The organism is Vibrio sp. SALL6 (assembly GCF_002002385.1).
Taxonomy (GTDB): domain Bacteria; phylum Pseudomonadota; class Gammaproteobacteria; order Enterobacterales; family Vibrionaceae; genus Vibrio; species Vibrio parahaemolyticus.
The window spans coordinates 1-57,671 of the sequence record NZ_MQVK01000017.1; the positions used below are offsets into that span (position 1 = coordinate 1).

At 47.3% G+C, this 57,671-nt stretch carries 49 protein-coding genes and 1 tRNA gene (1 of these 50 running past the window's edge); 19 read left to right on the top strand and 31 right to left on the bottom strand.

The genetic code is table 11. The annotated features are described in order from the left end of the window. The first annotated feature begins 58 nt into the window (after positions 1-58). Positions 59-135: transfer RNA gene (locus BIW15_RS09680), tRNA-Asp, on the top strand. Positions 136-1,139: 1,004 nt separating this feature from the next. Here the strand turns inward: BIW15_RS09680 and BIW15_RS09690 are convergent. Further along, positions 1,140-2,129 carry a sensor domain-containing diguanylate cyclase gene (locus tag BIW15_RS09690; RefSeq protein ID WP_077280918.1) on the bottom strand — a complete coding sequence of 330 codons (990 nt, stop codon included), beginning with the start codon at positions 2,127-2,129 and terminating at the stop codon, positions 1,140-1,142. 490 nt (positions 2,130-2,619) lie between these two features. On the opposite strand from BIW15_RS09690, the gene BIW15_RS09695 reads away from it, so the two are divergent. Further along, positions 2,620-4,185 carry an ABC-F family ATP-binding cassette domain-containing protein gene (locus BIW15_RS09695; RefSeq protein ID WP_077280919.1) on the top strand — a complete coding sequence of 522 codons (1,566 nt, stop codon included), beginning with the start codon at positions 2,620-2,622 and terminating at the stop codon, positions 4,183-4,185. Continuing rightward, positions 4,182-5,339, top strand: a complete 1,158-nt coding sequence (locus BIW15_RS09700; protein WP_025508906.1) for an MFS transporter — start codon at positions 4,182-4,184, stop codon at positions 5,337-5,339. The genes BIW15_RS09695 and BIW15_RS09700 overlap by 4 nt, the downstream gene beginning before the upstream one ends. 127 nt (positions 5,340-5,466) lie before the next feature. Here BIW15_RS09700 and fis read toward each other — a convergent pair whose 3' ends face one another. The 9 genes from fis to BIW15_RS09745 form a co-directional block, all read right to left on the bottom strand. Continuing rightward, positions 5,467-5,763: a DNA-binding transcriptional regulator Fis gene (gene fis / locus BIW15_RS09705; protein ID WP_000462885.1), complete on the bottom strand. Its 297-nt coding sequence runs from the start codon at positions 5,761-5,763 to the stop codon at positions 5,467-5,469. A gap of 23 nt (positions 5,764-5,786) precedes the next feature. After that, positions 5,787-6,755 carry a tRNA dihydrouridine synthase DusB gene (gene dusB, locus BIW15_RS09710; RefSeq protein WP_031809353.1) on the bottom strand — a complete coding sequence of 323 codons (969 nt, stop codon included), beginning with the start codon at positions 6,753-6,755 and terminating at the stop codon, positions 5,787-5,789. A gap of 139 nt (positions 6,756-6,894) precedes the next feature. Next, positions 6,895-7,782 (bottom strand): 50S ribosomal protein L11 methyltransferase, encoded by an 888-nt coding sequence (prmA, locus tag BIW15_RS09715; protein WP_005459549.1) that lies wholly within the window; start codon positions 7,780-7,782, stop codon positions 6,895-6,897. 130 nt (positions 7,783-7,912) lie between these two features. After that, positions 7,913-9,256, bottom strand: coding sequence for an acetyl-CoA carboxylase biotin carboxylase subunit (accC, locus tag BIW15_RS09720; protein WP_005459551.1), 1,344 nt, complete (start codon positions 9,254-9,256; stop codon positions 7,913-7,915). A gap of 14 nt (positions 9,257-9,270) precedes the next feature. Then, entirely contained in the window at positions 9,271-9,729 is a 459-nt protein-coding gene (gene accB / locus BIW15_RS09725; protein ID WP_005459553.1) for an acetyl-CoA carboxylase biotin carboxyl carrier protein, read from the bottom strand. A 61-nt stretch (positions 9,730-9,790) separates the two neighbouring features. Continuing rightward, positions 9,791-10,240, bottom strand: a complete 450-nt coding sequence (gene aroQ, locus BIW15_RS09730) for a type II 3-dehydroquinate dehydratase (protein ID WP_017449381.1) — start codon at positions 10,238-10,240, stop codon at positions 9,791-9,793. A 304-nt stretch (positions 10,241-10,544) separates the two neighbouring features. Beyond that, positions 10,545-12,497, bottom strand: a complete 1,953-nt coding sequence (gene acs / locus BIW15_RS09735) for an acetate--CoA ligase (protein WP_005458005.1) — start codon at positions 12,495-12,497, stop codon at positions 10,545-10,547. A 237-nt stretch (positions 12,498-12,734) separates the two neighbouring features. Beyond that, entirely contained in the window at positions 12,735-13,364 is a 630-nt protein-coding gene (locus tag BIW15_RS09740) for a 3'-5' exonuclease (RefSeq protein ID WP_005478580.1), read from the bottom strand. Positions 13,365-13,396: 32 nt separating this feature from the next. Beyond that, the gene (locus tag BIW15_RS09745) at positions 13,397-15,223 is read right to left on the bottom strand and encodes a DUF294 nucleotidyltransferase-like domain-containing protein (RefSeq protein WP_025442337.1); all 1,827 of its coding nucleotides are present in this window, start codon (positions 15,221-15,223) and stop codon (positions 13,397-13,399) included. A 229-nt stretch (positions 15,224-15,452) separates the two neighbouring features. On the opposite strand from BIW15_RS09745, the gene BIW15_RS09750 reads away from it, so the two are divergent. Together BIW15_RS09750 and BIW15_RS09755 are read left to right on the top strand one after the other, a co-directional pair. Further along, positions 15,453-16,643 (top strand): 3-phenylpropionate MFS transporter, encoded by a 1,191-nt coding sequence (locus BIW15_RS09750; RefSeq protein ID WP_005458010.1) that lies wholly within the window; start codon positions 15,453-15,455, stop codon positions 16,641-16,643. A 122-nt stretch (positions 16,644-16,765) separates the two neighbouring features. Then, positions 16,766-20,197: a PAS domain-containing hybrid sensor histidine kinase/response regulator gene (locus BIW15_RS09755; RefSeq protein WP_025517136.1), complete on the top strand. Its 3,432-nt coding sequence runs from the start codon at positions 16,766-16,768 to the stop codon at positions 20,195-20,197. Positions 20,198-20,285: 88 nt separating this feature from the next. Here BIW15_RS09755 and BIW15_RS09760 read toward each other — a convergent pair whose 3' ends face one another. From BIW15_RS09760 to BIW15_RS09780, 5 genes are all read right to left on the bottom strand, one after another. Further along, positions 20,286-21,671, bottom strand: coding sequence for a lyase family protein (locus BIW15_RS09760; protein WP_077280920.1), 1,386 nt, complete (start codon positions 21,669-21,671; stop codon positions 20,286-20,288). Between the two features lie 17 nt (positions 21,672-21,688). Further along, complete coding sequence (locus BIW15_RS09765) at positions 21,689-22,066, bottom strand: hypothetical protein (protein ID WP_077280921.1); 378 nt, start codon at positions 22,064-22,066, stop codon at positions 21,689-21,691. Positions 22,067-22,243: 177 nt separating this feature from the next. Next, positions 22,244-22,726 carry a hypothetical protein gene (locus BIW15_RS09770; protein ID WP_069550718.1) on the bottom strand — a complete coding sequence of 161 codons (483 nt, stop codon included), beginning with the start codon at positions 22,724-22,726 and terminating at the stop codon, positions 22,244-22,246. A gap of 108 nt (positions 22,727-22,834) precedes the next feature. Then, complete coding sequence (locus tag BIW15_RS09775) at positions 22,835-24,562, bottom strand: sodium:solute symporter family protein (RefSeq protein WP_005458020.1); 1,728 nt, start codon at positions 24,560-24,562, stop codon at positions 22,835-22,837. Between the two features lie 12 nt (positions 24,563-24,574). Then, entirely contained in the window at positions 24,575-24,838 is a 264-nt protein-coding gene (locus tag BIW15_RS09780; RefSeq protein WP_005458022.1) for a DUF4212 domain-containing protein, read from the bottom strand. A 446-nt stretch (positions 24,839-25,284) separates the two neighbouring features. Between BIW15_RS09780 and BIW15_RS09785 the strand changes: the two genes are divergently transcribed. After that, positions 25,285-27,030, top strand: a complete 1,746-nt coding sequence (locus tag BIW15_RS09785) for a potassium/proton antiporter (protein ID WP_015297432.1) — start codon at positions 25,285-25,287, stop codon at positions 27,028-27,030. A 3-nt stretch (positions 27,031-27,033) separates the two neighbouring features. Here the strand turns inward: BIW15_RS09785 and BIW15_RS09790 are convergent, their stop codons facing one another. The 4 genes from BIW15_RS09790 to aspA form a co-directional block, all read right to left on the bottom strand. Beyond that, positions 27,034-27,663, bottom strand: a complete 630-nt coding sequence (locus BIW15_RS09790; RefSeq protein WP_005465748.1) for a response regulator transcription factor — start codon at positions 27,661-27,663, stop codon at positions 27,034-27,036. A gap of 194 nt (positions 27,664-27,857) precedes the next feature. Then, complete coding sequence (locus BIW15_RS09795) at positions 27,858-29,699, bottom strand: protein-disulfide reductase DsbD (RefSeq protein ID WP_077280922.1); 1,842 nt, start codon at positions 29,697-29,699, stop codon at positions 27,858-27,860. A gap of 160 nt (positions 29,700-29,859) precedes the next feature. Continuing rightward, complete coding sequence (locus tag BIW15_RS09800) at positions 29,860-31,167, bottom strand: anaerobic C4-dicarboxylate transporter (protein WP_005457503.1); 1,308 nt, start codon at positions 31,165-31,167, stop codon at positions 29,860-29,862. A 175-nt stretch (positions 31,168-31,342) separates the two neighbouring features. Then, positions 31,343-32,794 (bottom strand): aspartate ammonia-lyase, encoded by a 1,452-nt coding sequence (aspA, locus tag BIW15_RS09805; RefSeq protein ID WP_005460458.1) that lies wholly within the window; start codon positions 32,792-32,794, stop codon positions 31,343-31,345. 459 nt (positions 32,795-33,253) lie between these two features. Between aspA and BIW15_RS09810 the strand changes: the two genes are divergently transcribed. After that, positions 33,254-33,772: an FxsA family protein gene (locus tag BIW15_RS09810; RefSeq protein ID WP_005460455.1), complete on the top strand. Its 519-nt coding sequence runs from the start codon at positions 33,254-33,256 to the stop codon at positions 33,770-33,772. A 70-nt stretch (positions 33,773-33,842) separates the two neighbouring features. Here the strand turns inward: BIW15_RS09810 and trmL are convergent, their stop codons facing one another. From trmL to BIW15_RS09830, 4 genes are all read right to left on the bottom strand, one after another. After that, on the bottom strand, positions 33,843-34,322 hold the full coding sequence (gene trmL / locus BIW15_RS09815) for a tRNA (uridine(34)/cytosine(34)/5-carboxymethylaminomethyluridine(34)-2'-O)-methyltransferase TrmL (protein ID WP_005460447.1): 480 nt from the start codon (positions 34,320-34,322) through the stop codon (positions 33,843-33,845). A gap of 111 nt (positions 34,323-34,433) precedes the next feature. Next, on the bottom strand, positions 34,434-35,042 hold the full coding sequence (locus BIW15_RS09820) for a superoxide dismutase (RefSeq protein ID WP_025525892.1): 609 nt from the start codon (positions 35,040-35,042) through the stop codon (positions 34,434-34,436). Between the two features lie 72 nt (positions 35,043-35,114). Beyond that, the gene (gene cpxA / locus BIW15_RS09825; RefSeq protein ID WP_042772959.1) at positions 35,115-36,518 is read right to left on the bottom strand and encodes an envelope stress sensor histidine kinase CpxA; all 1,404 of its coding nucleotides are present in this window, start codon (positions 36,516-36,518) and stop codon (positions 35,115-35,117) included. Then, the gene (locus tag BIW15_RS09830) at positions 36,518-37,207 is read right to left on the bottom strand and encodes a response regulator (protein ID WP_023583865.1); all 690 of its coding nucleotides are present in this window, start codon (positions 37,205-37,207) and stop codon (positions 36,518-36,520) included. Before BIW15_RS09830 ends, cpxA begins: the two co-directional genes overlap by 1 nt. 190 nt (positions 37,208-37,397) lie before the next feature. On the opposite strand from BIW15_RS09830, the gene BIW15_RS09835 reads away from it, so the two are divergent. From BIW15_RS09835 to pfkA, 3 genes are all read left to right on the top strand, one after another. Continuing rightward, the gene (locus BIW15_RS09835; protein ID WP_077280923.1) at positions 37,398-37,910 is read left to right on the top strand and encodes a CpxP family protein; all 513 of its coding nucleotides are present in this window, start codon (positions 37,398-37,400) and stop codon (positions 37,908-37,910) included. Between the two features lie 115 nt (positions 37,911-38,025). Beyond that, entirely contained in the window at positions 38,026-38,934 is a 909-nt protein-coding gene (gene fieF, locus BIW15_RS09840) for a CDF family cation-efflux transporter FieF (RefSeq protein ID WP_077280924.1), read from the top strand. A 284-nt stretch (positions 38,935-39,218) separates the two neighbouring features. Beyond that, the gene (gene pfkA / locus BIW15_RS09845) at positions 39,219-40,181 is read left to right on the top strand and encodes a 6-phosphofructokinase (protein ID WP_005460467.1); all 963 of its coding nucleotides are present in this window, start codon (positions 39,219-39,221) and stop codon (positions 40,179-40,181) included. 94 nt (positions 40,182-40,275) lie between these two features. Here pfkA and BIW15_RS09850 read toward each other — a convergent pair whose 3' ends face one another. Beyond that, positions 40,276-41,658 (bottom strand): MATE family efflux transporter, encoded by a 1,383-nt coding sequence (locus tag BIW15_RS09850; RefSeq protein WP_023583864.1) that lies wholly within the window; start codon positions 41,656-41,658, stop codon positions 40,276-40,278. A gap of 229 nt (positions 41,659-41,887) precedes the next feature. On the opposite strand from BIW15_RS09850, the gene BIW15_RS09860 reads away from it, so the two are divergent. From BIW15_RS09860 to BIW15_RS09870, 3 genes are all read left to right on the top strand, one after another. Next, positions 41,888-42,178 carry a co-chaperone GroES gene (locus tag BIW15_RS09860; protein ID WP_005381516.1) on the top strand — a complete coding sequence of 97 codons (291 nt, stop codon included), beginning with the start codon at positions 41,888-41,890 and terminating at the stop codon, positions 42,176-42,178. Positions 42,179-42,255: 77 nt separating this feature from the next. Further along, a complete protein-coding gene (groL, locus tag BIW15_RS09865) occupies positions 42,256-43,899 on the top strand; it encodes a chaperonin GroEL (protein ID WP_005482180.1) in 1,644 nt (547 codons plus the stop codon). Between the two features lie 299 nt (positions 43,900-44,198). Next, a complete protein-coding gene (locus BIW15_RS09870) occupies positions 44,199-44,762 on the top strand; it encodes a VC2662 family protein (RefSeq protein WP_005457036.1) in 564 nt (187 codons plus the stop codon). An 82-nt stretch (positions 44,763-44,844) separates the two neighbouring features. On the opposite strand, the gene BIW15_RS09875 is transcribed toward BIW15_RS09870, so the two are convergent. From BIW15_RS09875 to epmB, 3 genes are all read right to left on the bottom strand, one after another. Further along, a complete protein-coding gene (locus tag BIW15_RS09875) occupies positions 44,845-45,342 on the bottom strand; it encodes an MgtC/SapB family protein (protein WP_005482203.1) in 498 nt (165 codons plus the stop codon). Positions 45,343-45,593: 251 nt separating this feature from the next. Next, the gene (gene alr, locus BIW15_RS09885) at positions 45,594-46,808 is read right to left on the bottom strand and encodes an alanine racemase (RefSeq protein ID WP_077280925.1); all 1,215 of its coding nucleotides are present in this window, start codon (positions 46,806-46,808) and stop codon (positions 45,594-45,596) included. 707 nt (positions 46,809-47,515) lie between these two features. Then, positions 47,516-48,538, bottom strand: coding sequence for an EF-P beta-lysylation protein EpmB (gene epmB, locus BIW15_RS09890; RefSeq protein ID WP_021449794.1), 1,023 nt, complete (start codon positions 48,536-48,538; stop codon positions 47,516-47,518). A gap of 33 nt (positions 48,539-48,571) precedes the next feature. Between epmB and efp the strand changes: the two genes are divergently transcribed. Both efp and BIW15_RS09900 read left to right on the top strand, forming a co-directional pair. Beyond that, positions 48,572-49,138, top strand: coding sequence for an elongation factor P (gene efp, locus BIW15_RS09895; RefSeq protein WP_005456976.1), 567 nt, complete (start codon positions 48,572-48,574; stop codon positions 49,136-49,138). 268 nt (positions 49,139-49,406) lie between these two features. Next, on the top strand, positions 49,407-50,810 hold the full coding sequence (locus tag BIW15_RS09900) for an SPFH domain-containing protein (RefSeq protein WP_005456928.1): 1,404 nt from the start codon (positions 49,407-49,409) through the stop codon (positions 50,808-50,810). A gap of 101 nt (positions 50,811-50,911) precedes the next feature. Here BIW15_RS09900 and frdD read toward each other — a convergent pair whose 3' ends face one another. The 4 genes from frdD to frdA are packed head-to-tail and all read right to left on the bottom strand — an operon-like array spanning position 50,912 to position 54,226. Continuing rightward, complete coding sequence (frdD, locus tag BIW15_RS09905; protein WP_005456924.1) at positions 50,912-51,289, bottom strand: fumarate reductase subunit FrdD; 378 nt, start codon at positions 51,287-51,289, stop codon at positions 50,912-50,914. 11 nt (positions 51,290-51,300) lie between these two features. Further along, a complete protein-coding gene (gene frdC, locus BIW15_RS09910) occupies positions 51,301-51,684 on the bottom strand; it encodes a fumarate reductase subunit FrdC (RefSeq protein ID WP_005381491.1) in 384 nt (127 codons plus the stop codon). A gap of 2 nt (positions 51,685-51,686) precedes the next feature. Continuing rightward, the gene (locus BIW15_RS09915) at positions 51,687-52,427 is read right to left on the bottom strand and encodes a succinate dehydrogenase/fumarate reductase iron-sulfur subunit (protein ID WP_005456956.1); all 741 of its coding nucleotides are present in this window, start codon (positions 52,425-52,427) and stop codon (positions 51,687-51,689) included. After that, positions 52,427-54,226, bottom strand: a complete 1,800-nt coding sequence (frdA, locus tag BIW15_RS09920) for a fumarate reductase (quinol) flavoprotein subunit (protein ID WP_005496469.1) — start codon at positions 54,224-54,226, stop codon at positions 52,427-52,429. The genes BIW15_RS09915 and frdA overlap by 1 nt, the downstream gene beginning before the upstream one ends. Positions 54,227-54,664: 438 nt before the next feature. On the opposite strand from frdA, the gene epmA reads away from it, so the two are divergent. The 4 genes from epmA to BIW15_RS09945 form a co-directional block, all read left to right on the top strand. Beyond that, positions 54,665-55,636, top strand: a complete 972-nt coding sequence (gene epmA / locus BIW15_RS09930) for an elongation factor P--(R)-beta-lysine ligase (RefSeq protein ID WP_005456968.1) — start codon at positions 54,665-54,667, stop codon at positions 55,634-55,636. 9 nt (positions 55,637-55,645) lie between these two features. Then, positions 55,646-56,020, top strand: coding sequence for a VanZ family protein (locus BIW15_RS09935; protein WP_005456934.1), 375 nt, complete (start codon positions 55,646-55,648; stop codon positions 56,018-56,020). Between the two features lie 21 nt (positions 56,021-56,041). Beyond that, on the top strand, positions 56,042-56,677 hold the full coding sequence (locus BIW15_RS09940) for a TetR/AcrR family transcriptional regulator (RefSeq protein ID WP_005456944.1): 636 nt from the start codon (positions 56,042-56,044) through the stop codon (positions 56,675-56,677). A gap of 147 nt (positions 56,678-56,824) precedes the next feature. Further along, positions 56,825-57,671, top strand: partial view of an acetyltransferase gene (locus BIW15_RS09945; protein WP_077280926.1) — the 5' portion only. Its footprint extends 110 nt past the window's final position; the window shows 847 of its 957 coding nt (coding positions 1-847); it begins with the start codon at positions 56,825-56,827; its stop codon lies off the right edge, out of view.

The following is a 57,671-nucleotide window of genomic DNA, read 5'->3' on the forward strand; positions in this document are numbered from 1 at the left end:
CCCATGTGAGAGTAGGACATCGCCAGGCTTTAAATTTAGACTTAGGTCTAACCAGTGCGGAGCGGTAGTTCAGTTGGTTAGAATACCGGCCTGTCACGCCGGGGGTCGCGGGTTCGAGTCCCGTCCGCTCCGCCACTTATTTGAAAGCCCTGCTAGAAATAGCAGGGCTTTTGTCGTTTTAGGGGCTGTCTTTTCCCTTCCAAGAAAGACCATTCTCGATGATCTGCAGTTCCACGACTTCGCCATTTATACCAATCTGGAAAATTAACTGGTCAGGTCTATCCACCTTCTCGAGCACATTGGGTGACTATTTTGGATCAATCCAAAACCGATTCTATGCATCGCAGACTTTGGAGATGATGTCGTCGTAATACGTAAAAGATTGGTTGCCTCAACCAACGACATACTCGTTCGATAAGGTTTAGCTCTGGAGAATAGGGTGAAAGTTTGATGACACTGACATTTTAAAGTCATTGGCAATTTCTTCTGTATGTCATCCTGCACCATCCATAACAACGACGGCACGACATCCCTCCTCCGTGACTGCCAATATTTGTTTTAAGTGCTCTATCAGATGTCTTTATTAACCCAGGGACAATGATAGCCTCACTAATTCCTTTTCTGGGACAGACTGAACCGAACAGATAAGCATACACAAATTGTTATTGCTTCACGGCTCTTGGGCGAGTTGCTTTTCTGCCCATAAGCGTGTTGTCATGTTTTGTTGCCCAAATCTGGCTTCGTCCTGAAACCAGGCATCAACACACTCTATAGCTATATGTTCTGGGATCTTAAGGATCGTTTCGATTTTGATTTTTCAACCCTCCTGTGCTTGGCTTTTCTTGCCGTTCTTCAAGAAAACTTTGGACCAACTTATTGACACTGGTCCGGCTTACTTTGAGAAACTTGGCGATTTGTGTGCGTGAATCTCCGTCATTTGAAATGAGCAAGGGCCTTTTATCTGAATGGATTTTTGCTGACTTGCGAGCTTTTTAAAGTCGATATTAAGGATGGAATGATGGTGGTTTAGGTCGATAAATAGCGAACACATATAGAGCATTTTTTACTAATAGTTATAAGGCTTTTAGATAGGTGAGTTTTTAGCGATGTTATTGTGGTCAGAAAGGGGGAACTTATATTTAAGAAACTCTTTGTATTTTTAAGTGACCGGCTTGATAAAGCTTAAGATCTGGCAGGTTTTCGTAAGCTAGGGTGACTTGATTGCGTCCTGAGTGCTTTGAATAGTACATCGCTTTATCGGCCTCGATTAGAAGCTCTTTTGCGTTGGATTGTTGTGAATTCAACTCTGCTACACCAATACTAACAGTGGTCGTAATTTCAACGTCATCGACATGACAGATCGTTGCTTGTATAGCTTGGCGGATGCGTTCAGCTACTTCATGCGCTTGAATCGCATTCGTATCTGTTAAGATTACTGCGAACTCTTCTCCTCCCAATCGACCTATAAAGTCGCTGCCACGAATGACTCCTTGGCAAACGTGAGCAGTGCGAGTGATAACATGATCACCAGAAAAATGGCCAACTCTATCATTAATATCTTTGAAGTGATCAATATCGATCATCAAGCATGAAAGTGTTTTAGAACGTTTTGTATGTTGAATGATCGCATTATCTAAATTGGAGATAAACGCCCTACGGTTGAGAAGACCAGTAAGTGCATCAGTTTCTGATAATTGTTTAAGGCGTTGTTCTAACAAATGAGTCTTGGTGATATCACGTACAGACCAGATCACCAGTTTGTTTTCACTTTCAGGAGCGTTAACTGGTTTGATAATCGCCTCAAACCACATTTCTTCTGGATTTTCCAACGCTTCTAGCTCTTCTATAGGCAGGAGTAGGTGGTCATGCAGAGAAAGGTTGTATTTCACGACTTTCGTTTCGTTATCTTGCATAACGTCAAAAATAAACCCCATGAGTTCATCTGCTTTGGTTGGGGAAAGGACATCGCTAAGCTGTAAGCCAGTGTAGCGTTCTGCGTTGAACGTTTTGGAGTGGTGGGTACCACCAAAGCTTTCAATATAGCGCCCGCTTTCGTCTAGGATAAACACATGATCCGGTAGGGTGTTTAAAATGGCTTCTAACCATGTTTCCCTTTCTTTATAAATCATGTGGTTACTTTCCTTCTTCTCGGCAAGTAGCCGATTATATAGGTTTGTATTGATGACACAATCAATATGGATCACATAATGGTTTATCGATTCAGCTAATCTGTGTGTGTTAGCTTTTGAGCTGTTTGAGTGAAATTTTTATAGCACTTTGTTTCGTGCGGGTGTAGGCTCTTGCCTGTATATTTTTGAGACAAAAAATTCATGTTATATCTCTTGTTTAAAAACTTCGTAAGAAGGCTGAACTCCGTGCATAAAACGCGATGAAGTGTTGCTCGGAGTCATAAATTATCTTCATCAGATGTGGAAATACGTGCACAGCTAAGCTGGAAAATGCGTAGGTTGTATTACATCTGAGTAAAGACAAGAGACCGCCGGTGATATTTCATCACCGGCTTTTTTGTATCTGAAGTTTGAAATCAGATATGAAGTTACCCATAGTTAAAATAGGGGCCGGTATGTAAGTACCGGCCCTTTTTATTTGGTGAAAAACATGAGTGTGTTACACGTTAAAAATATGTCCTATCAGGTTGTTGATCATCACCTATATTGCCATTCCCACTTCACTATTCATGCTGGAGAGCATGTAGGAATCACCGGTGCAAACGGAGTAGGAAAAAGTACATTGTTAAAGTTGCTTGTTGGTGAAATTTCTGCCGATGAGGGAGATATTCATTGGCAGCCAAACTTAGAGATTGGCTATCTTGATCAACATCTTGTGGTAGATAAAACTCAGACGATTAGAGAATGTTTACAATCGGCATTTAATGAGTTGTTTGAAGCTGAACGTGAATTATTTTCTTTGTATCAAGAGATGGCTGAATCTGCATCGCCTTCTTTGCTTCGCCGAGTTGCTAAGTTACAAACGGAATTGGAAGCCCAAGGCTTTTACGCCTTACATGCCCAAATTGAAAGTGTATCCGCAGGGCTTGGTATACAGCAGTTGGGACTGGATACTCTAATGAGTGCGTTAAGTGGTGGGCAACGCCATAAGGTTTTATTAGCGCGCTTATTGTTGCGTGAACCAGACGTCTTACTGCTAGATGAGCCGACTAACTATCTTGATGCAACTCATATTGAGTGGTTGAAGAGTTATCTCAATGCTTATGTAGGAACCGTACTATTGGTGTCTCATGATGTGAGTTTCCTGAATGCGGTTACTACCTGCATCTGTGATATCGACTATCAAAAAATCCAGAAATACACCGGCTCATACCACAAAGCAATGGCGCAAAAGCGACACAACAATTCGCTGTTGGAAAAAGAGTACCACGCACAGCAAGCTGAGATTAAGAAACTGGAACAGTTTATTGCGAAAAATGGCGCAGGTGTGAATGCGAGCATTGCGAAGGGCCGTAAGAAACAATTGGATAAAATTGAAAGGATTCAGTTGCATAAAACAGATGCCGTGACTGAATTTGATTTTTCTTATGCGCCTATTGGACATCAAAGTGTTGTTAGTACCGAAGCGTTGAGCATTGGCTATCAAACGCCTTTACTGTCACCGATGGATATCACTATCGCGCGAGGAGACAAGTTGGTGATTGAGGGCTTCAATGGCGTAGGGAAGTCGACATTGCTTAAAACGCTAATGGGGGAGGTGCTTCCACTCTCTGGTGAAATGACGTTTGCACAAGGTCTTAAGATCGGCTACTTCGCTCAAGACCTATCTTGGCGTCATCCGGATCATACACCGGAGCAAGAGGTGTGTGCGGTCGATTCTTCAATCAATAGTAAATCGGCTCGTAAGCTGTTAGCACGCTTCGGGATAAAGGGTGATAAAGCACAACGTCGCTTAGAGGCGTTGAGTGGTGGGGAGCAAACTCGCGTTAAGCTTTGTTGTTTAGCAACACGAGGCTGCAATGTACTCATTCTCGATGAGCCAACTACGCATCTTGATACCAGCAGTAAAGATGCGTTGAAGCAGGCGTTACAACGTTTTGCGGGCAGTGTCATCTTGGTTTCACACGAGAAGGCATTTATCCAAGATTGGCCAGACAGAATCGTCGATATCGCGACCTTAGCGGAGCTTTCGTTGCAAGCGGAGGTTGAAGCATGATTCAGTCGATAGCGTTGTTCTTTATTGCATTTCTGGTAGGTGCTGACGAATTGCTGCTTGGCTCAATTTTAGAACCTATCGGAGGTGATCTTGGTGTTCCTCCGAGCCAGGTGACACTCTTTATTACGGCGTATAGTCTAGCGATTGCGTTTTGTGCGCCTTATTTAGGGCGCTGGTCGGATCGAGTAGGGCGTCTTCGCCTTATGCTGCCGGCTTGTTTCGTTTTTGGCATCTCCTCGATTCTGACTGGCTTGGTTAGCCAGTTTGAATGGGCTTTAGTCACTCGTGTTGTTACGGGCATTGCTAGCGCAGGAATGCTGCCAATCGCATTTGCGTTGGCTGGTGATGCAAAAGGTGGGCGCTCGATGCGGCAGATTGTGATGGTGCAAGCTGGATTGACATTAGGCATGATAACCAGCCCTGCTATCGGCGCACTGATCACTCAACTCTTATCATGGCGAGCTGCTTTTATCATTTTAGGGATGGCGGCACTTGCTGTTGGGGCCTTAGTTTGGGGATGCATGAGAGAGCCTCACGATCAGAACGAGCGGTTAATGACATTACCTCCCGTTATAGAGGCATTTCGCCTTCCTGGAGCGTTGGGTGCGATTGCGGCTATGTGCTTTGGCTTAGGTGGTGGTATTGGTGTGTTCAATCTCATTGGGCTCAATATGCGAGATGTCGCGGGACTGTCGATAAGTTGGATTGGCATGATGTACGCAGCTTTAGGAATCGTGAGTGTTCTTGGAAATCTACTCACGACTCGAGCTTCTCATCGCCTTGGAAGTGGCCGAGCTGTAATGCGTATTGCGCTTATGGTGTGCATGCCATGTAGCATCTGGGTATTTGCGTGTGGTGCGAGCCAATTCGTGGCCTATCTTCCCATCTTGGCAATTTGGTCGTTGGCAGGCGGTATAGGCTCTCCGGCTCTACAGGCTTATATAGCGAGCTTATCGGATGAATATCGAGGAGTTCTAATGTCATCTGCGATGAGCATGATGCACTTTGGCGTCGCAATTTGGTCTGCGCTTGCTGGATTTGCCTATGATGTAGGGAGTGAATGGGTCGCTGTATTGGCCGTACTACTCTTTGGCTTCGCTATCGCAGCATTGAAGCCCATTCAGGAAACGGAGCAACTCCAGCGCTATTCATAAAAGAGTGTGAATCGCGTGATGCGAAAGTGTCACGCGTGTTTCTTCACTAATATTTTTAGATCAGTAGATAAAGAAAAGCCGCTACCCGAAGGTAACGGCTTGTTCCAAATACTTTTGAAATCCGGTCTTAGTTCATGCCGTATTTCTTAAGTTTCTTGCGAAGAGTACCGCGGTTGATACCCATCATAGTTGCTGCGCGAGTTTGGTTACCGCGAGTGTACTGCATGATGGTATCTAGTAGTGGCTGTTCAACTTCAGCTAGAACTAATTCGTATAGTTCTGTTACTTCCTGGCCATTTAGTTGAGCAAGGTAGTTTTTAAGAGACGCTTTAACAGAGTCACGTAAAGGCTTTTGAGTAATCTGGTCTTGTGACGTTACTGTAGTTACTGTTAATGCTTCTGAAGTCAGATTTTGTTCGAACATATTCGGTCTAGCTCTTCTCTTAATTATGATGCAACGTTATCAAAATAACCTTCTAGCGCTTCAATTTGCAGCGGAGCTGCGTCGATAGCGTTGAAGGTACGGCGAAACTCACTCGCTTGTTCATGTTCTTTCAGATACCAACCTACGTGCTTACGCGCGATACGTGGACCTAAATACTCACCATAAAATTCATGAAGAGCATTCACATGACCAAGCATAATGGCTTTCACTTCCTGAGTGGGAAGCTCCTCCATTGTGGTGCCGTTTTCCAAATAGTGATGGATTTCCTGGAAAATCCAAGGACGACCCTGGGCAGGGCGTCCAATCATTAAAGCGTCCGCACCGGTGTACTCCAGTACAAATTTGGCTTTCTCCGGGCTATCGATATCACCGTTCGCGATAACCGGAATTGAAATCGCCTCTTTTACCGCTTTAATGCTGTCGTATTCGGCCTCACCTTTGTACATACACGCTTTTGTTCTGCCATGCAGGGCAAGAGCTTGTATGCCGCAGTCTTCGGCTAATTTAGCGATTTGGACACAGTTTTTGTTGTCTGTATCCCAGCCTGTTCGGGTCTTTAACGTTACAGGAACGTCTACCGCATTCACTACCGCTTTCAAAATCTCTTCGATAATGGTTGGGTATTGAAGCAGTGCAGAGCCCGCCAGCTTCTTATTCACTTTTTTTGCCGGGCAGCCCATGTTGATGTCGATGATTTGCGCACCGTTTTCAACACTGAATTGAGCTGCATCTGCCATAAGCTGTGGATCGGAACCGGCAATTTGTACAGAGCGAATGCCCGATTCGCCTTCATGTACCATGCGCTGTTTCGACTTCGACGTTTTCCATAGTTTTGGGTTGGCGGACATCATTTCACTGACGGCCATGCCCGCACCATAACGAAGACACAACTCGCGGAACGGTCTATCCGTTACACCAGCCATAGGGGCTACGATTAGATTGTTCTTAAGTTGGTAGTTTCCGATTTTCAAAACGTCATCACAGTTCTGTGCCAGCAAGGGCGCGCATTTTACGCATTTTTTCACTGCGTGAAAAGACTAATATTTGAGCATTTACAAATTGTTTTTGTAAATTGTATGAATTTCAAACAATTAGCCCTGAAAACCTTGTCTAGCCTTGCTTACGACCAGAGATGCGACACCATTCGCTTTGCTCAACGATAGGGTCAATGTGAAGCTCATCACGGTAATAGCTTGCAACATCTTCCGCTTGCGTGTCCAAAACACCAGACATTGCTAGGGCGCCATTTGGCTTAACTAGGCCTTTAATGATTGGTGCAAGTTCACGTAGTGGGCCAGCAAGAATGTTAGCAACAACCACGTCTGCAATCAGACCTTCTGGTTGGTTTTGAGGAAGGTATACTTCTAGTTTGTCGGCAACGCCGTTACGCTCTGCGTTGTCTTTTGATGCAAGTAGCGCTTGAGGATCAATGTCGATCCCGATAACTTTTTCTGCGCCCAGTTTGATCGCTGCGATCGCAAGAATGCCTGAGCCACAACCGAAGTCGATAACGGTTTTACCGCTTAAGTCCATGCTTTCTAGCCACTCAAGACAAAGCGCGGTTGTTGGGTGAGTACCAGTACCAAATGCAAGACCTGGATCCAGCATTACGTTGACAGCGTCTGGTTCTGGCACTTCACGCCAGCTTGGGCAAATCCATAGGCGCTCACCAAATTTCATTGGGTGGAAGTTTTCCATCCACTCGCGTTCCCAGTCTTTGTCTTCAAGCTGTTCAACTTTGTAAGCAAAATTTTCTGCTAGCATATTGCTTGCTTTGATTTGGTCGATGATGAAGTTGGTATCGGCTTCTGCATCGTACAGTGCCAGAATGTCAGTATCGCCCCATAAGCGAGTCTCGCCAGGTAGAGGTTCGAATACAGGTGTATCCTGCGCGTCTAAGAAAGTTACAGACAGCGCACCAGTCTCTTCCATTAGCATATCGCCGATTTGCTCGGCGTTTTCATTGGTCGCGTTGAGTTTGATTTGAATCCAAGGCATTTGTTTTTGCTCTTAAAGTGAATGAAGTGGCGCAGAGTTTACCAGAACTCTGCGATTTGTTTGAGTATAGACTTTATACAAAACAAAAATGCCCACAGATGTGGGCATTTATTTAGAGGTTCGCTGAGGCTTATTGTAGGCCTAGTTTCTTCTCTAAGTAGTGAATGTTCGCACCGCCGTGTTGGAAGTTTTCATCATTCATGATTGACACTTGCAGTGGCACGTTAGTTTTAATGCCTTCGATGATCATCTCACCCAGTGCATTTTTCATACGTGCAATCGCTACGTCACGGTTTTCACCGTAAGTGATCAGCTTACCGATCATTGAATCGTAGTGAGGTGGCACTGTGTAACCAGAGTAGATGTGCGATTCCCAACGAACACCCATGCCGCCTGGCGCGTGGAAGCGTTGAATCTTACCTGGAGACGGTAGGAAGCGCTCTGGGTCTTCTGCGTTGATACGACACTCAATCGCATGGCCACGGATCTTGATGTCATCTTGAGTGAATGACAGTGGTTGACCTGCTGCTACGCGAAGCTGTTCTTTGATTAGGTCGATACCGGTAACCATTTCTGTTACTGGGTGTTCTACCTGAATACGAGTGTTCATTTCAATGAAGTAGAATTCACCGTTCTCGTATAGGAATTCGAATGTACCTGCGCCGCGGTAACCGATTTCAACACATGCACGAGTACAACGTTCGCCGATGTACTTACGCATCTCTTCAGTGATGCCAGGAGCTGGAGCTTCTTCCACTACTTTTTGGTGACGACGCTGCATAGAACAGTCACGTTCACCTAGGTGGATTGCACCGCCTTGACCATCAGCAATAACTTGTACTTCAACGTGACGTGGGTTTTCTAGGAATTTCTCCATGTAAACTATGTCGTTGTTGAATGCTGCTTTTGCTTCTGCACGAGTCATAGCAATAGCTTGAACGAGGTCTTTTTCTGCACGAACTACGCGCATACCACGACCGCCGCCGCCGCCAGATGCTTTGATGATAACAGGGTAGCCGATACGCTTAGCGTGAGCTTTGTTCTTGTCTTCGTCGTTATCTAGTGGACCGTCTGAGCCAGGTACACATGGAACGCCCGCTTTTTTCATTGCGGTGATCGCTGATACTTTGTCGCCCATCATGCGGATAGTGTCCGCTTTTGGACCAACGAAGATGAAACCACTGCGCTCAACTTGCTCTGCGAAGTCAGCGTTTTCTGACAAGAAGCCGTAACCTGGGTGGATCGCTACCGCGCCAGTTACTTCTGCTGCAGAAATGATGCGTGGGATGTTTAGGTAGCTGTCGATACCACGAGCAGGGCCGATACACACGGTTTCATCTGCAAGTAGTACGTGCTTAAGATCGCGGTCAGCTGTTGAGTGAACAGCAACGGTCTTAATACCTAATTCTTTACAAGCGCGAAGAATACGAAGTGCAATTTCACCTCGGTTCGCGATGACTACTTTGTCTAGCATAAGGCAAGCCTCGCTTATTCGATTACAACTAGAGGTTGGTCGAATTCAACTGGTTGGCCGTCTTCAACTAGGATTGCAGTAACAACGCCAGATTTGTCCGCTTCGATTTGGTTCATCATCTTCATTGCTTCAACGATACATAGCGTGTCGCCAGCGTTAACTTTTTGGCCAACTTCTACGAATGATTTCGCATCAGGACTTGGAGAGCGGTAGAAAGTACCAACCATTGGAGAAAGAACTTGGTGACCTGCAGGTACCGCTGCTGCTGGAGCTTCAGCTGCTGGCGCGTCTGCTACAGGTGCTGCTACTGGCGCAGGTGCTGCTACTGGAGCTGCTGCGTAGTGAACTGGTGCAGGAGCTGCTGTGCCGTGACGACTGATGCGTACTGACTCTTCACCTTCAGAAATCTCTAGCTCAGCAATGCCAGACTCTTCAACTAACTCGATTAGCTTCTTGATTTTACGAATATCCATCTTTTCTTTCTCTTTTATCTTGTGATTAAGACAACCCCTGTGGGGTTGCAGAGTGTTAGGGTTACTTTGCCTGTAGCTTTTTAATCGCGGCAGACAGAGCGAATTCATAACCTTGTGCGCCTAAACCGCAGATCACGCCTTCTGCCTTATCAGACAGGTAAGAGTGATGACGAAACGGCTCACGTGCATGCACGTTCGATAGGTGCACCTCGATAAATGGGATGGCCACGCCAAGTAATGCATCTCGCAGTGCTACACTGGTGTGAGTGAAAGCAGCTGGATTGATGATGATGAAATCAATCTTGCCGTAAGCGGCATGAATGGCTTCAATCAGTTCGTACTCACGATTTGATTGTAGGTGTTCCAGTTCCACCCCTGCGTTGTGCGCTTGTTCAGTCAAAGCGTCCACAATTTGTGCTAGGGTGTTGTTACCATAGTGTGTCGGTTCACGCAGACCTAATAGGTTAAGATTTGGTCCGTTTAGAACAAGAATCCGTGACTTTGCAGACATTATGTTGCTATCTTCCCTTATCGTGAGTGGAACGTTTATATTCCCAAATATACGATAATTCAGCACGATTTTTTTGTTAAAACCGAGCAAATTTTAAAAAATCGACCAAGATTATAGCTAATTCATAGCAATTAGCAGCAATTTACTGGTCTAATCTCCCAATTGCCCGCTTCGTTTCTGTAACCAAGTTAACAAAAACAACATAATCACCATATCTATGTTGTGGTTAATTTGCGCCCAAAAGCAAAAAACCGCCATGCAAAGATGGCGGTTTTCGTTCACTGTTTAAAACAGGCTGGCGAGCTTATACCAGTTCTGCTTTTTCGGCGATGAGTTTGTCTACTACACTTGGATCGGCAAGCGTTGAAGTATCGCCTAGGTTGCTTGTATCACCTGTCGCAATCTTACGCAGAATACGACGCATGATCTTACCTGAACGAGTCTTTGGTAGAGAGTCTGTCCAGTGCAGTACGTCAGGCGTTGCAATTGGACCAATCTCTTTACGCACCCAATCTTTCACTTCTTTGTGCAGCTCTGCAGATGGGAACTCGCCATCGTTGAGCGTGATGTAGGCGTAGATCGCTTGGCCTTTGATGTCGTGTGGAATACCAACAATCGCGGCTTCGGCAATTTTGTGATGCGCGACTAGCGCAGATTCAATTTCAGCGGTGCCCATACGGTGTCCAGACACGTTCAGTACGTCATCGACGCGGCCAGTGATCCAGTAGTAGCCGTCTTCGTCGCGACGCGCGCCGTCACTGGTGAAGTACATACCCTTAAAGGTTGAGAAGTAGGTTTGTTCGAAACGTTCATGGTCGCCGTAAACCGTACGCATCTGACCTGGCCATGAATCAAGAATTACCAAGTTACCTTCAGCCACGGTGTCTTCAAGGATATTACCCATGTTATCAACCAGCGCAGGTTGTACGCCGAAGAATGGGCGAGTTGCTGAACCTGGTTTGAGATCTGTCGCGCCCGGAAGTGGAGCGATCAAGATGCCGCCGGTTTCCGTTTGCCACCAAGTGTCGACGATAGGTGAATTTTCGTTACCGATCGTTTTGTAGTACCACTCCCATGCCTCTGGGTTGATTGGTTCGCCCACTGAGCCCATGATGCGAAGGCTTGAGCGAGACGTGCCAGCAACCGCTTCGTTGCCTTTTGCCATCAGCGCACGAATAGCTGTTGGTGCGGTGTACAGAATGTTCACTTGATGCTTATCGACCACTTCGCTCATACGGCTTGTGTTCGGGTAGTTTGGTACACCTTCGAACAGGATTGTTTTCGCGCCGTTCGCAAGTGGTCCGTAGATAAGGTACGTGTGGCCAGTAATCCAGCCTACGTCTGCGGTACACCAGAAGGTTTCACCTGGTTGGTAATCGAAGACGTATTTAAACGTCATGGCCGCATAAACAAGGTAGCCACCTGTGGTGTGAAGTACGCCTTTTGGTTTGCCTGTCGAGCCAGATGTGTAAAGGATGAACAGTGGGTCTTCGGCTTTCATCTCTTCTGGTGGACAAACATCAGATACTTTTGCGGTTGCTTCGTGCCACCAAACGTCACGATGCTCATGCCAATCTACATTGCCGCCTGTGCGTTTTAGTACCACAACCTTGCTGATGGTTTTTACTTCTGGATTAGTGAGTGCTTCGTCCACGTTCTTTTTCAGCGGAACGGCACGTCCACCGCGCACACCTTCGTCTGCAGTGATCACAACTTTCGCGTCAGAGTCGATGATACGACCAGACAGTGCTTCTGGTGAGAAACCACCAAATACCACGGTATGCACCGCGCCGATGCGTGTACACGCTAGCATAGCGATAGCCGCTTCTGGCACCATTGGCATGTACAAACACACCACGTCGCCTTTGCGCACGCCTTGGTCTTTTAATGCATTAGAGAACTTGCACACTTCTTTGTGCAGTTCGTTGAAAGTCAGTGTTTTGTCGTCTGCTGGATCATCGCCTTCCCAGATGATCGCTACGTCGTCGCCGTGCTCTGCGAGATGACGGTCGATACAGTTTGCAGATACGTTCAGTGTGCCATCTTCAAACCAGCGAATGTCGACGTGGCCTGTGTCGAATGAGGTGCTTTTTACTTTGGTGAAAGGTTTGATCCAATCAACGATTTTGCCGTGCTCGTTCCAGAAGCCCTCTGGATCGGTGACCGACTGCTGATACATGGCTAGGTAGGTATCATTATCCGCGTGTGTATGAGTTTTAATATTTTCTTTTACCGGATAAACGTGGGCTTCGCTCATGGCTTCTCTCCTTGTGCCTTAATTCTCGGCCTTACACCAATCTACTTAAGATTCTGAATATGTATTTTTGTAGGGCTGTCTTTTGGTTCTTAAATACTCAGTCGTCCTAGAACGACGTTGTGCCTATAACTGTCAGTCACAGCGCGTATTTCCACAATTAGACTTTAGGATGAGACAGAGGGGTGTGCCGGAAAATGCTTGAAATAAAAGTAATTATGGGAGCTAGGTCAACAGGATTTATGTGTATGGCGCGGTGAGATTTGGCAGATCGCCCTTGGTGAGGCGCACAAAAACCAAGGCGGCAGAAATCGCATCTTGCAGTGCGTCGTGTTTATCTTGAATGGGCAGTTCCAGGTGCTTGCAAATCGCATCCAGACTTAAGTCGAAGTAGGCATTGGGTAAATGCCGTTCTAATTTGTCGTGATAAATCTGGCTGACTTCAATCAATGGGTTTGGCAGTGGGAAGCCGAGTTGCCTTTGGCAGGCAAGGTCGAGAATTTTTTTGTCATAGCGAATGTGATATCCGACTAAAGGACGGTTGCCGATGAACGCGAGCAGTTTCAGCAACGCTTCTTTCTCGCTGATACCATCAGCCAGATCTTGGTGGCGAATTTTATGAATTTTCACTGACCCAGAATCTAACGATTGGGGCGCACGTAAGCGTACTTCAAAAGGCTGACTGGTGAGGATGCGGTTGTCGATGATCTTGGTTGCCGCGATGGTTACCAACTCAGCACGGTTCGGATCAAGGCTGGTGGTCTCACAATCTAGAGACACAAACTCGGTTTTGTGTGGCGCACAAAACAGCGACTGATAAGGCGAGCCTTTCAGTTTGTAATGCCAATATTTGCGTTGTAACCAGTTCATCCTCTACGCCTCATTTTGACTTGTGTAAGCGCTTAATCGCGGATTTGATAGTGGAAGCCCAAGAACTGCTTAAACTTCTTCACCACATGCAAGCTATGACGCAGCAAGTCACGCTCGGTTCGGTCTAACTGTTTGATATCAATGTTGTTAAGTGTTTCTTGTTTACTCAATTGCTGATGAAGGCGAATCTTAAAGAACAGCTTCAACGCTTCGTTTAAGTTGTCTGCGGTCTCAGGTTCTAAGATGCGTTTTTTTCTTAGTGCTTCGATGCGTTCAAAGGTGTTTTTTTCTTCAATCGCATATTCCAGCGACAAGGTGCGAATACCATGCACGATAGGGAAGATGCCACCACGTTTGATATCCAAACCATCCTTGGCACTTTTTACGTTGCCAAACAAAGTAAGGGGCACGGAAAATTGCAAAGCAGGGCGCGTGAAATCCGACAAAACCAGCATGCGATCTTTCATGCTGTCTCTGAGGTGATTTGCTATTGGGGTGAGAAGCTCTCGATTCCCTGCTACTGCATGTGCGTCACTGAAAATCGCTAAGTCCATGATTGGTTCAGGCTCCGCCTTCGCAATCCAATGATCTAAGGTGTGGATCCACTCTTGCTGCGTTTTGACCCATTTCGGGTTGTTGACCATCACTTTGCCGGGGCAGAGTGGGTAACCAAGTTGCTGCAGAGTGTGGGTGAATGATTGCATCACTTGTTCGCAATGCGGCCATTCTAGCCCGTCTTCAATAATGAGCGCGTTGTCTTGGTCGGTCTTAAGAATTTGCTCGCCACGCCCTTCTGAGCCCAGCACGATCAAACAACAGTGGTCGTGCAAAGCGGGCGGCACCACCAGTTCAAAGGCTTTTTCGATAATTTGTTCGTTTACCGCAGAGATGAGCTCCATGATGAAGCGAGTGCGGATGCCGTTTCTCAGCAAGCTTTCTACCAGTTGACGTTGGCGGTTTGAGGCCAACGCCAGTTCTTCTACGCTGCTTGCTCGTGCAATGCTGAGTGTTAACACATGGGAGTGGGTCGAGAATGCGCTGAGAATCTGTGTCATGTCGAGCATGCCCACCGCGCGATTGCCTTCGCAGACCATCAAACGTTTCATGCGATTACGTGTCATGGTGATCATGGCGTTAAACAGAAAATCCCCGTCATCAACATGGTAGACAGGGAAAGTTGCGATCTCACCTACAGGTGTGTCCACGGCGCAATTATCCAACATAACCGAGTGCAGCATGTTGGTACGAGTCACGATGGCGTACGGGTGAGCTGACGGCCATTTTTCCAATCGCGGGTCATCGTCGTGGAGCTGAACCAATGCAGCATCGATGCCGTTATCTTTTAGAGTTCGAGTTACCTCGTTGATTGGCGTTTCTGGCGCGAGGATCATCGGCGGATGATAAATGCTGTTATCGACTTTGGTCAGAATGAATTCGGCCAAGTTTTGCTGTTGCTGCGCGGCTTCGATGAGTTCTTGTCGTTTGGATAAGTTGTTGTCGAAGTAAGCCGCGAACTGGCCATTCTCGTTATAAAGCTCGAGAAAAACGTCTTTTGGTAGCAAGTACGAAAGGGTGTCTTCCAGCGCGATGTATTGATGTCGAACGCATTCTTCAAACAGTGAACGCACATCAAACATGTCGTCATTGGCGTAGTGAGCGAACACTTCGGATTGGTCTTTAGAACGCTCTTCGACTGCGCCTTTGATCAATATGTGCAAGTGAGGGTTGGTCTGCCCGCTAGATAAAATGACATCTCGAGTTCGATAGTACGCCACATCTAAGGACGAGCGCAGCCGAGTTTGCTGAGCATCGGTCAGACGATCGAACGGGGGAGATTGCATATTAAATTTGTCAGGCATGGAGACACCTAAAATTGGGAGGAACACAGTATAAGTCTGACAAATTTCTTGCCGTAAGCCAGACGACTTTGGTCTAAACCGCTGGACATTGATGGGCGAATTTGGCGCATCAAAAGTCAGAATGACATCGAGGAAACGGTAAGTTGCCTATTCTTCCCTTTTTCTAATACGCATAGCGATCCATAATCCACGGTTCGAGCGATGGTGTTCCCGTTTTAGGATATTAGTAATGTTGAAACCTTCTCCGTATGGCTGGATTTCCCAGTACTTTCTCGGATTCTTTTTTGCGTATGGCGTTTACCTGCCATTTTGGTCGTTGTGGTTTAAAGAACAGGGCGTTTCTTCCACGGACATTGGTTTACTGGTTGGTTTAGGTTTAGCGACACGCTGCGTGGCTAACCTCGTCATTACCCCTCGTGTACACCGAGTTGAACATCTAATGCCAACGTTGCGTTGGTTGAGCTTTGCAGCCCTCATTTTTGTTGGTTTCCACTTTTTTACGGGCGGCAGTTTTTGGCTCATGGCATTGGCAACGGTGTTGTTTAACTTGTGTTGTGGTCCGGTAGTTCCGCTATCAGACGCGATGGCAAACTACTACGCTCGCTTGAAAATGTTGGATTACGGGCGCACGCGTTTGTGGGGGTCTATAGCCTTCATTGCGGGTTCAACGGTGGTGGGTTTCCTTGTCGCAGAATTTGGCTCGGATATGATTCTGTACACCGCGATGGTGGGGGTGTTCTTTTCATTGCTTTTCGCGATGCGCAGCATCAATCCAATGCCTGTCACTCGCGGTGACCAGCATGCTGAACGTCCGAAATTATCTGCACTGCTTACCGATAAATCAGTGGTGAAGTTCTTGGTTTTGGTATCGCTTATCCAAGGTAGCCATGCGGCGTACTACGGCTTTAGTGCCATTCACTGGAAAGCGGCGGGTCACTCAGAAGACGTGATCGGCTACTTGTGGAGTCTGGGCGTTGCGGCAGAAGTGGCTGTGTTTGCATTGAGTAAGCGTCTGTTTGCTGGTTGGGCGCTGCGCACGCTGTTTATTGTTGCAGCTTGTGGTGTGATGATGCGTTGGGGCATGACCGCTGCAACAACGTCTATCGTTGCGTTGGTTATCGTGCAACTTCTGCACGGTGTGACATTCGCGACAGCGCACATTGCGGCCATTCAATACATCCAAAACTCTGAAGAGCACAAAATGGTGGCGCTGCAAGCGCTATACAACGCGATCCCGCTTGGCGCATTTATCGCGCTGATGACGGTGCTCAGTGGTTGGGGTTACGAGCACTGGGGCGCGCTGGTGTTCTGGGGTATGGCGGCAATGGGCCTATTGGCGCTGTTCATCAAATTGGACCCTCAAGAGCCTAGCCACAACGTGGTGGATGTGTCTGAAAAGGCACTTGAAACACAGAATTAGACTTCTGTGACAAAGGTTAAAAACTAATCTTTGTCTCCATTGTGAAAGCAGTGTTAAATGAAACCTCTCCCTCAAGGAGAGGTTTTTTTATTTTCTGTAAGAAAAGCTAGAAAGGATATCGGATGCAAGGATGGCTGGTGGTTCCCGTTTCTTTGGCGTACTTGGGAGCCCTATTTATAATCGCGTGGTACGGAGACATACAGAAGCGCTGGCTCGCCCGTTGGCGACCGTGGATTTATAGCCTCTCGATTGCGGTGTACTGTACCTCGTGGACCTTCTACGGCACGGTCGGACAGGCGAGCAGCAATCCTTGGTCTTTCTTGCCCATCTATATCGCGCCGATTCTGGTGTTTACCATCGGATGGCGAGTTCTGGCTCGACTCATTCTGATCGCGAAGCGCGAACACATCACTTCCATCGCTGATTTTATTGGTGCCCGTTACGGAAAATCGCAAGGTTTGGCGGTGGTCGTCACATTGATTGCGGTGGCGGGGATCTTACCTTACATCGCCTTGCAGCTGCGTGGCATCACCATGGGGTTGGAGATCATCGCCCCGGAATTGGCGACCGATTTTGGTTATCAGAATGACAGCGTGTCTTGGTTTGTCGTGGTGGCACTGGCCATTTTTACCATGTTGTTTGGTACTCGCCATATTGATAACACCGAGCATCACCGTGGGATGATGATGGCGATAGCGTTCGAATCCATCATCAAATTGCTGGCGTTTTTGGTGGTGGGGATTTTCATTGTCTGGCTGGCGATGAGTACTGAAAACTTGAGCCTGATTGAAGTGGCTTCTGAAACCTACCAGTCGCCAAACATTCCAACCTTATTGATTCATACTGTGCTGACCATGTTGGCAATTGTCTGTTTGCCGCGCCAGTTTCACACCATGGTGGTGGAAAATGAACGTGCGCAAGACTTGCACGTTGCGCGTTGGTTGTTCCCGTTGTATCTGATTTTGATGGGCGTATTTGTGTTGCCAATCGCGTGGGTCGGGCAAGGGTTATTGAGCGGAACATCTGCCGATACTTACGTGATCAGTGTGCCGATGGCGGTGGGGGCAAGCGAGATTGCGTTACTGGCGTTTTTAGGCGGTACTTCGGCGGCGAGCGGTATGGTGATTGTTTCAACCATTGCGTTGGCGATCATGGTATCGAACGACTTAGTGATGCCGCTGATATTACGCCGAATGCGCTTGGCACAGCGCAACCATCACCACTTTTCTGAGCTTTTGCTGCGTATTCGCCGCGCTCTAATTCTGATTTTGTTGATTGGTGCATGGGGGTTTTATCAGGCCTTAGATAGTATCCACTCACTCTCTGCGATAGGTTTTCTCTCGTTTGCAGCCATTACCCAGTTTGCTCCTGCATTGATTGGCGGTATGTATTGGCGTCAGGGTAACAAGAAAGGCGTTTATGTTGGCCTCGCGGTCGGTTTTACGATTTGGTTGATTACCTTAATGAGCCAAACCGACATGTTGGCTGGTAATGCCAGCAACAACTTTTTGATTTGGTTAATAACGCCGCCAGAGGTGCTGTCGAGCTTCGACATTGCGATTTCGGATTGGGGCATGATCATGAGTGTGGTGGCGAACGCGGTGTGTTTTGTCGCGGTGTCTCTGGCGACGCGTCCAAGCCTAAGTGAGCGCTTACAGTCGGCGTCTTTTGTCGGAACACCGCTGCCTGAAAGCGAAAACATCAGCTTGTATCAAAGTCGTGTTACCGTGGCTGAGTTGGAAATGCTTGCCTCGCGCTTTGTTGGCCGCACTCGGGTGAAAGTGGCTTTCCAAGCCTATTGGAGCCAGCAGCGAGAGGAGTTGTTACCGAACCAACAAGCGCCGTCTTCGTTGATTCGTCACACTGAACGCGTATTGGCTGGGGTGTTTGGTGCATCTTCCGCTAAGTTAGTACTTACTTCTGCGTTGCAAGGCAGAAATATGCAGCTTGAAGAAGTCGCAACCATCGTTGATGAAGCTTCCGAGTTGTACGACTTTAGCCGCGGATTACTCCAAGGGGCGATTGAACATATCGGCCAAGGAATTGCGGTTGTCGACAAACAATTGCGGCTGGTGGCGTGGAACCAGCGTTACCTAGAGCTGTTTGTATTCCCACCCGGATTGATTCAAGTCGGCCGACCGATTGCTGATGTGATTCGCCACAATGCTGAGCAAGGTTTATGTGGCCCCGGCGATCCAGAAGACCACGTACGCCGCCGCGTGTATCACCTTGAGCAAGGCACGCGACATACCTCTTCCCGTGTGCGCCCTGATGGACGAGTGATTGAAGTGCAGGGCAACCCGATGCCCGGCGGTGGTTTTGTAATGAGCTTTACGGACATCACCGTATTCCGCGATGCCGAGCAAGCGCTGAAAGACGCCAATGAAACGTTAGAAGAACGAGTGCGCGCGCGCACCAGAGAGTTGGAGCAACTCAACAAGCAGTTGGTGGCAGCGACGCAGCGTTCGGATTTGGAATCGAAATCGAAATCGCGTTTTTTAGCGGCCGTGAGTCACGACTTGATGCAGCCGCTCAATGCCGCCCGTTTGTTTGCGTCTTCACTTTCTGAAGTAGCCAAAGACAGCGAAACCCGCAAGTTGTCGGCACACATCGAAAGTGCGTTAGGCGCGGCAGAAGATTTGATCGGAGATTTGCTGGATATTTCGCGTTTGGAATCGGGTAAGTTGGAAGTCAATGTGCATGGCTTCGCGGTCAACGATGTTCTGGCGAACCTCAATGCGGAATTCAGCGCATTGGCCAAACAACAGGGGATCGAGTTCACTATGATCCCATCTTCTCTAATGGTGAAATCGGACCCTAAATTGTTGCGCCGTGTGGTGCAGAATTTCCTCACCAATGCCTTTCGTTACAGCCCAAATGGTAAAGTCGCGCTGGGAGTGCGCCGAGTTCAAGGGCGTGTGCGCATTGATGTGTGGGATAACGGCATGGGCATCGAGGAAGAAAAACAGCAGGAAATTTTCGAAGAGTTTAATCGCGGAACGCAAGTACGCTCCGATCAAGGCTTGGGATTAGGCTTGGCGATTTCCAAAGGGATTGCGCAGGTGTTGGGGCACGAAATTTCAATGCGTTCGTGGTTTGGTAAAGGCAGCGTGTTCTCAATAACCTTGGATAAGGCTCATCACGTTCAGCCACACCCTGCGAAAGTCGAGACCAGTCCTCAATCTGAGTTGTGCCACTTGCGAATTTTGTGTGTCGATAATGAACCTGACATTTTGGTCGGAATGGAAAATCTGCTCTCTCGTTGGGGGTGTGACATACGGGTTGCGACGGATCTCGTCGAAAGCTTACAAGCGCTCGAAGGCGATTGGGTGCCAGACGTCATTTTCTCTGATTATCGATTGGATAACGGACGTACGGGGTTAGAAGTGTTGCAACAGTGTCGTTTGCGCCTGGGGAATCGTTTTGAAGGGGTGATCATCAGTGCTGACCGTACTGACGATATGATGGAAGGCATCAAAGCGAACGGTTTCAGCTTTATTGCCAAACCCGTTAAGCCACTCAAATTGCGCTCGGTGCTCAATCGAGTCGCGTAGCTTAGGTAAGTTGAACGCATGAGCCAGATAGTAAGAGACCTCCAATGAGAGGTCTCTTTATATTCTGCGGAAATTCAAAGTAAGTGCTTTACTCAGCCACGCCACCTTGAGTCAATTTGGCTGGATTAAGCAGCCTTTCAAGCGTTTCGCGGTCTAAATCCGTTTCCTCTTCGGCCACATCAATGATGGCTCGTCCTTGTTTGTAGGCTTTTTTCGCGACTTCTGCCGCTTTCAAATACCCGATCACCGGATTTAGTGCGGTGACTAAAATCGGATTCTTGACTAAAGCAATATCGAGGTTATCTTGTCGAACGTCAAAGGTCGCAATCGCCTTATCGGCAAGGGCGGTCGCACTGTTCGCAACGAGCTCAATGCTCTCCAAAATATTATGTGCAATCACGGGTAGCATAACATTCAACTGGAAGTTGCCAGACTGACCCGCGATGGTGATGGTTGCGTCGTTGCCAATCACTTGCGCTGACGCCATGGCTGCGGCTTCAGGAATAACCGGGTTTACTTTGCCCGGCATGATTGATGAACCCGGCTGTAAGCCTTGCAGTTCGATTTCACCCAAGCCAGCCAATGGGCCAGAGTTCATCCAGCGAAGATCGTTTGCGATCTTCATGATCGCAACTGCTGCTGTTTTGAGCTGTCCAGACAGTGCGACGATCGCATCCTGGCTGCTGAGGTTGAAGAAGAAATTGTCGCTTGAAGTAAAGGTGACTCGAGTGGACTGAGTGAGGTTGTCTGCAAACAGAGAGGCAAAACGCGGATCGGCGTTGATCCCTGTGCCAACGGCAGTGCCGCCTTGAGCAAGGGCTTTCACCATCGGCAGTGTTTGTTCAATGGCTTGTTTAGCGTGTTCAATCTGGAATTGCCAGCCGCCCAGCTCTTGCGCGAAAGTGATTGGCATGGCGTCCATTAAATGAGTTCGGCCTGTTTTTACCACACCTTGCAAAGCTTGCTTCTTGGTTTCTAGGCTTTGGCTAAGATGAGCCAGTGCAGGCAACAACTTGTGTTCAATAGCAAGTGCTGAGCTGACTTGAATCGCCGTCGGCACCACATCGTTGCTGCTTTGACCCATGTTAACGTGGTCATTCGGGTTGACGTTGCCGCCAAGCAATTCAGACGCGAGCGTGGCAATCACTTCATTAGCGTTCATGTTGGAGCTTGTCCCAGAACCGGTTTGGAACAGGTCTATCGGGAACTGATCGAGATGCTGGCCATCAATAATGGCTTGCGCGGCGTCTGCAATCGCATTGGCAATATCACCTTCCAGTAACCCTAGTTGTGCGTTGGTCAGTGCTGCCGTCTGTTTGATGTGGGCTAAAGCTTGGATGAAACCGCTTGGCATGGTGTGCTGGCTGAATGCGAAGTTATCGATAGCGCGCTGAGTTTGCGCTTGATACAAGGCATTCGCCGGGACTTTTACTTCGCCCATGCTGTCGGTTTCAATACGAAATTCGGTGGTCATAGTAGGGTTCCTTTCGTTTAATCAAGAGAAGTCTGAATGAGGCGTAATTGTTGTTGTAATTGGAGAAACTTTACGTCGCCATGTTCAAACTGATAGTAGTAACGTTTGAGGCAGAATAAGGGCGTGTGAACCGAATCAAGGCAGACTCGGCGAAATGTACGAGTGCGAGTTGGGTCTTGAATCGCTTCGAGAAGGTGGAAATACACTTGGCGTAAAAACAGTTCGCACAAGAGTAAGTTTTCGTCTTCTGCTTCATGCTCATAGCTGGATGACAACACCATACCCCAATGAATATAGTCATGAATGACGTCGGGCTCAAAGCCACTGGGCGCGGCAAGTTGGAAGCGATCTTGCGCTTTGAAGAAGGTGTTGAATATGTCCTTTCTGCGTTTCATATCTGCCTCAATAAATTAGATAATGATAATTATTATCAATTAAGAATAAATTAGCAACCCTCTATTTTCAGCAAGGCTAGATATAAAAAAGCCGACGCAGTCGCATCGGCAGAAATGGTTGGGTTTTCATCCCGCAGCAAAGTTTATCCGTTGTTTAGAAGGATAAGCAGCGTAATGTTACTCAGTAAACAAGGTTTCGTATTTCACAAATGCTGTTTGTGTTTCGCCGTAGTAAAGCGTGCCTTCGGCTTGGATAACGACTCGCAACCAGCTCTCTGCGGAGGTTGGCTTTGGCAGAGTGATGTACCAGTTTTGGCCAGCTTGATCGGCGCGTGTCATATCAATCGGTTGAGCGTTCTGTTGTTGGTCATCGACTACGGACAGCTTGACGCCTTCCAGCGGATAGGCAGCGTTGAGAGACAGTTCTAGGCTATCTTTTGTCAGTTTTTCAGAACGGAACTTAACTTTAAAATCGCCATTTTCCATGTCACATAGGCCACTGGTGTAACGACAGTTGGACTTACTCGCGAGCTTGTAAGTTTCCCCTTCTTTAGCGGCATGAGGCTTTTCGCTCAGTGCCATATCAGTACCAAAGTAGGCAATGATAGAAAGGATGGGCGCGATTAACAGGGCGAGAATAAAGTGCTTGTTTTTTAACATCTTGGCTTCCTTGCAACGACATACTGCGAATATGGTAACTGAAAAGTGAGAATAAAAAAGCCCCGGACGGCAGGTTCCAAACGGGGCTTTTGTGGTTTTGGTTATATTTTAGTGATCCACTGCGCTACCAGCACCTACCGGTACGCGAACGTGTTCGACTAGGTCTTTCACTTCTTGTGGCGTTTCTGCTGTTACTTTCGATACAGCGAACGCGACGATGAAGTTGAATAAGGCACCAATCGCACCAAATGCGTTTGGCTCAATGCCTAGGAACCAGTTGCTGCCCCAGCTTTCTAGGTAAGTCCAATCTGCGATGAATAGGATACCTTTGTGTTGGAACACGTAGAACAAAGTAATACTGATACCGGCAATCATACCCGCGATAGCACCTTCTTTGTTGATGTTCTTACTGAAGATACCCATCATCAGAGCCGGGAAGATGGAGGACGCCGCCAGACCGAAGGCCAGTGCTACCGTACCTGCCGCGAAGCCCGGTGGATGCAGACCCAAGTAACCTGCGACTGCAATGGCCACCGCCATCGAGATTCGACTCGCGAGCAGCTCTTTCTTCTCTGAGATATTCGGGTTAATTACCCCTTTGATTAAGTCATGGGAAATCGCGGACGAAATCGCCAGCAATAGACCCGCTGCGGTTGATAGTGCCGCCGCTAGACCACCCGCTGCGACCAGTGCGATAACCCAGTTAGGTAGTTTCGCGATCTCAGGGTTAGCCAGTACCATGATGTCGTTATCAACTTTCAGTTCGTTAGTTGCAGCATCTGATGTGTAGTTGATGTTGCCATCACCGTTCTTATCATCAAAGCCTAGCAGACCCGTTTTCTCCCAGTTTTTGAACCAAGTAGGACGTTCGTCATAAGCCAAGTGTTGGCCCGGCGCTGGGTTAACGGTATCCATTAGGTTTAGACGTGCCATTGCTGATACTGCTGGAGCCGTTGTGTATAGGATAGCGATGAACACAAGTGCCCAACCTGCAGAGGTACGTGCATCACGCACCTTCGGTACAGTGAAGAAACGGATGATTACGTGTGGCAGACCCGCAGTACCGATCATCAGTGACATGGTGTAAACGAACATGTTTAGCGTGTCACCGCGGACTTGAGTGGTGTATTCACTAAAGCCGAGCTCCGTCACCACTTGGTCGAGCCGATCCAACAGATAGACATCGGTGCCGGCCATGGTACTGCCGAGCCCTATTTGTGGAATTGGATTGCCGGTAAGCTGCAGAGAGATAAAGATTGCAGGAATAGTGTAAGCCAAAATGAGTACGCAATACTGAGCAATCTGCGTGTAAGTGATGCCTTTCATGCCACCAAGAACGGCGTACATAAATACAATACACATACCAATCAGTAGACCGGTTGAGTAATCCACCTCAAGGAAGCGACCAAACGCAACGCCAACGCCTTTCATCTGACCGATAACATAAGTGACCGACGCGATGATCAGACACACTACGGCTACGATACGCGCTGTCTTGGAGTAGAAACGCTCGCCGACAAACTCAGGCACGGTAAATTTACCGAACTTACGTAGGTAAGGGGCAAGCAACAGTGCAAGCAGCACGTAACCACCAGTCCAGCCCATTAGGAATACGCTGCCGCCGTAACCCATAAAGGCAATCAGACCCGCCATCGAGATAAACGATGCCGCAGACATCCAGTCTGCTGCGGTTGCCATGCCGTTAGCGATAGGGTTTACACCACCGCCCGCGACGTAGAACTCTTTGGTTGATCCAGCGCGTGCCCAAATCGCAATACCGATGTAGAGGACAAACGTCGCACCAACAACCAGATAAGTGATAGTTTTCAAATCCATCTGAGTGACTCCTTACTCATCCACGCCGAATTCACGGTCGATTTGGCGCATTCTCCACGCGTAGTAGAAAATAATACCTAGGAAGGCATAGATGGAGCCCTGCTGAGCAAACCAGAAACCAAGTTTGTATCCACCTAATTGAAATTGATTAAGTACGTCGACAAATAAAATGCCGCAGCCGAAAGACACGACGAACCAGATGACCATTAGACCGATCATGAGCTTCACGTTTTTGTCCCAATAGGCTTTGGCTCTTTCTTCGCTTTCAAATGCCATTGCCATCTCCTTACGATTGGTATTGTTGTTAAAAAAATGTTTCACAATGTACATTAGCAAGGTGTTGGCAATAACTCTTTTCAACTTTAGTCGGGGCGTAAAAAAGGAAAAACGACCGAATAATGGGCGTTTACGGCGAAATTGATAAGATTTAATGATGTTAAAAAGGTGTTAAATTAGCCTAAGGTCTAATGATTTGATGCATAAAATTTTCAATATGTTGCATTGGTTAATCTTTTCTTCATTGATTTCACCGAATCTATACCTAGATTCAACCTTCTCAAGTGATTTGTTTACATAAAGTTTTCGTACCGGAGCACGGTTTTGAGGCACAATAAAGCCTGTGCTTAACTCATCACGCTTACATCTTAAAGTTGAGGTGATTTAGGAACTTATATGCTTACTCGTTGAGATTGTTTGTAGCTTTTCATTTAGGGAGGGTGAGAATGGACGCAGACACCATTAACAGCTTTTTTCTGATTGGTGCATTACTGATTGCACTGAGCGTTCTTTTAAGCCCCGTGTCCTCAAAATTGGGGATTCCAATCCTTCTCGTATTTCTTGCGGTAGGTATGTTGGCTGGGGAAGATGGCCTTGGCGGAATCTTATTTGATAATTATTCCATCGCTTATTTAGTCAGTAACTTAGCGCTCGCCATCATTCTTTTGGATGGCGGGATGCGAACGCGAGTCGCCAGTTTTCGGGTCGCCTTGTGGCCTTCGGTGTCGTTGGCAACCATAGGCGTAGCCATCACGACATTGTTAACTGGTTTGATGGCGACCTGGCTGTTCGATTTGGATTTATTGCAAGGTATCTTGGTTGGCGCGATTGTCGGTTCAACGGATGCGGCCGCGGTCTTCTCTTTATTGAAAGGCCGCAGTCTGAACGAACGTGTTGGCTCGACGTTAGAAATTGAATCGGGCACCAACGACCCAATGGCGGTGTTCTTGACCGTCACATTAATTGCGATTCTTTCTAGTACGGGAACGGAGTTAAGCGCCGGCTTTTTAGCACTCAGTTTTGTTAAGCAGTTTGGTATCGGTGCGCTTCTTGGTTTTGCTGGTGGCTGGGTCTTGTGGAAAGTCATCAATCGCAATCAACTGCCGGATGGCTTGTACTCGATTTTGACCGTCAGCGGCGGCTTGATCATTTTCGCGTTGTCGAACTCGTTAGGCGGCAGCGGTATTTTGTCGATTTACCTCGTGGGTTTATTGCTGGGTAACCGTCCAACGCGCAGCCGTCATTCGATTCTGCATGTGTTAGATGGTATGACGTGGCTAGCGCAAATTGGCATGTTCCTCGTGCTTGGTTTGTTGGTTACGCCGTCGAACTTGCTGAGTATTGCGGTGCCAGGCTTGGCGCTTGCGTTTGGTATGATTTTGTTTGCCCGTCCTATTTCCGTGTGGATTGGACTGCTGCCATTTAAGAGTTTCACGCCACGTGAAAAGTGGTTTGTCTCTTGGGTTGGTTTGCGTGGCGCGGTGCCAATCATTCTTGCGGTATTCCCTATGATGGCTGGTTTACCAGACGCGCAGCTGTACTTCAACTTGGCCTTCTTCGTGGTGATGGTATCGCTGATCGTTCAGGGCGGTACGCTGACCAAAGCGATGTCGCTTGCCAAGGTTGAGTTGCCACCAAAGCCCGAGCCAATCTCTCGCACTGGTGTGGAGATTTACCCAACCAGTGAGTGGGAACTGTTTATCTACCGATTGAAAGCGGATAAATGGTGCATTGGCGAACCGCTGCGCAGTTTGTCGATGCCTGAAGGCACGCGCATTGCGGCTGTTTTCCGTAATCAAGAACTGCTTCACCCATCGGGCAGTACCAGGTTGGAAGAAGACGATACCCTATGTGTATTGGCTCAAGAGAAAGACTTAGCAGCACTGAGCTTGTTGTTCAGTGAAGCGCCGGAGAAAGCCTCTCTGACTCGTTTCTTTGGTGATTTCTTCTTAGATATCGAAGTGAAACTGGCCGACGTGGCGATGATGTACGGTTTGAATTTGGGCGATGAACTGCAAGATAAAACCTTGAGCAATATTGTTGAAGAACAACTGGGTAGCACGCCTGTTTTGGGCGACCAGTTTGAATGGCAAGGATTGCAATGGGTAATCGCGGACGTGGTGGATCACCAAGTGACTAAGGTTGGTTTACGTTTACCCAATGAAGAAGAGGAAGGGGAAGAGGAGGACTAAGTCCTAATCATTCATTTCCGTTAACATGATGACGGCTTGCGTGCGGTTCTTCACGCCGAGCTTGCGGAAAATCGCCGTCATGTGTGCTTTGATGGTGGCTTCTGATACATTCAACTCGTAAGCGATTTGTTTGTTCAGCAAGCCATCAGACAACATCCCCAACACTTTGTATTGCTGTGGCGTTAGCGCGGCAATCTTCTCTGCTAAATCATTACACGCTGCGTTATTGGTGATCAGCCCTTCAGGGAAGTATGGGTCGCCATTGAGCACTTGGTTGAGTGCATTGACCAGTTCACGCATATCACTCGATTTCGGAATAAAGCCAAACGCACCATGGCTCTTCACTTGACTCACCACCGTTGGCTCTTCGCTGGCGGATACCACGACGATAGGCAAATCTGGGTATTCCGCTCTTAAGTGGATAAGCCCCGACATTCCATTAGCTCCAGGCATTTTGAGATCCAACAGCACCAAATCCGGCTCTTCCTCTTTGGCGAGTAATGCAAGTAGAGCATCAAGAGAGTCTGCTTCAAGCAGATTGGCACCACTGACAGCCATGTGTACCGATTGGAACAATGCATTACGGAAGAGAGGGTGATCATCGGCGATGATGATGGTGTAGGTCGAATCCATGACGTTAAACACTTTTGACTATTTCGTTAAATGAATTATTGTCCAGCTTTGAGAAGGTGGACAATATTTATTCGCTAAAAGTCTGAACCAAATCGACTTTTATTAGGAAAATTGCATATAGCCGCATTTTTCTCATTCAAATCTGTGCAACAAAAAACGCCAGCGAAAATCGCTGGCGTTTGAATGATGTGATATCAGAATCGATTGATGTGCTCTAAGAAAGGCTCGGCTTGCATAAAGCCAGTTAAACGAGCGTTTGAAACGTGTTCGCCTTTCGCATCCCAGAATTCGATGGTCGGCAAACCCAGCACGTTCATGTGTTTGAGTAGCTCAATATCTTGCACTTGGTTTTTGGTGACATCCGCTTGCAGCAACACAAAGTCTTGCAGCTTGGCTTCGACTTTTGGATCGTGGAAGGTGTACTTCTCAAACTCTTTACACGCTACACACCAGTCGGCGTAGAAGTCGAGCATGACAGGTTTACCTGCTGCTTTCGCCAACGCCAGTTGATCTTCAAGCTCGGCCACATTAGCAATGCGAGTAAAGCTAACCGTTGTTTGCTGTGCTTGGGTTTCGTGATTGCCAAACCAATAATTCAGTGCTGGTTGCGCGGAGGCGAACAAACCGAGGACGGCAATAATGCCTATTGCACTTTGCTTCCAGCCACCAAACTCCAAGCTGTTTTTGATGTGATACAACCAACCAAATGCCGCGATACCGAGCGCAGACCACAACGCCGTCGACCACATTTCTGGCAAGATACGCTCAAGCAAGAAGATTGGTGCTGCCAGCAGAATGAAACCAAATAGTGTCTTCACGCGGTCCATCCAACCGCCGGCTTTTGGCAGCAGTTTGTTGCCAAATACCGCCACGAGAATCAGCGGAATACCCATACCCATCGCCAGTGCGTAAAGCGCAATACCACCAGTCAGCAAGTCACCACTTTGTGCAACGTAGAGTAGTGCGCCCGACAGAGGTGCTGTGGTACACGGTGAGCACACCAGACCTGAGAGCGCGCCCATCGCGAATACACCTGCGCTGCTGCCGCCTTGCTGTTTGTTGCTCAGGTTGTTTAGCCACGTTTGTACACTGCTTGGCAATTGCAGGGTGTACACACCAAACATGGAGAGTGCCAACGTGACGAATAAGATACTCAAACCAATCAACACATATGGGTGTTGCATCGCCGCTTGGAACTGCATGCCTGCTGATGCCACCACTAAGCCTAGAAGAGTGTAAGTCAGCGCCATGCCTTGCACGTAAACTAGGGATAAACCCAGAGCGCGGCGTTGGCTGAGTTTCCCGCTGCCAAGTACGATGCTGGTCAAAATTGGGTACATTGGCAGAACACATGGCGTAAACGCTAAGCCTACACCAAGAGCTAAAAACAGCAGCGGAGTCCACCAATTGTCAGCAAGGTTCGCCGCGAGGCTGTCTTGCTCAGTGACTGGTGCTGGAGCGTTGTTTGATGACACTGACGTGCTCACCGTTGGTGATGTCGCGCTTGTTTGGTTGTTGTTTGCTGTCGATTGCGTTGGTTTTGTTGCGACTGCAGAATCAGCAATGGAAGCCGTAAAAGCGTCAATTGGAATGATGCGAGTTTCTGGCGGGTAGCAGAATCCAGCCTTTGCACAGCCTTGATATTGCACGATTACGCGTGCGCCTTCTTGCCACTCATCAAGCGGTACATTCACAAATAAAGGCGTGGTGTAGATGTGCACATCACCGAAAAATTCATCTTTATGTGGCGTGCCGTTTTCCATTTTCAGTTCGCCAAGAGAGATGTTTTCACCAGACACAGACAAGCGCTCTTGATACAGATAGTAGCCGTCACGTACCTGCCAATCGAGCATCAACTTGTCGTCTTGTTGGTAGAAGTTAAATGGGAACGCTTGGTCGACCGGAACAAAGCTGTCGTTGCTGTTACCAAAGCTGTTGTTCTGGCTATTGTTAAACTGGCCTTTGCCAAATAAAGCCAAAGACGGAGTGGAAAAGGTAATGAGCCCTAAGAGTAAAACGGAAAGTAATGCGCGCATAAAAGGTTCAATTCATCTTAGATAATTGCCGTTAGTGTAACTCAATCAGACCCGCAGGCGAGTTAATAAGTTTCATCCAAGTGAAGATTTGTTAAGCAATACTCAAGGCGCAGAAAAGAAAAAAGGGAGCCGAAGCTCCCCGAGTAAGACTCTGTTTCTACTAGATCAGTAGACCACCGAATGCGAAGCCAAGTGCTACCGCTGATGCGATGGTGACCACGCCTGGAACGAAGAACGGGTGGTTAAATACGTACTTACCGATACGAGTTGAACCCGTGTCATCCATCTCAACCGCAGCTAGTAGCGTTGGGTAAGTTGGTAGTACGAATAGCGCACTTACTGCTGCGAAAGACGCAACCGCTGTTAGTGGCGCTACACCGATTGCAAGTGCTGCAGGCATAAGCGCAACGGTAGTTGCACCTTGAGAGTAAAGCAGCATAGACGCGAAGAATAGAACAAGTGCTAGCATCCATGGGTAGTCAGCTAGTAGTGCACCAGCCACTTCTTTGATGCCATCAACGTGCGCGTTAACGAACGTGGAACCTAGCCATGCCACACCAAGAACACACACACACGCTGTCATACCAGAACGGAATGTCGCTGCTGCTGGGATTTTGCCTGCATCAATTTTACAGCTCATTACGATCGCCGCAGCTGCTGCCAGCATTACCGTCATGATTGCTTCGTTACGCCCCAGTGCTGGGTTCTCGATTAGACCCACTGAACCAGAGATAGCCGCTGCGTAGCACACGACGAAAGCGATAGCGCCAAGGAAGATGAACGTCGCTTTTTTCGCAGTTGGTAGGATTTCACGTTTTGCTTCTGTGTTTAGCTTGATTAGGCCTTTCTCTAGACGCTCTTGGTATTCAGGATCGTCTTTTAGCTCACAGCCCATGAAGTTCGCAACGAATGCACCGATCATACAAGCGATGAACGTGGTTGGAATGCAGATCGCAAGTAGCGTTAGGTAATCCACACCAAACGGATGCAACATTGCAGCAAACGCCACAACTGCCGCTGAAATTGGCGACGCTGTGATAGCGATTTGCGATGCCACAACCGCGATAGACAGTGGACGAGAAGGACGAACGCCTTGGCCTTTCGCTACTTCTGCAATAACCGGTAGAGTAGAGAATGCTGTGTGACCTGTACCCGCCATTAGTGTCATTAGGAATGTCACGATTGGCGCATAAAAGGTGATGCGCTCAGGGTGTTTACGCAAAAAGTCTTCCGCAACTTGTACCATCCAATCCAAACCACCAGCCACTTGCATTGCTGCGATAGCCGTGATTACAGACATGATGATCAAAATTACGTCAACAGGAATGTACGCTTGGCTTGTCGGGACACCCAAGATCAAAGACAACGCAATGACCCCAGCACCACCGGCAAAACCAATGCCGATACCGCCGATTCTTGCCCCCAAATAGATGAAGAGCAGAACCACGAAGAGTTCGACCATGACCATATTGATACCTCTTTAGTTTTTTATTTGATTCTGATTTTTTGAACACTCAGGAACAGGAGTAAATGTTCAGAGAATCAGAACCCAGCGGCCTACGGCAATAAAAGCTTATTAAAAATGTGGTTACCGTGAAAAAGCCTAAAAAAGGGGCCTGGATGGGCCCCCTTAGCTTCAATGCTTACTCGTAGCGTTTCGCTTTGTAAGTAGGATGCATGAAGTTTTCAACTGTTAAGATTTCATCAAGTTCTTCTGCAGTTAGCAGGCCGCGCTCAAGCACGACTTCACGAACACTCTTACCAGTTTCTGCACAAATCTTACCGACAATGTCACCTTCGTGGTGGCCAATGTATGGGTTTAGGTAAGTTACGATACCGATTGAGTTGTAAACGTAGTTCTCACAGATTTCTTTGTTTACAGTGATGCCGTCGATACATTTATCACGTAGGTTCACACACGCATTGTGTAGTAGAGAGATAGACTCAAACATGCTTTGTGCGATAACTGGTTCCATTACGTTTAGCTGTAGCTGACCGCCTTCTGCTGCGAAAGAAACCGTGTTGTCGTTACCTAGAACTTTGAAGCAAACTTGGTTTACTACTTCTGGGATAACTGGGTTTACTTTCGCTGGCATGATTGAAGAACCTGCTTGCATTTCAGGTAGGTTCAATTCGTTTAGACCCGCGCGAGGGCCAGAAGAAAGTAGACGAAGGTCGTTACAGATCTTCGATAGTTTCACTGCTAGACGTTTTAGCGCGCCGTGAGTCATTACGTATGCACCACAGTCAGAAGTCGCTTCGATTAGGTCTTCTGCAGGTACAACGTCAAGGCCAGTTACTTCCGCTAGGTGTTTCACTGCTAGAGCTTGGTAACCAGTTGGTGTGTTAAGACCAGTACCGATTGCGGTTGCACCTAGGTTGATTTCTAGTAGGAGTTTAGATGTGTAATCTAGAGCACGAATCTCTTCGTTTAGCGTTACAGCCCAAGCGTGGAACTCTTGACCAACAGTCATTGGTACTGCGTCTTGAAGCTGAGTACGACCCATCTTCAATACGTCTTTGAATTCAGTTGCTTTAAGATCGAATGCGCCTTTTAGGTATTCAATCGCTTCCATTAGTTTGTGTACGCTGTTGTAAACCGCGATACGGAAACCAGTTGGGTACGCACAGTTAGTAGATTGGCTCTTGTTAACGTGGTCGTTCGGGTTGATGAACTCGTATTGGCCTTTTTCTTTGCCCATCAGTTCAAGTGCAACGTTCGCGATAACTTCGTTAGTATTCATGTTAACGGAAGTACCCGCGCCACCTTGGAATACGTCTGAAGGGAACTGATCCATACACTTGCCTGTTTCTAGGATCAAATCACACGCTTCTAGGATGTAGTTAGCAACTTCTTTAGGAATAGCGCCAAGTTCTTTGTTCGCCAACGCCGCTGCTTTCTTCGTCATCACCATGCCGCGTACGAACTCAGGTACGTCAGAAATAGTTACGTTAGAGATGTTGAAGTTTTCGATCGCACGTAGGGTATGAATGCCGTAGTACGCATCAGCAGGGACATGACGTTGACCTAATAGATCTTCTTCAATACGAGTGGCTTGGTTTGCTGTTTTTGGAGCATCAGATAGGGTAGCCATAGCAGGATCCTTAGATGATAATTCTGATAATAAAGTTATTTATTAGCCATTTCTGCAATCTAGAATCCATTCATCAGAATTTTTGGCTGGAAAATCCGTCCTGACTTATGTGGCACATCATACTGCACCTAGCGCATAAAAATAGTAACTAGATCACCTTTTTCGCTTTTCATGAGTCAATAATTTGCAAAGTATGAACGGGTTATTAATAACCCTTTGTGGGTATTCAATTTTCCTCGACAAACATGGTTTTTTAGAGTTCGAAATTGGCACTTTTCAAGCACGAAAAAATCGGTATGCGCACAAATGCAACGCATAAATGTATAGCGTGTTTTCGCAAAGTTTGCCTGTGTGTTCGCCTGAATAAAAAAGCCATGAGTATGAACACGCTTTTTTACAACGATTCGTTTGAGGTTACTTGGCTTTTACCATTACACTGAATTAAACAAAGGAGGGCGTGTGTTTCCTATCTTATTATTGGCGTTTATTTTCGTCCCAATCATTGAAATTGGCTTATTTATTCAGGTGGGGGGCTTTTTAGGTCTCTGGCCAACCATCGCATTAGTGCTGATCACGGCATTTGTTGGCGCGTCATTAGTGCGCAGCCAAGGTATTCAAACCTTGATGTCTGTTCAGGGCCGTCTTGAACAAGGCGAAATTCCAGCACAGCAAATTTTTGAAGGTGTGATGCTAGCGGTTGCCGGTGTGCTATTGCTGACACCCGGCTTTATGACCGACGCGTTGGGTATGGTGGTATTGCTGCCTGCGCCGCGTGCCGCGATTGCGAAATACTTGATGAGCAAGATGGTCGTCAAAACCATGCATGGTGGTGGCTTCCAAGGTGGTTTCTCAAACCAAGGGCCATTTGAGCAAGATCCGTTTCATCGTGACCCGTTCGATTCTCGCTCGGACAACGGCAACACCTTCGAAGGTGAATACGAGCGTAAAGACGACGATGATCGTAACAAGCTCAACTGATTGAATCAGTGAATCAAGAAAACAAAAGGGCGCATTCCGCGCCCTTTTTTGTGTCTGGAATTCGTTGAGCTTACAACGCCCCTTCAAAGCCCATTTGACGCCAGGCTTCAAAAGCAATGATCGCAACGGCATTCGAAAGGTTCAGGCTGCGCGCGTCTGGCATCATTGGGATGCGAATACGCTGTTCCATTGGCAAGCCTTCAATGATCTCTGCGGGTAGGCCGCGAGTTTCAGGGCCAAACATCAACACATCACCTGCTTGGTATTGCGCATCAACGTGGTGACCTGTGGTTTTGGTGGTGCAAGCAAACAGACGGTAATTGCCTTGCTTTTCTTTATCGAGATATTCCAAGAATGCTTGATAGTTCTTATGACGCGTTACGCGAGCCAAATCGTGATAATCCAATCCTGCGCGGCGGACTTTTTTCTCTTCCAGATCGAAACCCAGCGGTTCAATCAAATGCAGGTTTGCACCGCAGTTGGCACAAAGTCGAATGATGTTGCCGGTATTCGGCGCGATTTCTGGTTCGTATAAAGCGATATCAAACATGGTATTGAAATAGAGTTGGTCAAAGAGAGGGGCAGTATATACCCAAGTGCAGCGACTTGGGTACAAAAGAGGGCTTGGCGCTTACCAACCTTCCCCCTTTATCGTTAGCGGTTACACGAGCGCGCGAGCGTAGTTTTCTTCGACGGCGCGCCAGTTCACCACATTCCACCAAGCGTCGATGTATTCTGGTCGACGGTTCTGATAACTGATGTAGTACGCGTGCTCCCACACATCTAATGCAAGGATAGGCTCGCCGCGTACATCGGCCACGTCCATTAACGGGTTATCCTGATTGCTGGTGGAGGTGATGTGGATGTCGCCATCTTTCACAACTAACCATGCAAAGCCAGATCCAAACGTATTAACGGCTGCTTGAGCGAATTCGTCTTTGAACTTTTCGAAGTGACCAAACTTGTCGTTGATGGCTTGTGCAAGTGCGCCTTGTGGTTCACCGCCGCCTTCTGGCGACATGCAATTCCAGTAAAGGATGTGGTTGTAGTAGCCGCCGCCATTGTTGCGAATGGCTGGGCTATGTTGCGAAATAGCAGCGAAGATTTCGTCTAGCGATTGTGTTTCAAGATCACTGCCTTGCACGGCGGTGACGAATTTATCGAAGTAAGTTTTGTGGTGTTTGCTGTAATGCACTTCCATGGTTTTTGCGTCGATGTATGGCTCTAACGCATCGTATGGGTAAGGCAGAGCGGGAAATGTATGCGACATAGTAAATCCTCCTTAATCGGAGGATTTACTCTAATGTTAATGAAAATCATTATCAACTGAAATCTTGTAGGGTTATTTGCCTACTTTGACTAAAGGCAGCGTGATGGAGACGCGCAAACCTCCCAGTGGGCTACGGCTCGCGACAATCGTACCGCTGTGCTGACGAATCGCACTTTCGGTGATGGTTAACCCTAATCCTGTGCCGCCAGAGTGACGATCACGAGCAGTAGACACACGATAAAATGGACGGAAAATCGCTTCTAACTCTTCATCCGGCACACCATCACCGTTGTCATCGACGGTAATCGTCAGTGTGTCAGTCTTGTCTTGAATGTCTATCTGCACTTCATCTTTTCCGTAATAAATCGCGTTGCGGATGATGTTTTCTACCGCGCTCATCAACAGTTTTGGGTTGCCTGAGATATGTCGCTCAGGGATCTCTGAATAGCGGAGTTTTTTACCCATTTGCTCGGCTTCAAACTGCGCATCTTTAATGATCTCTTCCCACAAACTTTCTATTGGCTGTGTCTCGCGTGTCATGTGGCTGTTCACCTGCATGCGCGAGAGCTCAAGCAATTCGCTGATCATCTGCTCAAGGCGCTGCGCTTCGGTATCAATGCGAACCAACTCAGGGCTGTCACCCTGTTTGCGCGTCGCTAATGCACTGGCCATGCGCAATCGAGTGAGTGGCGAGCGTAATTCGTGAGAAATGTCCGACAGTAAACGCTGCTGACCTGAAATCATCTGATTCACCGCTTCGACCATTTGGTTGAAGCTGCTGCCCGCTTGACGAAATTCTGCGGTGCCTTTTTCAAGATTCGGATCGATGACGAACTCACCTTTTGCCACTCGTTGCGCGGCGGCTTCAAGGCGTCTTGCGGGTTGGCTCAGCGCCCAAGCAAGCCACAGCAGCAATGGCGTGCTCACCAGCATGACGGCCAACAGTAACTGGAATGGGTGGTCGAAGAGACGCAGTAGCAGCGGTGGTGGCTCGTTCCATTTAAAGCCAACGTACATCAGAAGATCAGAGTCGGCCAGAACGATTGGCACAGGGCCGGCAATCATATAGCGGCCATAAAGTCTCTGTTTTGGCTTGTTGTAATCTTCAATACTGGTGACAAAGTTTTGCATCGCACGCAGTTGAAAGTTGCTGCGCTTATCGGTGGTTAAGACGTTGCCGTTGTAATCCGAAAAGAACACTCGTGGTCGTGGGTCATGTTTACCTGCGCGATTGCCCTCTACACGGAATAAAATGCGTCCTAGATCGGTTTCTTTGCTGTATTTGTTTTGAATGGCATCACGCGTTTCAATGATCCGCTGATAATGCTCGTCGGGAATGTCGCGTGCTTTCCTTGGATCCAAATGTGGCAGTGATAGCACGGCTATCAATACCAACAGCATAGTGAACCAAAAGATGGCAAAGATGCGTCCATACAAGCTATTAATCTTTGGCAGTTTGATGCGTGATAGGCGCATTAATCCTCCTCAAGCAGCATATAGCCGCGACCACGTAGGGTTTTGATGCGCGGTTTGCCATTGCTTTGATCGGGCAGCTTTTTGCGTAAGTTCGACACGTGCATATCGATTGCACGGTCAAAGGCCGCCAGTCTTTTACCTAGTACGTCGAGGCTCAACGTCTCTTTGGTGAGTACGTGTCCTGGGTTTTGGACAAAGTGGGTCAACAGCGCGAACTCGGTTGCGGTTAGATCCAGCAATTGTTGATCGCAGTAAGCCTCTTGCTTGCCCGGATACAGGCGCAACTCTTGGTACTCAATACAATCGCTGTTTTTGCCGTTTTTCTGCGTGTTATTGGTGCGACGTAAAATCGCACGAATACGAGCGAGCAGCTCTCGGTCGCTGAAAGGTTTTGGTAAGTAGTCATCTGCGCCGAGCTCTAAACCGATCACTCGATCAATCTCTTCGCCTTTGGCGGTCAACATCAACACGGGGGTTTCCCAGTTCTCTCGCAGACGCTTCAGCGTTTCCATACCATTCAATTTTGGCATCATTACATCCAGTAGGATGAGGTCGATATCGCTGTTGATTGCGGCAAGGCCGGCTTCACCGTCGTTTGCTTCACTGACTTCGAATCCTTCGAAGCTGAGCACCTCTTTTAATAGGCTTGTCAGTTCTATGTCGTCATCAATTAAAAGAATGTTTGCCATCGGGGCACCTTTGGTCAGTTACCGTTTACTTAATATTACATTGGATTGATGTGCGACGAAGAGGGCAAAAATCACTCTTTACGATTCTTTACGCTCCCTATACGCCGCTTTACCTAGCGAGTCGTATTCTATACTCAAGCGCTGTGAGAACAGCCCAGAAGAATCACTCACTTGTGTAAGGAATCGAATTATGAAATCTGCAAAAAAACTTGTGTTAGCTGCTGTTGTTCTACCTCTAACTTTAGGCACTGCGAGTGCATTCGCATTTGGTGGTAAAGATCACCACAAAGGCCCACGCGATGAATGTGGTATGGGTATGGACCGCGGCATTATGCGCGATTTGAACTTAACTGATGCACAAAAAGACCAACTGCAATCTTTCCGTGATGCAAACCGCGCGGAAATGAAAGGCAAATATTCACAAAACCGCGAAGCACGCATGGCAGAGCGCCAAGCGCATCACGCGAAAATGCAGTCTCTATTGCTAGCGGATACGTTCGATGAAGCGCAAGCCACAGCTCTAGCGAAAGAGATGGTTGAGCGCCAAACTGAGCACCGCGTGAAAATGCTGGAGAGAAAACACCAAATGTTGAGCGTGCTGACTCCAGAGCAAAAAGCTGAATTTGTAAAACTGCAAAACGAGCGCATGCAAGAATGTGGTGGCCAAATGCAACAACGCATGGGAAAACACCGCAATAATTAAGTCATGATCCGATGATATATATGAAGAGGCAGCCACAGGTTGCCTCTTTTTGATCTGGCGATTTCACGCGCATTCAACGTATACTCAAAATACGGTTTGAGTTAACTCTTTGATTATGAAACAGCAATATGCACGCTTAGTCACGACGGCAGCTTGGACAGCAACCATAGTGGCGACGCTTCTTCTCATTGTAAAAGTCATCACATGGTGGGTGACGGGATCGGTCAGCCTATTGGCATCGCTTATTGATTCGATGCTGGACATCGCCGCTTCAGTGGTGAATTTGGTGGTGGTTCGCTATTCGCTGCAACCAGCCGACAGAGAACATACTTTTGGGCATGGTAAGGCCGAGTCTCTCGCTGCGTTGGCACAGGCGATGTTTATCTCCGGCTCTGCGGTATTTTTGATCCTAAACGGTATCGATCGTTTCTTCAGGCCACACGAACTGAACGCGCCGGAGCTGGGTGTGTATGTCTCCTTGTTTGCGATGATGGTGACGTTTGGTTTGGTCATGTTCCAGAAACGCGTGGTGCGCATCACGGGCAGCCAAGCAATCGCGGCAGATTCGTTGCACTATCAAACGGATTTATACATGAACGGGGCGATCATGGTCGCGCTAGGGCTCAGCTACTTTGGTGTAACGCAAGCGGATGCGGTCTTCGCGATTGGCATTGGCATCTTCATTCTTTACAGCGCCTTCAAAATGGTCAGCGAAGCGATTCAAACGTTGCTTGACAGAAAGCTGCCCGATGAAGAGCTTGAGCAAATTAACCAAGCTTGTTTGAGCGTGAAAGGCGTGCTGGGTGTACATCAGTTGCGTACCCGTATGTCTGGTCCAACACGTTTTATTCAATTGCATTTGGAATTGGATGACAACTTGCGTTTAATTGAGGCGCATTATATCGCCGATAAAGTGGAAGATAACTTATTGGCATTGTTCCCAGGAGCGGATGTATTGATCCATCAAGATCCGTTGTCGGTGGTATTTGGGCCAGAAAAAGAGCAAAAAGCACAAGATTGGTAAGAGTCGAAAAAACGTTTTGATCTTAACGACAAACAAGCGCTTATTGACTATCTTTCCATCAATGCTTATTAAGATTCGTGATCCTGATGTGAATCAACAAAGTTTCAAAGAGAAACTGTAATACTCTTACATAAGTAGAAAAGTTACATAAAAAAGTGCGTTTTAATTGGTATTCCTGTAGAGGAAATGTAACATAACGCACAGTTCTGGATTATGCAGGTTGCTTGGTAACAAGGGGCCTAAAAGAAAATTAAATAATTGATTGCCAAAGATCGAGGGTGAGCATGATTAAGAAGATCGGTGTTTTAACAAGTGGCGGTGACGCACCTGGTATGAACGCTGCTATACGCGGCGTAGTACGTACAGCACTATCCGAGGGATTGGAAGTTTTCGGTGTGTACGACGGCTACCTAGGCCTATACGAAGGCCGCATCGAGAAGCTAGATCGTTCTAGCGTTTCAGATGTGATCAACAAAGGTGGTACGTTCCTAGGTTCTGCACGTTTCCCTGAATTTAAACAAGTGGAAGTGCGTGAAAAAGCGATCGAGAACCTAAAGAAACATGGTATTGACGCGCTAGTCGTGATCGGTGGCGACGGTTCGTACATGGGTGCGAAGAAACTGACTGAAATGGGTTACCCATGTATCGGTCTTCCAGGCACAATCGATAACGATATCGCTGGTACTGACTACACTGTGGGCTACCTAAGTGCACTAAACACAGTTATCGATGCAATCGATCGTCTACGTGATACTTCTTCATCTCACCAACGTATTTCAATTGTAGAAATCATGGGCCGTCACTGTGGTGACCTAACTCTGATGTCTGCAATCGCGGGTGGTTGTGAGTACATCATCACTCCAGAAACTGGTCTAGACAAAGACAAGCTGATCAGCAACATCCAAGACGGCATCGCAAAAGGTAAGAAACACGCAATCATCGCGCTTACTGAGCTAATGATGGATGCAAATGAACTGGCTCGTGACATTGAAGCGGCTACAGGTCGTGAAACTCGTGCAACAGTACTTGGTCACATCCAACGTGGTGGTCGTCCAACTGCATTTGACCGCGTTCTAGCATCTCGCATGGGTAACTACGCTGTTCACCTACTGCTTGAAGGTCATGGCGGTCGTTGTGTCGGTATCGTGAAAGAGCAACTTGTTCACCACGACATCATCGATGCGATCGAAAACATGAAGCGTCCAGTGCGTAACGATCTATACAAAGTTGCTGAAGAACTGTTCTAAGCAAGCTTGAAATAGATAAAGAAAAACCGCGGCTTTCCGCGGTTTTTTTGTATTTGAGTATCAGCGAAAGGAAGCTGATGTATCGGGTAGAATCTTACGAAGCGCTGTTTTGTTCAATCAGCGTCAATTTACGTTCGCGCAACGCGAACATGTAACCCAGCAGCCCACCTAGTGTGTTGCCCAGCGCAATACCGATGAACAAGCCTTCAATGCTGTACACTTGGCTGCCAACCCATGCAGCAGGCAGCGTAAACACAAACAGACGCATGAAGCTCCATTGGAAAGCGCGTAGCGGCTTGTGCATCGCATTCAGCCCACTCACCAACATCATCACAATACCTTGGAAACCATAGCTAAATGGAACCACTAGTAGATAGTGCCAAAGTAGATTCTTTACGGTTTCTTCTTGTGAAAATAACGCCGCTAAAGGAATGCTCAATGGCACCATCATCAAGAAGATAAACCCTTGGAACACCACTGCAAAACGCATGCTGAGAAACAAACCAGAGAAAGCGCGCTGAGGATTTTTTGCCCCTAAGTTCTGCGCCATAAATGGCGTGAGTGCGGAGGTCAGCGACATCAACACTAAGATCAGAATCGACTCAATACGCTGCGCAGCGCCATAAGCTGCCACCGCTGCCGTGCCGTGGCTAGATAGCAGCATCATCAAAATCGCCCCCGATAACGGATTCATCGCATTGGATAGCGCTGCAGGGGTGCCAATTTTTAACGTCTGTTGCCAATCTTGTTTCAATGAGGCCCATTGAGGTTGTGCGAGCAGTTTTTCGCGTTTAACCAGCACATAGAAAGAGCCGCACAAAGCGCCTAGCCAACTAAAGGCACTCGCTATAGCAGCGCCTTGAATGCCAAGTTCTGGGAAGGGGCCATAACCGAAAATCAGTAGTGGATCGAGCATGCCGTTGATCAGACCGGCCAACATCATGATCTTAGCGGGTGTCTTAGTGTCGCCAGTGGCACGGATCGCACTGTTGCCCGCCATTGGGATCACCAACAGCGGAATGGTGAGGTACCACACCTGCATGTATTGTTCGATGAGCGGAATCAGATCGTCGGTCGCGCCAAGAAAACGAAACAGTGGCGCAATGGTAGCAAAGCCAATAGAAGAAGCGATAGCGACGAGCAACACCGCCAACAGCAAACCGTGAGTCGTAAATCGCGCCGCTTGTGGAGCATGACCTTGACCAAGCAAGCGGCCAATGTTGGTCGATAGCCCCATCCCGATCCCCATCGTGATGCAGTTAACCGCAAAGGTGACAGGAAACGTGTAGCTGATTGCCGCCAGGGCATGCGTCCCCAACAACGAGATAAAAAACGTATCCACCAAGTTAAACATCAAAATTGCGATCATGCCCATGGTCATGGGGACGGTCATCTTGCGCAGTGTTTCGGGAATGGGCGCGCTCAGCAAACCATGCTTATCTGTCGCGTGGCTTTCTGGCTTGTTCTTTTCCAGCATGTTGAACATCTATCTGGTGGGCAAACTGCAAGGATACAAGAAAGCGAGAAGCTGGGCGAGTGAGCATTTCGCACGCAAACCGTTGCTTAGCTGTTCGTTATTTTAACTAAGTCACAAAAAAAATACGTCTCCCCCTTGGGATTACTCGTTTGACCCCTTATATAGGGATCACGTGCCCCAACGCGGGCAATTATCAAATAAACATGGAAATTTTCAGGAGAGACGACCGATGAACATTCGTCCATTACATGACCGAGTTATCGTTGAACGTAAAGAAGTTGAATCTAAGTCTGCTGGTGGCATCGTTCTTACTGGTTCTGCTGCGGAAAAATCAACTCGCGGTGTTGTTCTAGCTGTAGGCAAAGGCCGCATCCTAGAAAACGGCACAGTACTACCGCTAGACGTAAAAGTTGGTGACACCGTTATCTTCGCTGAAGGTTACGGCACTAAAACTGAAAAAATCGACGGTAAAGAAGTGCTTGTCATGTCTGAAAACGACATCATGGCGATCGTTGAATAATAGCAATCATTGAGTAATTTTTTGCTCAGATTCAAATTGAAAATCAAACACAAAGAATTTTAGAAAGGAAATCAAAGATGGCTGCTAAAGACGTTAAATTTGGTAATGACGCACGAGTTAAGATGCTAGAAGGTGTAAACGTTCTGGCTGACGCAGTGAAAGTAACACTGGGTCCTAAAGGTCGTAACGTAGTTCTAGATAAATCTTTCGGTGCTCCAACCATCACTAAAGACGGTGTATCTGTAGCGCGTGAAATTGAGCTGGAAGACAAGTTCCAGAACATGGGCGCGCAAATGGTTAAAGAAGTAGCGTCTAAAGCAAACGACGCTGCGGGTGACGGTACAACAACAGCAACCGTACTAGCGCAAGCAATCGTGAATGAAGGTCTAAAAGCAGTTGCAGCGGGTATGAACCCAATGGATCTTAAGCGCGGTATCGACAAAGCTGTTGCAGCGGCAGTAGAGCAACTAAAAGAGCTTTCTGTTGAGTGTAACGACACCAAAGCAATCGCACAGGTTGGTACTATCTCTGCGAACTCTGACGCAAGCGTAGGTAATATCATTGCTGAAGCAATGGAACGCGTTGGCCGCGACGGTGTTATCACTGTTGAAGAAGGTCAGGCTCTACAAGACGAGCTAGACGTAGTAGAAGGTATGCAGTTCGATCGCGGTTACCTATCTCCTTACTTCATCAACAACCAAGAAGCGGGCAGCGTTGAGCTAGAAAACCCATTCATCCTTCTAGTTGATAAGAAGATCTCAAACATCCGTGAGCTTCTACCAACTCTAGAAGCAGTAGCAAAAGCATCTCGTCCACTGCTAATCATCGCAGAAGACGTAGAAGGCGAAGCACTAGCGACATTGGTTGTGAACAACATGCGTGGCATCGTGAAAGTTGCTGCGGTTAAAGCGCCTGGTTTTGGTGACCGTCGTAAAGCAATGCTACAAGACATCGCTATCCTGACTGGCGGTACTGTGATTTCTGAAGAAATCGGTCTAGAACTAGAAAAAGTAACGCTTGAAGATCTAGGTCAGGCTAAGCGTGTAAGCATTACGAAAGAAAACTCAACCATCATCGATGGTGCGGGTGAAGAAGCGATGATCCAAGGCCGCGTTGCTCAAATTCGTCAACAAATCGAAGACGCAACTTCAGACTACGACAAAGAGAAACTACAAGAGCGCGTTGCTAAACTGGCTGGCGGTGTTGCAGTAATCAAAGTGGGTGCAGCGACTGAAGTTGAAATGAAAGAGAAAAAAGACCGCGTAGAAGACGCGCTACACGCGACTCGCGCAGCGGTTGAAGAAGGCGTAGTTGCTGGTGGTGGTGTTGCACTAATCCGCGCTGCATCTAAGATTGTTGACCTAGAAGGCGACAACGAAGAACAAAACGTTGGTATCCGCGTTGCGCTACGCGCAATGGAAGCACCAATCCGTCAAATCACGAAGAACGCAGGTGACGAAGACTCTGTTGTTGCGAACAACGTGAAAGCGGGTGAAGGTTCTTACGGCTACAACGCAGCGACGGGTGAATACGGCGACATGCTAGAGATGGGTATCCTAGACCCAACTAAAGTAACTCGTAGCGCTCTACAATTTGCAGCGTCTGTCGCTGGTCTAATGATCACAACAGAAGCGATGGTAACTGACCTACCACAAAAAGAAAGTGCAGGCATGCCTGACATGGGTGGTATGGGCGGTATGGGTGGCATGGGCATGATGTAATCATCCCGCGCTATTCCAAGCCGAGTAGAACAAAAAGCCGAGGTGTGAACCTCGGCTTTTTTGCGTCTGGTGTTTGCCCACTGTGCATTTTTCAGTGCAGATAAAAGAAGATGTGAATTGTGAGGGATGCGTTCCGGCAGCGTCAGTGGAAAAACAGAAAAATAACTGAGATGAATTTTTTTCTAGGATAGTCAGATTGTTAAATATGACCTATTGCTAACACTTTTTGTGTCCGAATAGCGCAAAATCTGAACATTACACTATGTTGTAAATTACTGCTTACCATCATGGAGATAAAAATGAAAAAGCTTATGACGTCATTGGCTGTTGCAGCCACTATCGCATCACCTGTTGCTCTTGCGAACAGTACCCCTGTGATGTTTTCAACGATCGACCATACTAACGCTCCATCAAACTCTGCTGTTGGTGGTGTTCGTTTGGCGGTACTGCATGGCCAAGTAAACGAAGTAAAAGGCGTCGACTTCTCAGTTCTAGGTATGTCTGAAACTGACCGTACTACGGGTGTGAACTTCGGTCTGTTCTTTGGGGCAGCGAAAGTAAACCAAGAAATGAAAGGTGCATCACTTGGTTTGGTTAACTGGAACCAAGGCCAAACAACCGGTGTGAACTTTGGTGCGGTAAACATCACGAACAACGTGAAAGGCCTAAACTGGAGTGCGGTGAACTACTCAGAAGGTTACACCATGGCAGACGTTGGTCTGGCGAGTATTTCTAAAAAGTCTAACTTCCAACTTGGCTTCTTCAACATGACTGACCAAATCGATGGCGTGCAAATTGGTCTGTTGAACTGTGCGGATAACGGCTTCTTCAAATGTTTCCCTATCATCAACTTCGCTAAATAAGCTTAGCGAAAGCCTGATACAAAAAAGCCCGCGATGTTCGCGGGCTTTTTTATTGGAAAATTGAAACAGGCCAACCATTCTCTTATTTGATCAAGCGAGAGGAGGTTTTGCGCTGCTGAATTTTTTGATGAACACCGCGACGTAACGCCTTGATACGGTTTTCGGCTTTATCCACGCCAAGCAGAACGCTCAACGCAAGCAAGGTAATCACGACCGATTGCATTAAGTAACCGAGGCCGATCATCAAACCGAGCCCTGCCAGTACCCAAATGACGGCTGCCGAAGTGACGCCATGGATTTTGCCATCCAGCGTCATCATCACGCCTGCACCCAAGAAGCCGACGCCAGTAATTATCTGACCAAGCACACGAGCTTGGTCGAGCGTGTTTGGTGATAATGACACTGCCATCGACATAAACAGGTAGGTGCCTGAAATAATGAGAATTGCTGTGCGAATACCTACTGGTTTACCACGGGTTTGGCGTTCTATGCCAATCATTAACCCATTGATGGCACAGCAAAATAGGGCAGGCCAACTGAATGGGCCAAGATCGAAAATTTGTTCGAATGTTGTATGCATCTTGACCTCCAAAGCAGCGGAGTATGCATAGACTTATCCTGCAAAGCGAACAAAAAGGATCGTTCGTGTCGACAAATTTACATTGAACATCTGCTTCTGGTTTGGAGCGCGACGATGAGCCAAATGGAGAGCAAAAACGATCAAATTGGCGATGATCTTATTTTATCGTTTTGATGGAATGACTGTTATTAAACAACAGGCATAAAAAAGGCCAGTATGAGACTGGCCTTGGTGACTATTGCACTTGCCGTTTAACGGTAAACGCGAGGGTTAGTTGCACCCCAGATAGTGTAGTGCTCAGGCAGAATACGACCGCTTTTCTCTTCGGTTTCTTCTGCTGTGATTTCTTCAAAGCCTTGGCGGCCAAATACAACTACTTCGTCGTTTGCCTGAACACCAATGATGTCAGTGACATCAACCATAGTAGTGTTCATTGACGCTTTACCCATTACGCGAGCATGCTGACCGTTGATCAGAACGTCAGCTTTGTTGCTTAGTGAACGGGCGAAACCGTCTGAGTAGCCGATAGGCAGGTTAGCCAGGATAGAGTCACGCTCTAAAACTTTAGTGCTGCCGTAGCCGATTGTGCTGCCTGCAGGGAAGAAGTGCAGTGATGCTACGCGTGTTTTGAAAGACACGATACGCTCGTAAGGTAGGGTTGCAGGGTAGTCACCGTACAGCATGCCGCCAGGACGAACCATATCCAGATGTGCTTCAGGCAGATTTAGCGTGATGTAAGAGTTAGCCACGTGTAGTGTGATGTCTTTACGTTTCAGACCTGCGCTGTCCATTAGCCACTTTGTTTCTACTTTGAAACGGTCAACCTTGCGGCGGATTTCATCAAGACCTTCATTCGGGAAGTGGGTCATCATACCTACGATTTTTAGGTTAGGATCGCTTGCGATTTCCACACCTTCAACCTGACCTTCATACGTTGTCAGATCCAGACCATTACGACCCATGCCTGAAGTATTCAGAGCAAGGTGAACAGGAATAACGGTATTGTAGTTGTATGCAATCTCGATGATTTGATCCGCCTGCATCTTAGTGCCAATCAGCTCTTCGATTTCGTACTGTACGCCGTTTTCAATTTCGTTGCGGCTAGCCGCACGGACACGCATGATCTTGCCTTCGAAGCCGTGCTCACGCACTACGCGAGCTTCTTCATTACTGGTGATACCTACACATGCAACGTTGTTCGCGATGATGCTAGGCATCAGGCCTGCGATACCGTTACCGTACGCGTCAGCCTTCATGATTGCACAGATCTGAGTGTTGCCCTTTAGATCCTTCTGAAGCAACTGAATATTATTTGAAAATGCCTGAGTATCAATTTCTAGCCAAGCGTTGCTCGCCTGAACGCGCTCTTCGCGCTCGCTGTCATCAAAATCAACTAGCAGAGGAGCGGCATGTGCGGCTGTTTGGCCCATCAGAGCCAGTGCAGTTAGGCTAAGTTTCAGTTTCAAAGGATATCTCCTGTTATGAGTTTTTTCTTCTTGTTGGTTGAAGTTAAAGTGTAAATAGATGCACAACGTCGCGTAGCGCAGTAGCTTTGCGTTTCCGCTCTTCAACCCCTTGTTGTGCGTCCTTAGTAGATAATCGGTTTTCTTCGGCACTGTTGCTCAGTGCGGCAAGATTGAATGATAAGTGTTCGCAGGAAGAGATCTCTCTTTGACCGATTCAGTCCTCTCTTCCATGCTTTGGTAACGGTTGAGATTTCGCTGCGTAAACCGTTAAGTGAGGCGTTTGCCTGGTCGACAGAATGCTTGGTTACGTCCCGAATCATCGGTGTCAGCTAGGTAATGGTTGCCGCAATACTTTCTGGTGGACGGGTTAACTTTCCGCAGGGCTGCCTTAAAGGCGATGAAGGCATTTACCATTGCGTAGACTTCACGTTTACTGGCTACCGTTCTTAACGTCTTTCATCTTCAGTTTGGTTGAATATGGATGTCGTAAACTCGACCATTTTTCATCACAATAGTGTGATTTTCATTCCATATTTTGTGTCGCAAATAATCTAGGCGGCAGAGACTACATGAGACTTAAATGTTTTAGAACGGTTTGGTGTCTTTTTTATTGAGTTTTCTGAAAATAAACAAAAATCAGAGAGAAATCGTAAGATTTTGCGTCTCGACCGACACAAAATCTCATGATTTGTAGGGGTTATAGATGGTTATGCAAGGTGTAGGTCGAGCGGCGTTTTGCTTTTTCGGCCGCCGATTTCACGGGTGAGGGTCGGGATCAGGTAGCCAGAGACGTTTTCTAATAAGCCTGCCATTAGTTGTCGGGCTCGTTCGTCATCGACCATAAAATGGGCCGCTCCCTGGACTTTGTCTAGCACATGCAAGTAATACGGCATGATCCCAGCATCGAACAGGGCCTCGCTGAGCTGGCTCAAGGCATCAACGGAATCATTAACGCCTCTTAGTAAAACTCCCTGATTTAGCAGGGTGACATTGGCTTCTTTTAGTTTTTTCATTGCCTGGCGCAGCTCATCGTTAATCTCATTAGCATGGTTGATGTGCGTAACAAGGATAATTTGCAAGCGTGACGCTTTTAGCAACTGACACAGCTCATCTGTGATTCGAGCTGGGATCACTACAGGCAAACGGCTGTGAATGCGCAGACGTTTGATGTGCGGAATCTTAGCAATGTGTTCCAGCAGCCAATGAATCTCATCGTCTTTTGCCATTAATGGATCACCGCCAGAGAAAATCACCTCATTGAGCTCTGGTTTTTCCGCCATGTATTCGAGGCACTGGCTCCAAGCTTGTTTGCCGCTCTTGTTCTCTTGATATGGGAAGTGACGACGGAAGCAATAACGGCAATTCACCGCACAGCCGCCTTTGACGATCATCAGCACTCGGTTTTTGTATTTATGCAGCAATCCCGGGATCGCATTGTCCTGTTCGTCAAGAGGATCATTGGAATAGCCTGCATGCACTTCAAACTCGTCACTCAAGGGTAAAACCTGACGCAAAAGAGGGTCTTTAGGATTGCCTTTTTCCATCCTATCGACAAAACTTTGCGGTACACGCTGTGCAAACAGCTTGCGTGCGGCAAACCCGTCTTGCCACGGTGAGGGATCTATTTCCAGTATTTCGAGCAATTTTGCAGGATCAGAGATCCCATTCGCCAACTGTTTGAGCCAGTTTTGCTCAACAGAATCGACTTTTCGGGTTATTATGTGCGGCATTGGAATTTAGCTCTAAGAATGTAAGAGGAAAAAATGGCTACAGTTAGCACCAATGAATTTAAAGGCGGTCTTAAGTTAATGCTTGATAATGAGCCTTGTGTAATTCTGGAAAACGAATACGTTAAACCAGGTAAAGGCCAAGCGTTCAACCGCGTGAAAATTCGTAAACTTCTTTCTGGTAAAGTGCTAGAGAAAACATTCAAGTCTGGTGACACTTGTGAAGTGGCAGACGTAATGGATATCGACCTAGATTATCTATATTCAGACGGCGAATTCTACCACTTTATGAACAATGAAACGTTCGAACAGATCGCAGCTGACGCGAAAGCGGTAGGTGAAAACGCTAAGTGGTTGGTAGAAAACAACACTTGTATGATCACACTTTGGAACGGTAACCCAATTACCGTTACTCCACCAAACTTCGTTGAGCTAGAAGTTACAGATACTGATCCAGGTCTGAAAGGTGATACTCAAGGTACTGGTGGTAAACCAGCTACACTAGCAACTGGCGCTGTTGTTCGTGTTCCACTATTCATCGCAATTGGCGAAGTGATCAAAGTTGACACTCGTACTGGTGAATACGTAGGTCGTGTGAAGTAATTAATACTTCTCTGAGAAAGGTCGCTTCGGCGGCCTTTTTTATTGCCCGCAATTTCCCTTTTCTACTGCTTTTCAGCGAAATACGAAGCTCACCGCATATTCTTATCGATTTTGTATTATTCGTAAAAATCGCATTAATTTCATGAATCTTTCGATTATTTCTTAATGTAACAATTTGATACATTAACACCTGTTGTCAGCGAGTTGCATAGCAGCTTGATTTTCATCGATTTAACTCAATGACAACCGAAATAATAAGGAGAAAAACATGGAAAGCAGAAGCTTAGGACAAGGCTTAAAAGTAGAAGAACGACGTCAGTTGCTTCACCGCGGGATAAAAGCGGCATTGATTGGTGTGCCTTTATTGGCTGTAGGCTTAACGATCAACAGTTCGGTTTTGATGACAGATGCGGGCTATAGTTATGTGCATCAAAACAACATCACTGGTGAGTTGGATGTGTTTACTGAACCTGGTATTCATTTCCGGATGCCGTTTCTATCCAAAATCACTAAGTACGATCAAGTGATCACTGTGTCTTTTGGTAACAGCAAGGGTGAAGACTTTTACCAACGTCTTGATTCGGTTCAAGTTCGTTTCGCTGATACCTATATTGGCCAAATACCAGTGACGTTCCGCTTTAAATTGAGTAACGATCCAGAAGCTCTAAAAAAGATGCATCGTGAGTTTCGCAATAACAACAACTTGATCGACGCGCTGCTTGTGAAAAATGCGCGTAACGTGACAGTGATTACCGCCACGCAATACACCGGAGAGGAGTTTTTCCAAGGTGGTTTGAACCAGTTCAAATCGAAACTTGGCGATCAGTTGCGAGAGGGTATTTATCTTACAGAGCGACGTCAGGTTGAAGTGGAAGAACTGGACCTTGCGCCTGTTGGGGCGAATCAGGCTAACGCGAACCAATTGCAACGTACCAATCAGCTGGTTTGGAAAACCGTGCCAGTCGTAGACAAAACCGGGCAACCGATTCGTCAAGATAACCCGTTGCAACAATACGGTATTCAGGTAACGCAGGTGACCATTGGTGATCCACAACCAGAGAAACAGCTCGACCAATTGCTGGCGGATAAAAAGCGTTTAGTGGCAGATCGCATTCGTGCGATTCAGGAACAAGAAACGTCGAAAGCACAGGCGGAAACGGAGCAGTTGCGGAAAGAAATTCAACGTACTCGTGAAGTGCAAGATGCACAGCGTCAGAAAGAGTTGGCGATTATTTCACAGCAAAAAGAGGTCGAGGTTGCGCGCCAAATCGCGGAACGTGAAATCGTCGAAGTGGAAAAAACCAAACGACTTGCAGAAGTTGAGAAAGAGAAAGAGTTGGCAATTGCCGAGGCTAACTTAGCGATTCAAAAAGCGAACGCACTTTCCGCAGAGTTTGAAGCGAAAGCGATATTAGCGAAAGGTCGCGCAGAATCTGAAGTTTTAAAAGGTAAGTATGCGGCGTTAGGAGCAAACCGTGAAGTTTACTTGGCGGAATTGAATCGAGACGTAGCGAACTCGTTGTATAACAACTTGCAAAACTTCCAAGTTCAGATGCCACAAAACTACATCGGTGGAAGTGACGAAACGGGCTTGAAAACGAACTTAGATGTGATTACTGGCTTTGGTGCTCTGGGTCTTATGGACCAGACAAAGAAGGTCACACAGCAATAAGATCATGGGTGGTCAAAAGCTTAAAAAGCAAAAAGATCATTGGTAACCCAAAGCAATAAAAAAGCTGGCATTGAGCCAGCTTTTTCTTTTTGGTCAGTCTCTTAAATCATGAAGATAAAGATAACTGCTAGTGCAGTGATTAAGCCTGCAAATGCGTAACATGCTACTTTACCAATCACACCAGTGTGGAATTTAAGGTCATGCATGCCGTGGTGTACACGGTGCATTGCATGCCACATTGGCAATGCTAGCGTGCCAATGATGAATAGCGCACCGATGATGCTGGTTGCGAATGCAGAGACACGCTCGTAGCTCATCGCTTCTGCGTCAATCACGCCTAGTGGTACCAAGATACCTAGCACAAGAACAGTGATTGGCGTCAGCATCGCGAACCAAGTACCGCCCGCACCAAACAGACCCCACCAGATTGGCTCATCAGAACGTTTTGGTGATGTGTTTACACTATAATTCGGTTTCATTGCTCAGCTCCTTACACCACGATGAGAACGATCAGTGAGATGAACGCAACAGCGGCCCACTGAGTCAATACGATGATTTTCTTGTCCACTGGTTTGCCTTTCAAACGAATTGGCATTACTTGTGGCATCATGCTGAAGAAAGTTTGAGCGTGAAATAGGCTACCTAGCAGTGCAACGATGTTGATTGCGACTACGATTGGGTTCGCCATGAACGCTAACCAACCTTGCCAAGCTTCAGGACCTTTCACCAAGCAACCTAAACCGAAAGTTAGGAACAGAGTGAATAGGATCAAAGGAAGCACAGTCGCTTCACGTAGCATGTAGAAGCGGTAGAAAGGATGGTTCTTCCACCAAGTGCGTTTTACTTCACGAACGTAAGGTTTACGGTTGCTCATCCTTATGCCTCCTGAGGTTTCAACATAGCAATCACGAAGTCCATAGAAGACTCCACTTTGCCTTGGTTTACTGCCGCTGCTGGGTCAACGTTCTTTGGACAAACTTCAGAACAGTAACCAACAAACGTACAACCCCAAGCACCGTTTTCACCGTTGATAAGCTTCATACGCTCATCTTTACCGTTGTCACGGCTGTCTAGGTTGTAGCGGTGCGCTAGCGTTAGTGCCGCAGGACCGATGAACTCTGGGTTTAGACCAAACTGAGGACATGCTGCGTAGCACAGACCACAGTTGATACAGCCAGCGAACTGCTTGTATTTCGCCATCTGTTCTGGCGTTTGCAAGTTCGTACCGTCTTCTGGTTTACGGTCGTTACCAATGATGTATGGTTTGATTGCTTCAAGACGTTCGATAAACGGTGTCATATCAACAATCAAGTCTTTCTCGATTGGGAAGTTTGCTAGAGGCTCGATAGTCACGCCGTCTGGGTAGTCACGTAGGAAGCTCTTACAAGCAAGTTTCGGTACGTTGTTCACCATGATGCCGCAAGAACCACAGATCGCCATACGGCAAGACCAACGGTAAGACAGATCTTTGTCTAGGTGATCTTTGATGTAGCCAAGTGCGTCAAGCACAGACATGGTTTCATCGAATGGTACTTCGAATGTTTGCTTGTATGGTTCTGCATCTTTTTCTGGGTCGTAACGCAGGATGTCTACTTTTTGAATGCGATTTGCTGACATTATGCTTGCTCCTCTGCGTTCTTCTCTTCAGCCGCTGCTTTTTCTGCTGCTTCACCGTATAGACGAGCTTTTGGTTGTGACTTAGTGATGGTCACATTGCTGTAATCGATACTTGGCGCTGAATCTGGTTTGTAGAAAGCAAGTGAGTGTTTTAGGAAGTTCACGTCATCACGCTCTGTACAACCATCGTCTAGACGTTGGTGCGCGCCGCGAGATTCTTTACGTAGAATCGCAGAGTGAACCATCGCTTCTGCGACTTCTAGGCCGTAACCCACTTCGATTGCATATAGAAGGTCTGTGTTGAACACTTTACCTTTGTCTTTGATACTGATGCGTTTGTAGCGTTCTTTCAACTCAGTGATTTTGTCGATAGTCGCTTGCATCAAATCTTCTTGGCGGTAGATACCACAGCCCGCTTCCATGGTGTGACCCATTTCTGTGCGGATCTCTGCCCAGTTTTCGTCGCCTTCTTGGTTCATCAGTTTCGCGATGCGTTCTTCAACGGCTTTTACTTGCGCGTCAATTGCCGCGTCGTTCCAGCCTTTGAATTCTGCCGCACGTTTCACTGCGTTTTCACCAGCTACGCGGCCAAATACCACGAATTCAGCCAGTGAATTAGAACCTAGACGGTTTGCACCGTGAAGACCAACAGACGCACATTCACCCACCGCGAATAGGCCTTTAATGCGAGTTTCACAACCGCCGTCCGTTTCAATACCACCCATGGTGTAGTGAACGGTTGGACGAATTGGAATTGGCTCTTTTGCAGGGTCCACGTTTACGTAAGCTTTTGCTAGCTCACAGATGAACGGTAGACGCTCTTGTAGGTACTCTTCACCAAGGTGGCGAAGGTCTAGGTGCACCACGTCACCCAGTGGGTGTTTGATGGTGTTGCCTTTCTGTTGTTCGTGCCAGAAAGCTTGAGAAACTTTGTCACGAGGACCCAGTTCCATGTATTTGTTCTTCGGTTGGCCAACTGGAGTTTCAGGGCCCATGCCGTAATCTTGTAGGTAACGGTAGCCGTTCTTGTTAACGATGATACCGCCTTCACCACGACAACCTTCCGTCATCAGGATACCTGTGCCAGGAAGACCTGTTGGGTGGTATTGAACGAATTCCATATCACGTAGAGGAACGCCGTGACGGTAAGCCATTGCCATACCATCGCCCGTTACGATACCGCCGTTGGTGTTACAGTGGTAAACACGGCCCGCGCCACCTGTTGCTAGAACAACAGATTTTGCTTTGATAGTAACAAGCTCGCCTTCAGACATGTGAATAGCAATCAGACCTTGAACTTCGCCTTCATCAACAAGCAGATCCAACACAAAGTACTCATCAAAACGTTTGATGTTGCTGTACTTCATTGATGTCTGGAATAGCGTATGAAGCATGTGGAAGCCAGTTTTGTCTGCAGCGAACCAAGTACGTTCAACCTTCATACCACCAAAGCGGCGTACGTTGACTTCACCGTTCTCTTTACGACTCCATGGGCAACCCCATTGCTCCATTTGGATCATTTCGCGAGTCGCGTTCTCTACAAAGTATTCAACAACATCCTGTTCACATAGCCAGTCACCACCGCCAACAGTGTCGTTGAAGTGGTTGTCTAAGCTATCTTCATCCTTGATAACTGCTGCTGAGCCACCCTCTGCAGCGACCGTGTGGGAGCGCATTGGATAAACTTTAGAAATCAGAGCGACTTCTAAGTCAGGGTTTGCTTCAGCCGCTGCAATAGCAGTACGAAGACCAGCGCCGCCTGCGCCGATGACTGCGATATCTGTGGTGATAATTTGCACAGTTATCCTCCAGTGTGTGATTGCGGAAATCCGCTTGTTATTGTGATTGCGAGGCGCTCTTTTAAAAGAACTCCCCAAAAGTAGTAGGGTTAGTGTAGATGAGCCACATGGCAGAAAAATTGATGTAATTGGGTTTTTGCTTCGGTAATGCACTTAAGGGCATAGAATTTATAGGTTATGTGACTGCTATCACGGCACGAAACATTTGAAACTCAAACGTCATATCCATGAATGTTAAATGAGTGTTGCCCGACATTGCTGTCATTGATAACAGGTTTTATTTCGAATGTTTTTTGTACTGCAGCACGAGTAATGCTTGCTTCAAATTTAAACAATGTGGCGGGAAAATAGAGAAGGGAAATTCCCCTCTCGTCGAACCGTGAAAAGCATGTAGAATGGGGTTTTTACGCGCTAAATTAGAGTTTTGAGAGACTTATTATGCAAACCAACTGGCAACCTACCGCTTCCATTGAGCAACTTCGTCAACGTGCGACGTTAATCGCCGCCATTCGTCAATTCTTTGCCGAGCGACAGGTGATGGAAGTGGACACGCCAGCGATGAGCCACGCGACCGTGACTGACATTCATTTGCATACTTTTCAAACCGAGTTTGTTGGCCCTGGTTACGCTGATGGCAGTAAGCTGTTCTTTATGACCAGCCCAGAATTCCATATGAAGCGCCTTTTGGCAGCGGGCAGTGGTTGTATTTATCAAATCAATAAAGCGTTTCGTAACGAAGAAAATGGTCGATACCACAACCCCGAGTTTACGATGTTGGAGTGGTATCGCGTTGGCTTTGACCATCATAAATTGATGGATGAAATGGATGACCTGTTGCAACTGGTATTGAAGTGTGGTGCAGCGCAGCGCATGACGTATCAACAAGCCTTCATTGATGTGTTGGGTGTGTGTCCATTAGAAGGCTCGATGACGGAGCTGAAAGCGGCGGCAAGCAAGCTGGGCTTGAGTGACATTGCTGAGCCAGAAGAAGATCGCGATACGTTGCTGCAACTGTTATTTAGCGTGGGAGTAGAAAACAAAATTGGTCAGGATGTGCCGGCTTTTGTGTACGACTTCCCTGCGTCACAGGCGGCGCTCGCAAAAATCAATCCTCAAGATCATCGCGTCGCGGATCGTTTTGAAGTGTACTTTAAGGGGATAGAGCTGGCGAACGGATTCCATGAACTGGACAACCCGAAAGAGCAATTAGCGCGCTTTGAACAAGATAACGCAAAGCGTATCGAAATGGGTTTAAAACCGCAGCCGATCGATTATCATCTGATTTCTGCACTGGAAGCAGGATTGCCAGACTGTGCAGGGGTTGCGCTGGGTATCGATCGTTTGATCATGCTGGCGCTAGGCTGTGACCACATTGATCAAGTCACGGCCTTTCCATTTCCAATCGCATAAGGATATCCAATGAACTTGACGGCTGCACGTTTCGTCATCTTGAGCTACGCCATATTGATCGCTTTTTTATCTCTGAGTTCAGGAGAACTACAAGACTGGGGCAATATCGCGTACCTCGACAAAATGCAGCATGCCATGGCATACAGCGGCTTTGCGTTTTTAGGTTGCTTTTGCGTGTGGCGTTGGCGTCAACGTTGGGCGGTAGCGATGGGTATTTTGCTATTTAGCGCCGTCATTGAGTGGCTACAAGGCTATGTCGGCAGACAAACCTCTTGGTTAGACCTTGTCGCCAACTCGACTGGCATCTTAACTGGTCTGTTATGTTACCGTATTTGGAGCCTCTATCGACCTAGGTTGGTGAAGTCGCTATACTCGATTCGTTAATGAAGAGGGAATACGATAACAATGAAAACGCGCGACAAAATCGTCTACGCGGCACTGGAGTTGTTCAACCAACATGGTGAGCGCAACATCACCACCAATCACATTGCCGATCACATCGAAATTAGCCCTGGTAATCTGTATTACCACTTCCGCAATAAGCAAGAAATCGTTCGTGAGATCTTTGCGCTTTATTCAGCAGAACTTTTAGAAAGATTTACCCCTATTCAAGGCTCACAAGAGAGCCTGACTATGCTGAAGAGCTACCTAGACTCTATTTTTACCTTGATGTGGAAATACCGCTTTTTCTACGCAAACCTACCAGAAATCTTGTCACGAGATGAACAGCTGCACGAGCAGTACATCGATGTGCAAGAGAAGCTGCAAGCCAACCTCATTGCGATTATGCAGGAGTTTGTTTCTTTGAAGCTGCTGGATGTGAATGAACAGCAGTTGAAATCACTGGTGTGCACGTTGCATTTGATCGCTTGTAGTTGGTTAGCTTACCAATCTGCAATGGCATCGAAAACCAGCATTACCGAGCAAATGGTGAAGCAGGGGATGCTGCAGATGCTGAATGTTGTGAAACCTGTCGCGACTGAACAAGGTTTGGAGCAACTACAGCTGTTGGAAGAAGCGGTCAGCACACTGCAGGGCTGATCGGTCACTTGCTTCAATATTTCGAGAGTCACTCTCATTTTCGAGTCGCGCCTTGAGTTGACTTGTCATACTTGCTACGCACAATAAGACGACTATCTCCCTCGATTAGTTCAAGGGATTGACTCTCGATAAAGGAACTATCGCTCAATGAATTACGACATCTTCAATGGTGATGCAGACGGCATCATCGCACTTCTACAACTGCGTTTGGCTGACCCTATCGATTCCCAATTAATTACTGGCGTAAAGCGCGATATTAAGCTGGTGGAAAAAGTGGACGTGCAAGCGGGTGATGAGCTGACTGTGTTAGACATTTCGATGGAAAAGAACATGGCTGGCTTAGAGCAAGCATTGGCTCAAGGCACGCACGTGTTTTACGCCGATCACCACAAAGCTGGTGACATTCCTCAACACGGTAATTTGGACGCCCATATCGATCTTGACGCTAATATGTGTACCGCTTTGATTGTCGATAAGTTGCTGGAAGGACGCTTTCATACTTGGGCGATCACCGCTGCTTACGGTGATAATTTGATTGCTAAAGCGGATGTGCTGGCGGATCAAGCCGGACTCAATCACGAGCAAAAAGCGCAGTTAAAAGAGCTCGGTACATTAATCAACTACAACGGTTATGGCTCGAAAGTCGACGACCTTCATTTCCATCCTGCGGATTTATACCGAGCGTTGGTCCAATATATTTCGCCATTCGAAGTCATTGAAGATAAAGCCTCGCCTTACTATCAATTGCAATCAGCTTACCAACAAGACATGGATGCCGCGCAAGCGGTACCAGCCACGCATGAAAGCGACACATTGAAGTTGTTTGAGCTACCAAACACGGCCGCATCACGTCGAATCAGCGGTGTGTATGGCAACTGGCTGGCAAACCAAAATCCAGACTCTGCGCATGCGGTACTCACAGAAAACGCAGATGGTACTTACACAGTTTCACTCCGTGCACCATTGAACAATAAACAAGGTGCTGTTGCCGTGT

Bases quoted from the DNA above. Each gene is read 5' to 3' on its own strand.
- BIW15_RS09690 (WP_077280918.1), bottom strand. From the start codon at position 2,129: ATGATTTATAAAGAAAGGGAAACATGGTTAGAAGCCATTTTAAACACC.
- BIW15_RS09695 (WP_077280919.1), top strand. From the start codon at position 2,620: ATGAGTGTGTTACACGTTAAAAATATGTCCTATCAGGTTGTTGATCAT.
- BIW15_RS09700 (WP_025508906.1), top strand. From the start codon at position 4,182: ATGATTCAGTCGATAGCGTTGTTCTTTATTGCATTTCTGGTAGGTGCT.
- fis (WP_000462885.1), bottom strand. From the start codon at position 5,763: ATGTTCGAACAAAATCTGACTTCAGAAGCATTAACAGTAACTACAGTA.
- prmA (WP_005459549.1), bottom strand. From the start codon at position 7,782: ATGCCTTGGATTCAAATCAAACTCAACGCGACCAATGAAAACGCCGAG.
- accC (WP_005459551.1), bottom strand. From the start codon at position 9,256: ATGCTAGACAAAGTAGTCATCGCGAACCGAGGTGAAATTGCACTTCGT.
- accB (WP_005459553.1), bottom strand. From the start codon at position 9,729: ATGGATATTCGTAAAATCAAGAAGCTAATCGAGTTAGTTGAAGAGTCT.
- aroQ (WP_017449381.1), bottom strand. From the start codon at position 10,240: ATGTCTGCAAAGTCACGGATTCTTGTTCTAAACGGACCAAATCTTAAC.
- acs (WP_005458005.1), bottom strand. From the start codon at position 12,497: ATGAGCGAAGCCCACGTTTATCCGGTAAAAGAAAATATTAAAACTCAT.
- BIW15_RS09740 (WP_005478580.1), bottom strand. From the start codon at position 13,364: ATGAACTGGTTACAACGCAAATATTGGCATTACAAACTGAAAGGCTCG.
- BIW15_RS09745 (WP_025442337.1), bottom strand. From the start codon at position 15,223: ATGCCTGACAAATTTAATATGCAATCTCCCCCGTTCGATCGTCTGACC.
- BIW15_RS09750 (WP_005458010.1), top strand. From the start codon at position 15,453: ATGTTGAAACCTTCTCCGTATGGCTGGATTTCCCAGTACTTTCTCGGA.
- BIW15_RS09755 (WP_025517136.1), top strand. From the start codon at position 16,766: ATGCAAGGATGGCTGGTGGTTCCCGTTTCTTTGGCGTACTTGGGAGCC.
- BIW15_RS09760 (WP_077280920.1), bottom strand. From the start codon at position 21,671: ATGACCACCGAATTTCGTATTGAAACCGACAGCATGGGCGAAGTAAAA.
- BIW15_RS09765 (WP_077280921.1), bottom strand. From the start codon at position 22,066: ATGAAACGCAGAAAGGACATATTCAACACCTTCTTCAAAGCGCAAGAT.
- BIW15_RS09770 (WP_069550718.1), bottom strand. From the start codon at position 22,726: ATGTTAAAAAACAAGCACTTTATTCTCGCCCTGTTAATCGCGCCCATC.
- BIW15_RS09775 (WP_005458020.1), bottom strand. From the start codon at position 24,562: ATGGATTTGAAAACTATCACTTATCTGGTTGTTGGTGCGACGTTTGTC.
- BIW15_RS09780 (WP_005458022.1), bottom strand. From the start codon at position 24,838: ATGGCATTTGAAAGCGAAGAAAGAGCCAAAGCCTATTGGGACAAAAAC.
- BIW15_RS09785 (WP_015297432.1), top strand. From the start codon at position 25,285: ATGGACGCAGACACCATTAACAGCTTTTTTCTGATTGGTGCATTACTG.
- BIW15_RS09790 (WP_005465748.1), bottom strand. From the start codon at position 27,663: ATGGATTCGACCTACACCATCATCATCGCCGATGATCACCCTCTCTTC.
- BIW15_RS09795 (WP_077280922.1), bottom strand. From the start codon at position 29,699: ATGCGCGCATTACTTTCCGTTTTACTCTTAGGGCTCATTACCTTTTCC.
- BIW15_RS09800 (WP_005457503.1), bottom strand. From the start codon at position 31,167: ATGGTCATGGTCGAACTCTTCGTGGTTCTGCTCTTCATCTATTTGGGG.
- aspA (WP_005460458.1), bottom strand. From the start codon at position 32,794: ATGGCTACCCTATCTGATGCTCCAAAAACAGCAAACCAAGCCACTCGT.
- trmL (WP_005460447.1), bottom strand. From the start codon at position 34,322: ATGTTTGATATCGCTTTATACGAACCAGAAATCGCGCCGAATACCGGC.
- BIW15_RS09820 (WP_025525892.1), bottom strand. From the start codon at position 35,042: ATGTCGCATACATTTCCCGCTCTGCCTTACCCATACGATGCGTTAGAG.
- cpxA (WP_042772959.1), bottom strand. From the start codon at position 36,518: ATGCGCCTATCACGCATCAAACTGCCAAAGATTAATAGCTTGTATGGA.
- BIW15_RS09830 (WP_023583865.1), bottom strand. From the start codon at position 37,207: ATGGCAAACATTCTTTTAATTGATGACGACATAGAACTGACAAGCCTA.
- BIW15_RS09835 (WP_077280923.1), top strand. From the start codon at position 37,398: ATGAAATCTGCAAAAAAACTTGTGTTAGCTGCTGTTGTTCTACCTCTA.
- fieF (WP_077280924.1), top strand. From the start codon at position 38,026: ATGAAACAGCAATATGCACGCTTAGTCACGACGGCAGCTTGGACAGCA.
- pfkA (WP_005460467.1), top strand. From the start codon at position 39,219: ATGATTAAGAAGATCGGTGTTTTAACAAGTGGCGGTGACGCACCTGGT.
- BIW15_RS09850 (WP_023583864.1), bottom strand. From the start codon at position 41,658: ATGCTGGAAAAGAACAAGCCAGAAAGCCACGCGACAGATAAGCATGGT.
- BIW15_RS09860 (WP_005381516.1), top strand. From the start codon at position 41,888: ATGAACATTCGTCCATTACATGACCGAGTTATCGTTGAACGTAAAGAA.
- groL (WP_005482180.1), top strand. From the start codon at position 42,256: ATGGCTGCTAAAGACGTTAAATTTGGTAATGACGCACGAGTTAAGATG.
- BIW15_RS09870 (WP_005457036.1), top strand. From the start codon at position 44,199: ATGAAAAAGCTTATGACGTCATTGGCTGTTGCAGCCACTATCGCATCA.
- BIW15_RS09875 (WP_005482203.1), bottom strand. From the start codon at position 45,342: ATGCATACAACATTCGAACAAATTTTCGATCTTGGCCCATTCAGTTGG.
- epmB (WP_021449794.1), bottom strand. From the start codon at position 48,538: ATGCCGCACATAATAACCCGAAAAGTCGATTCTGTTGAGCAAAACTGG.
- efp (WP_005456976.1), top strand. From the start codon at position 48,572: ATGGCTACAGTTAGCACCAATGAATTTAAAGGCGGTCTTAAGTTAATG.
- BIW15_RS09900 (WP_005456928.1), top strand. From the start codon at position 49,407: ATGGAAAGCAGAAGCTTAGGACAAGGCTTAAAAGTAGAAGAACGACGT.
- frdD (WP_005456924.1), bottom strand. From the start codon at position 51,289: ATGAAACCGAATTATAGTGTAAACACATCACCAAAACGTTCTGATGAG.
- frdC (WP_005381491.1), bottom strand. From the start codon at position 51,684: ATGAGCAACCGTAAACCTTACGTTCGTGAAGTAAAACGCACTTGGTGG.
- BIW15_RS09915 (WP_005456956.1), bottom strand. From the start codon at position 52,427: ATGTCAGCAAATCGCATTCAAAAAGTAGACATCCTGCGTTACGACCCA.
- epmA (WP_005456968.1), top strand. From the start codon at position 54,665: ATGCAAACCAACTGGCAACCTACCGCTTCCATTGAGCAACTTCGTCAA.
- BIW15_RS09935 (WP_005456934.1), top strand. From the start codon at position 55,646: ATGAACTTGACGGCTGCACGTTTCGTCATCTTGAGCTACGCCATATTG.
- BIW15_RS09940 (WP_005456944.1), top strand. From the start codon at position 56,042: ATGAAAACGCGCGACAAAATCGTCTACGCGGCACTGGAGTTGTTCAAC.